The sequence below is a fragment of the Chitinophaga filiformis genome, from assembly GCF_021646545.1.
Taxonomy (GTDB): Bacteria; Bacteroidota; Bacteroidia; order Chitinophagales; family Chitinophagaceae; genus Chitinophaga; species Chitinophaga filiformis_A.
In genome coordinates this window covers 1,384,115-1,441,785 of the sequence record NZ_JAKIRP010000001.1, presented here as the reverse complement: position 1 = coordinate 1,441,785, position 57,671 = coordinate 1,384,115, and the positions used below count along the sequence as shown (strand labels likewise).

Here is a 57,671-nt window from a genome sequence, read left to right as displayed (position 1 = left end):
TGATGAGCTCATGGTGGAAGAGAAAGGGATCTATTCTATAGAAAAGTTCATAGTAGCGCGCCGCCTGATGTACTGGCAGGTTTACCTGCACAAAACGGTGCTGAGTGCAGAGAATATGCTGGTAAAAATACTTCGCAGGGCAAAGGAACTGGCGTTACAGGGTGTATCCCTCTATGCTTCACCTGCTTTGGAGTATTTTCTCTATCATACGATCACGGCGGCCAACTTTGAACAGGAGCCTGCCTGCCTGCAACAGTTCTGCCTGCTGGACGATTATGATATCATGGGAGCTATCAAGGTCTGGGCGAAACACCCTGACAAAATATTATCGCTGCTTTGTAATTGGCTCATCAACAGGAATCTGTTCAAATGCATCCTGAGCAATGAGGCCTTTGACGCGGAAAGTATTCATCTCATGAGGCAAAAAGTACAGCAACAGTACGGCATTAGCGGTAAAGATCTGGACTATTTCGTATTTACGGGCACAGCCTGTCTCAGTGCTTACAATGTGAATAATGAGAAGATCAATATTCTCTTTAAGGATGGAACTGTAAAAGACATTTCCTCCATCGACAATGCACTGGTTAGTCATACGCTGGCTATACCCGTAAAAAAATTCTACATTTGTCATCCAAAAATCTGATGAATGGCTAATTATCAATTACAAATTCCGGAAATACGAGTTGTGGAATAAGTACAAGTTGATAGCTGGTCAGATCGGGTAACATTATTAATTAATAACTATGCAGTTTAGCGCATTACAATTGGCTACCATGCTGGATGGTAAGCTGGAAGGCAACCCGGACGTAAAAGTGAGCAACATCGCCAAGATTGAAGAGGCCGGTGAAGGGATGCTCAGTTTCATTGCCAATCCTAAATACGAAGAATTCATTTATACTACCAATGCTTCGATACTGATAGTGAATGAGAGCCTTGTAACGGAAAAACCTGTTAAGTCAACTCTGATAAGGGTAAAAGATGCGTATAGCAGCTTTGCTCTTCTACTGGAAAAATATAAACAGATGGTAGGTAACAAGACCGGTATTCAGCAACCGTCTTATGTACCTGCCTCAGTAAAGACCGGCCAGAACGTCTTCATCGGCGCTTTTGCCTACCTGGGTGAAAATGTGGTGCTTGGAAACAATGTTAAAATATATCCCGGCGTATACCTTGGCGATAATGTTACTGTGAAAGATGATACTGTTATCTTCCCCGGTGTAAAGGTATATGACAACTGTATACTGGGCAGCAGGGTTATCCTGCATGCGGGTTGTGTGATCGGAGGTGATGGTTTTGGCTTTGCACCGCAGCCTGATGGAACCTATAAGAAAGTGCCGCAGATCGGTAACGTGATCATTCACGATGATGTGGAAATAGGGGCTAATACCACAATAGACCGTGCTACAATGGGTTCCACCGTTATCCGCCAGGGCGTAAAACTGGATAATCTGATCCAGATAGCGCACAATGTGGATGTGGATACCAACTCTGTAATAGCGGCACAAACCGGCATTTCCGGCAGTACAAAAATCGGTAAGAACTGTGTGATAGGTGGACAGGTAGGCCTGGTGGGACATATCCAGCTGGCAGACGGTACCAAGATCAATGCGCAGAGCGGTTTGTCTAAATCAATAGTGGAACCCAATACAGCACTGATGGGATCCCCTGCCTTTGATTACAAAAGTTCGCTGAAAAGTCAGGCAATTTTTAGAAATTTGCCCGACCTTGAAAAACGTGTGAAGGAATTGGAAGATATGGTAAAACAACTGCTTTCCGTGCGGGAAGGTGTTTGAAGAACAAAGTAGGATAAACAGTTATAATAAAATATGGATAGTCAACAGTCGTCTAACCAACACACGATAAAAGCCCCAGTTACAATATCGGGTGTTGGTTTACACACAGGAGCGCATGTAAACATGACCCTGAAGCCGGCCACTCCCGGTTACGGTATTAAATTTCAGCGTGTAGATCTGCCTGAACAACCTGTAGTTAAAGCCGATGTCGATTATGTCGTGGATACTGCACGCAGCACGACCCTCGAACACAACGGCGCCCGCGTAAGCACGATCGAGCATATTATGGCTGCCCTGGTGGGTACAGGGGTCGATAACGTACACATCGAGATCGATGGTCCTGAAATTCCGATTATGGATGGTAGCTCCTATCCTTTTATCCAGAAGATAGAGGAAGCGGGTATTACCGAGCAGGACGCTAAGAAGGTATGGTATTCTATTGACACCAACATCAATTACTACGATGATGCGAAGAACGTAGAAATGGTAGCCCTGCCTGCAGTGGATTACCGTGTTACCTGCCTGATCGATTTCAATTCTCCTGTTTTAGGAACACAGCATGCTAACCTGAACAGTCTGCAGGACTTCAAACAGGAAGTAGCACCCTGCCGTACTTTCGTGTTCCTGCATGAACTGGAATACCTGATCTCCAACAACCTGATCAAAGGCGGTGATATCAACAACGCTATCGTGATCGTTGATAAACCGGTAAGCGATGAGCAACTGGGCGGTCTTGCCAAAGTGTTCAAACGCGAGAATATCAGTGTGGCACAAAGAGAAGGTATCCTCAATAACATACAGCTTCACTTCCCGAATGAACCGGCACGTCACAAGCTGCTGGACATCATAGGCGACCTGGCGCTGGTAGGTGTTCCTATTAAGGCACATATCATCGCAAACCGTCCGGGTCATGCTTCCAACGTGGAGTTTGCCCGTAAGATCAAACAGTATATCAAGAAGAACAAGCACATCAAGGATGTGCCTGTGTACGATCCTAATAAACCAGCTATCTTTGATCTGCCACGTATTGAAAGAACGTTGCCGCATCGTTATCCGATGCTGCTGGTAGACAAAATCATCGATCTTACCGATTCACAGGTAGTAGGTATCAAAAACGTTACCTTCAACGAGCACTTCTTCCAGGGCCACTTCCCGAATAACCCGGTAATGCCGGGCGTATTGCAGGTGGAAGCGCTGGCACAGTGCGGAGGTATTCTTGCACTCAACACCGTTCCCGATCCTCAGAATTACGATACCTATTTTATTAAGATCGACAACTGTAAGTTCAAGCAGAAAGTATTTCCAGGAGACACCATGATCCTGAAGATGGAATTGCTGAGCCCCATCAGAAGAGGCATAGTAGAAATGAGAGGAACCGTATTTGTAGGTAACAAGGTAGTAACTGAAGGGGACCTGACCGCTCAAATCATTAAAACAAGAGAAAGCTAAACAATAGCAATGATCCATCCGCTAACTTACATTCACCCGGACGCCAAAGTTGCGCCAAACGTAAAGATCGATCCCTTCACTGTCATTCATAAGAATGTTGAAATCGGAGACGGCACCTGGATCGGCTCCAATGTCACTATTATGGAAGGCGCCAGGATCGGTAAGAACTGCCGTATCTTTCCCGGGGCTGTAATTTCCGCCATTCCGCAAGATCTCAAATTTGCAGGCGAAGAAACCACAACTGAAATAGGAGACAACACCACCATCAGAGAGTATGTAACCATAAACCGGGGAACCAAGGATAAATGGAAAACCGTTATCGGCAGAAACTGCCTGATCATGGCCTACAGTCATATTGCACACGATTGTGAAGTGGGCAATAACTGTGTATTTTCCAACAACACTACCCTCGCAGGTCATATCACCGTGGGCGACCACGTGGTGCTGGCGGGCATGGTAGCCGTTCAGCAGTTCTGTAAGATAGGCGCACATGCCTTTGTTACAGGCGGTTCCCTTGTAAGAAAGGATGTACCACCTTATGTAAAGGCAGCGCGTGAACCACTGTCATACGTAGGCGTGAATTCCATCGGTCTTAAGAGAAGAGGCTTCTCCCTCGAAAAGATCAATCATGTACTGGATATCTACCGTATCATATTCGTGAAAGGATACAAGCTGTCAAAAGCCATCAGTATCATTGAAGCGGAATATCCTGCCACTGATGAGAGAGATGAGATACTCTCCTTCATCCGTGAATCCGGCAGGGGCATCATGAAAGGTTATACGTCACTAGCCAGCGACGAATGAAAATAACGCTGCACCAGACAGGCAAACGATTTAACTACGACTGGATCTTCCGTCGTGTATCCGCTACTTTTGAAGCAGGCGGAAGGTATGCCATACTGGGTCCCAATGGCTCTGGGAAATCCACCCTTTTACAGGTTATCAGCGGACACCTGCATCACAATGAAGGTACCGTTACTTATAGCACACCGGAAGAACTGCTCAGTCCTGATCAGTTTTTCCGGCATTGTGCCATTGCTGCTCCTTATCTGGAACTGGTAGAGGAATTTACGCTGGCAGAAAGCCTGCAGTTCCATCTACAGTTCAAACAATTCATTCCTACTATCACTCCCGCAGATGCTGTTGCCCTGGTGGGCCTGGAGAAATCCATGCATAAACAGATCCGCTATTTTTCATCCGGTATGAAACAAAGACTGAAACTGGCATTGACCATTTTCTCTGATGTTCCCGTGCTGCTGCTGGATGAACCCTGTACCAACCTGGATGCCGCGGGCATCCAACTCTATCAGCAACTTATTACCGATTATAGTGGCGACCGGCTTATCATTGTCAGTTCCAATGATGAACAGGAATACTTCATGTGTCCGAACCACATCAGGATTCAGGATTATAAATAAGCATCCGCTTACCAAAGGCATTGATGCAACAAGCTCCATATACCTTATTTTTGATCACTAACTTACTTACGCCATATGCAAACTGCCAGTAAAAAAGTAATCAATGGCTGGGCTATGTATGACTGGGCCAACTCGGTATACAACCTGGTAATTACCACCACTTTTTTCCCTATCTATTTTACTACCATCACCCACTCAGAAGCAAACGGTGATAATGTAACCTTCTTCGGAAGGACATTTGTGAACTCTGCACTGTACGACTACTCTATGGCTGCGGCTTTTATGCTGGCTGCACTCTTGTCTCCAATCCTGTCATCCATAGCGGATACAAGAGGTAACAAGAAAAGATATCTCATGCTGTTCACCTGGCTGGGGGGATTAAGCTGTTGTGCTTTATTCAACTTCACAGGACCGGATCCCAGTGTTGAATATGGCGCCATCTTCTTCATACTGGCCACACTGGGATATTGTGGTGGGTTGGTATTCTACAATTCTTATCTGCCGGAAATAGCTGCGATAGAAGACCGTGACCGTATCAGTGCGAAAGGTTATGCAATGGGATATATAGGCAGCGTAGTGTTACAGCTGATCGGCTTTGCACTTGTGGTAGTAAAACCATTCGGCATTGATGGCGGAATGCCTGTACGTATCACCTTCCTGTTGACAGGTCTGTGGTGGATCGGCTTTGCACAGATCACCTTTTTACGTCTGCCAGCCTCCAAAGGTACTGTACAGCAACATAGCGCCAGTTCACTGACAGAAGGTTTCCACGAGCTCAAAAAAGTATTTGCACAGGTAAGCGTAATGCCCGTACTGAAAAGATTCCTGCGTGGATTCTTCTTTTACAGCATGGGTGTTCAGACCGTGATGATGGCTGCGACCATCTTTGGCAGCCAGGAATTGGGATTGCCAGCCGATAGACTGATAATGGCCGTAGTAGCCATTCAGATAGTAGCTGTACTGGGGGCCTGGGGCATCGCCAAGCTATCGGGCAAATTTGGGAACCTCCCTGTATTAATGGTGGTGGTGGTCCTGTGGGTCGGCATCTGCCTGGCCGGATACCGTATGCAGACAGCTACAGACTTCTATTTGCTGGCTGTAGCGGTAGGCCTGGTAATGGGAGGCGTACAATCCCTCAGCCGTTCTACCTACGCTAAACTGATGCCTGAAACAGAAGATACCGCCTCTTTCTTCAGTTATTATGATGTAGTAGAGAAATTATCTATCGCCATAGGGATGATCACTTTCGGTTATATCCATGAGCTGACGGGCAGCATGCGTAACTCAGTACTGGCACTGATCGCGTTCTTTGCAATAGGCCTGATCTGGCTATATTCAGCATTGCAAAAACAAAAAAGGATGGCTGCCGGAAACTGAAATTAACGAACTTCAGCACCCAAACTGATCCAATCATGAACTTATACAGTATAGATACAGGCTATTTTAAACTGGACGGAGGCGCCATGTTTGGCGTGGTGCCTAAAAGCATCTGGAACAAACTGAATCCGGCAGACGATAACAACATGTGCTCATGGGCCATGCGCAGCCTGCTGATAGAAGACGGCGACCGCCTCATACTGGTAGACACTGGCATTGGCAATAAGCAGGACGAAAAATTCTTCAGCCATTATTACCTGCATGGAGATGCCAGTATTGACAGCTCCCTGGCAAAACATGGCTTTCATCGTAATGACATTACCGACGTATTCCTGACACATCTGCACTTCGACCACTGTGGCGGTTGTATAGAAAGAAGGGAAGATAAACTCTTGCCTGCCTTTAAAAATGCCAGTTTCTGGAGCAACCAGGAACACTGGGAATGGGCTACAAAACCCAACGACCGGGAAAAGGCCTCTTTCCTGAAGGAAAATATCATGCCTATCCAGGAGAGCGGACAACTGAAATTTATTCCAAGGGAAGAAGGTATTCCATTCAGTAATGACTTCAATATCCGCTTTGTGTTCGGGCATACAGACTCGATGATGCTGCCACAGATCAGGTATAAAGATAAAACCATCGTATACATGGCCGACCTGCTGCCCAGCAAGGGACATATCCCCATTCCTTACGTAATGGCATACGATATGTTCCCACTGACAACCCTGCAGGAAAAAAAGAGCTTTTTACAGGAGGCTGTAGAGAATAACTACGTCCTCTTTTTTGAGCATGACCCTGTTACAGAATGCTGCACCCTGCAATCGACAGACAAGGGTATCAGGGTGGGCGATACTTTCCGGCTGGCAGATGTGTAAGTGTGCCATATTGGCACCAGATCTCCCTGCTGCACGCATTTTGCAATATCTTTGCCGGAGGTACATTACCATGGCGATACATTTGACTCAAGACAATAAATTGAAGAAGCTAATAGTTGTAGGAGACCGGGTGCTGATTAAACCAACCACCCCCAACGAGCGCACAGAAAGCGGCTTATATCTTCCTCCGGGCATGCAGGAAAAGGAGAAAGTGCAACAGGGTTATGTGATCAAAACCGGACCTGGCTATGCACTGCCCTTACCCAGCGAAGAAGATGAGGCGTGGAAACCGGAAGAAGAGAAAGTGAAATACATCCCCCTCCAGGCAAAAGAGGGTGATCTGGCCATCTTCCTGGTTAGCGGCTCTACAGAAGTGGTCTATCAGGGTGAGAAATATTTCATCGTTCCACAGGGTGCTATATTACTCCTCGAGAGAGAAGAAGAACTATAAGCCTGTTATAATACAGTAGAAGATACGCATTAGGGACTAAGCGTGAAGAACAAATGCATCGGCATTATTCTTCATACTTGGTCCCTGAATTTTTTATTACCCCTTTTGTCCAAAACCGCTTTTCCATATCTTCAACAAAAATTTTAATACATCATGGCAACGAAAGAAGCATTTCTGGAGTATATACAAAACGGTTATTCCTTTAAAGGTGAACATATAAAACTGGGATGTGCCATGCTGGATGGCGAAGTAATCACCGGCGCGGATGTATCCCTGCCACTGAAAACACTGAACAGGCATGGCCTGATAGCCGGCGCCACCGGAACCGGTAAAACCAAAACACTGCAGGTGATTGCAGAAGCATTGAGCGACGCCAGCGTACCTGTATTGCTGATGGACATAAAAGGAGACCTGAGCGGCATTGCTGCCGCAGGAACCGCCAGTCCGAAGATCGAAGAACGTTACCAGAAAATAGGTGGCAGCTGGTCGCCTGCCGCTTATCCAACGGAACTGCTTTCCCTGAGTAAGGAAAAAGGCGCCCGCCTCCGTGCGACCGTGAGTGAATTCGGACCAGTGCTGCTTTCCAAAATACTTGAGCTGAATGATACCCAGGAAGGCCTGGTATCGATGATATTCAAATACTGTGACGACAATAAACTGCCGCTGCTTGACCTGAAAGATTTCAAGAAAGTACTACAGTTCGTAAGTGATGAAGGCAAGGCAGAAATGGAAAAAGACTATGGTAAGATCTCTACCACATCAGCAGGTACCATTCTCCGCAAGGTGATCGGTCTGGAACAGCAGGGCGCAGATCTTTTCTTCGGAGAAGCCTCTTTTGAAGTAGATGATCTGATGCGTATCAGCGATGATGGCAGGGGTATTATCTCTATCGTAAGGGTAGCAGATATTCAGGATCGTCCGAAGTTATTCTCCACTTTCATGTTAAGCTTACTGGCAGAACTGTATGCTACCTTGCCGGAAGAAGGCGATCTTGAAAAACCAAAACTGGTGATGTTCATTGACGAGGCCCACCTCATCTTCCAGGAAGCCAGCACCGCACTACTGCAACAGATTGAGACGATCATCAAACTGATACGTTCCAAGGGCGTAGGTATATTCTTCTGCACGCAGAACCCTATGGACGTTCCGCCATCTGTGCTCGGGCAGCTGGGTATGAAAGTGCAGCATGCATTGCGTGCATTCACTGCCAATGACAGAAAAGCCATCAAAACAACAGCAGAGAACTATCCGCTGTCTGAGTACTATAAAACGGATGAACTGCTGACACAGATCGGTATCGGGGAAGCACTCATTACGTGTTTGAACGAAAAAGGACAACCTACACCGCTGGCAGCCACCATGCTGGTAGCACCACGCTCCCGTATGGACGTATTGTCGGATACAGAGGCAGATGCTATTGTCAATTCCTCTAAGCTGGTAAAGAAATATAACCGCGAAATAGATAACGATAGCGCTTATGAGATACTAACAGCCAAACTGGAAGAAGCTGCCGAAAAAACGGCCAAAGAAACCGAAGAAAAGGCATCTTCCAAAGGTGGTGGCAGACAAAAAGAAGAAAAGAGCATCCTGGAAACTGTACTGACCAGCTCTGCTGCACGTCAGGCCGGCCGTACTGCAGCAAATATCATTACCCGCAGCCTGCTGGGCGCGCTGGGGCTGGGCGGCAAAAGCAGTAAGAAGAGCAGTTGGTTCTAAGAAATACCGAATATTCACTATCTTATTGCCTTAACAGAACAAAACCAGGATTTCATGGAAAGAATTATCAAGACCGGTATATGTGCATATGGCATGTCAGGCCATATTTTTCACGCCCCTTTTATTCATGTACATCCCGGCTTTGCATTCACGGCCGTAGTGGAAAGAAGCAAACACATGGCGCAGGAAAGGTATCCGGAGGTGAAGGTGTACAAGAGTGTGGAAGAAATGCTCCAGGACGATTCCCTGGAACTGATCGTCGTTAACACGCCAAACTATACACATTACGAATATACCAAGGCGGCATTGAATGCCGGTAAACATGTAATTGTGGAAAAGCCATTCACTGTTACGTCTGTGGAAGGACAGGAACTGACAAAACTGGCCAAAAGCAAGGGACTGTTACTAAGCGTATACCATAACCGCCGTTTTGATAGTGATTTCAAGATCGTACGGCAGGTCATCGCCAGCGGCGACCTCGGAGACATTCTGGAGGCAGAGATCCACTATGACCGTTACCGTGAGGAACTAAGCTATAAGAAACACAAAGAAGCCGCTTTACCAGGCACCGGTGGTCTATATGACCTCGGTTCCCACCTGGTAGACCAGGCACTGCAACTATTCGGCTTGCCGGATTCTATCTGGGCGGATATCCGTATCATCCGTAAAGAGTCTATTGTGGATGATTATTTTGAGCTGGTATTCTTCTACGATAATTTGCGTGTGCGCCTGAAGTGTAGTTACATCACCCGCGAGCCTATCCCCTCTTACCAGTTTCATGGGCGTAAAGGCTCTTTCATCAAGACTAAAGCCGATACACAGGAAACCATGCTGCAACAGGGCCTGATGCCGGGCGCTCCCGGATGGGGCGTGGAAGGCATTCACGAATGGGGCCTGCTGCACACAGAAAAAGACGGTGAAGTGATCAGAAAATATCTGCCTTCTCCAAAAGGAGACTACCTGGAATATTTTGACGCTATGCACAAGGCGCTTACCCAGGGAGCTCCCGTACCAGTAGAACCAGCAGATGCCGTAAATGTGATCCGTGTGATTGAAACTGCGTTCCAGAGCAGTAAAGAAGGAAAGATCATCAAGCTGTAACCGCTATGGATATAAAAAGCAAGGGGCCGTATCATGTGTTGATACGGCCCCTTGCTTTTTATATATACTTACAATAAATGCACTCTGCCATGTTCATCCCTGCCTGCTCTTCCTTCTGCTATCAAATACTGCATCACGTCCAGCAATGCGTCTTCTTTTACTGATAATAACCTGTTGCGTACTTCTGTCCATTCCATTGGCTCCGCCTGTAATTGTGCCATCAGCTGTGCTGCTATTTCCTGCGCTTCCTTCCCTTCCAATGGCTTTTTCTTTTTCTCTACACATACATCACATACTCCGCAGGCAGTTGCATTCTTCTCTCCGAAATATTGAACCAACATCCGGGTACGGCACACATCCCTGTTGCGGATATAATCCAGCATAGCATCCAGCCGCTCTTTATAAACCTGCATCCGCTCCTTTATCCTGGCTGTATCGATACGCAGGTGCTGTGCAGAAACACGCTCCTGCGTAAAGCATAACTGAGGTTCTTCCTTGCGTTGATTATACTTCAGGATACGACGCTGATGTAACTGCTGCAACCATTCTATGACCTGTGATTCCGGTTTTCTCATCAGCCTGGCTACCTGCTTTTCATACACTGGTACCGGTGTATCAAAAATGCCTTCATAAGTGCGCAGCAAGGTTTGCAGCAAGGGATCATATACCGGCTGCATATCTGTAAAATCATACAGTGTTTGTTTGCTGATGACAAACTCAACACGGGAAGGCATAAACACACTTTCGCTCAGCTGCAGGATACCTTCCTGTTCGAGTATTCTCAATGCACTATATGCAATTGTAATATTCAGTTCAAACTTCCGGACAAAGTCGTTGATGTCAAAATCATAATACACCCCTTCCGCACTGCCCACTGCTACCTGCAGGTAGTTCACGAGGCACTGGTACACCTCGCGGATCTCCGACACTTCAGGGAACTGCAGCTCCATCATCCTGACCATCTCGGTCAGCTCCTGTTGCTGATACATTAATACGGCATATGCCTTCTTTTCATCCCTTCCGGCGCGGCCGGCTTCCTGGTAATAAGCTTCCAGCCCATCGGTAGCGTCGTAATGAATAACCACACGCACGTTGGGTTTATCTATCCCCATACCAAAGGCATTGGTACATGCCATGACCCTTATGCGGTTGTTCAGCCACAGCTCCTGGCGTACCGCACGTTCCTCGCCGGTCAATCCCGCATGATAATAGGTGGCAGCAATTCCACTTTTTTCCAGCATATCAGCCACTTCCCGCGTACGTTTACGGTTACGGCAATACACAATAGCACTGCCCTGCACACGCTGCAGGATATGCTTTAATTTCTCCGGTTTATTATCTTCTTCAATAACACTATAGGAAAGATTGTGACGGGCGAAACTTTTAGTGAATATAGCCGGCTGTTTCATCAGCAGCTTCCCGCAAATGTCCTGCTGTACTTTAGGGGTAGCCGATGCGGTCAGTGCCAGTAAGGGCACTCCGGGAAAATAGCTCCTGATAGCCGCAATTTCAAGATAGGCCGGTCTGAAGTCATACCCCCACTGGGAGATACAGTGCGCTTCATCAATGGCCAGCAGATTTACAGGCATACCGTCACAATATTCCAGGAAACGCTTGCTTTGCAGGCGTTCGGGAGAAACATAGAGGAACTTGTATTTTCCTCTGCGGGCCTCTTCCAGCAGTCTCTCCACATCCTGGTAGTACATGCCCGCATAGATGGCCACTGCAGGTATATTCCGTTTTTGCAGATTGGCTACCTGGTCTTTCATCAGGGCGATAAGTGGCGTGACCACGATACATACACCATTCCGGAGCATAGCCGGCACCTGGAAACAGATGGATTTTCCTCCGCCTGTTGGGAGCAACGCGAGTGTATCCGTTCCGCTGCTGACAGATTGGATGATCTCTTCCTGTAAAGGACGGAATTGTGTATATCCCCAGTATTTTTTGAGTATGTCGGATGGATTGGCCATATCAGTGCAGCTGTAAAAATAAAGAATTGCTCACATCTGCACATGCAGGGGCTCAGATCACTCTCTTATAACGCAGTCTCACAGAATTTACTGCCAGTACGATATCAGAAAGTGCCATGATGCCTGCGCCGGATATCGGGCTTAATACCCCAAAGGCTGCAAAAGGAATGGCAATGATGTTATAAATGAAGGCCCAGAAAAGATTCTGTTTAATGGTGAGATAAGTATGACGTCCCAGCCCCAGTGCCAGTGGCAGGGAAGAAAGTCGGTTGTTGAGCAGTATTACATTGGCGCTCTGCATCGCTACATGAGTAGCATCACTCAGAGAGATACCAATGCTGGCTCTGGCCAGTGCCGGTGCATCATTGATACCGTCTCCCACCATGGCTACGGCAGCCCCCTTCATGAGAGCGTCTATTTTCTGCAGTTTCTGTTCAGGTGTTTGTCCCGCAAACACTTCTGTAATACCTGTCTGAGCGGCCAGCTCCCGGCATTTACGTGCAGTGTCTCCACTCAGTAAGACCGGTTTAATACCCCGCTGTTGCAGCTGTTTAACCATCGACGCGGCGTCCGGCCTGATCTCATCTGTAAAATCGATCCAGCCTGCCAGTTGCCCGTTCTTCAACAGATAGATGTTATGACTGTCATCTGAGGTGACTTTTTCTGCCATTGCAAAGGAGCCGAGTTGCCACTCATTGTCTGCCGCATCTTTAGCCTGCATTCCCCGGCCTTTTATCTCCCTTACCTGCTGTAAGGGCGTTTCTCCCTCCCCTTTCCATAATCCGGAAAGAGAGCGGGCTATAGGGTGAGAAGAGTATTTTTCAAGGCTATAAACTATCTTTTTGAACTCCTGTTCTGTCATTCCCTCAAAATGATACTTCCCCACCTGTAACTTACCGGTGGTAAGTGTACCGGTTTTATCCAGCACTACATATTTAATATCCTTGAATGCTTCCAGCGTATTGGCGCCTTTGATAAGTATCCCGTTGTGAGCAGCGCGTCCCAGTCCAACCATTACGGCAGCCGGTGTGGCTAGTCCCATGGCACATGGGCAGGCAATAACCAGCACTGCGATGCTTTTCATGATGGCTTCACCTGCAGTGACATTACCCCAAATGAGCCAGCCCAGAAAAGTAGCAATGGCAATACCCAATACCAGCGGTACAAAAACACCACTGATCCTGTCGGCCAGCTTTTGCATATTGGGCTTGGCGCTTTGTGCCTGTTTAACCAATTCTATGATATAGGACAAGACTGTATCCTTACCGGTGGCGGTAATGAACATTTTAATACTGCCTTCTTCCAGTATAGTACCACCAATCACCTTGTGCTTTTCACTTTTGGCTACAGGTGAACTTTCACCGGTTATCATTGACTCATTGATATGGCCGCTACCCCAGTAGATGGTACCATCCATCGGGATCTTGTCGCCGGTATTTACCAGTACTTTATCTCCTGGTTTGAGGGTCTGGTTATCGACAATCTGGATATGCTCATGATTGCCATGTTCCTGGATCAGTCTTGCGGTGGTCACCTGCATTCTTGCCAGATCAGCAATGGCAGTAGTAGTTTGTTTTACGGAGCGCTCTTCCAGCAGGTTGCCAAGGAACACCAGCGTAATGATCGCGGCAGCTGTTTCATAGAACATATAATCGCTGCCCAACTGCAGCAGGGTGCCTGTAAGGCTATATCCGTAAGCAGCCGTGGCGCCCAGTGTAATCAATACATCCATATTGGCCAGCCTGTTCACCAGCGATCTCCAGGCACTGCGACCGAAGTGCCACATGCCCATCAGGTATACGGGGGTAGATAAGGCCAACTGTACGTACGTATTGTGCAGCCAGGCCCAGTTCACCCACATATGCAGTAATAAGGGAGCTGTAAAAACGGCGCAGAAAAAGAATTTAAAGGTCAGGGTATTCAGGAACGAATGTCTGGGCTGAGGCTGGTCGGGCAATATAATCTGGTATCCCATCTGGTTAATGCCATTCAGCACATCGCTTGCAGAGGTGATACCCTCTGGTAAGGTAAAACTCAACTCTTCTGTGGCAAAGCTCACGTTCACGTCCTGCATCCCTTTATTTTCCAGGTATCTTGACACCGATTGCGCGCAATTGGTGCAGTGCATACCTCTTACTTTACAACTGATCGTTTCCATGATTCAGCGAATAATATTAATATCAAAATACCTAAACAAAGGTACCAAGCACTGTTTTACGTGAATAAAATATTAATGCAACGGGGTATCGGCACCCCTGCTTATCGTACAGATAATCAATTCATTCCGGCAGGTTCTACTTTTAATGCAACTCAGTAGCAACCAATGATATAGTAATTAGCTAAATTTACTGCATGGAATGGACATTTTCTCAGGAAGAGCTGCCGGCAACCGCAGAGAGCTTCTGGCAACATTACAAGGGGCAACATATATTTACCCTGGAAGGGCCGATGGGAGCAGGTAAGACCACTTTCATAAAAGCGCTTTGCACTGCCAGGGGCGTGGAAGATGCTACTGCGAGTCCTACTTTTTCAATCATAAACGAATATGCATTCCGGGAAAACGGTCAGGAATATACCATATATCACCTGGACCTTTACCGGTTAAAGGACGAAGAAGAAGCCATAGCAGCGGGCGTTGAAGACACATTATATCACGATCATGCAATAAGTTTCGTAGAATGGCCTGACATCATCAATGACTTACTACCACCGGATACTGTCCGGCTGCAACTATCGGTATTACCCGACAAAAAAAGGCTGTTACGCGCCGGATAATGCTTTGAACAAATGACGTATCTTTGAATACGCGGAAAAAATCACCCGGACCAATCTTGATAATCATATGGAGCAAAGGCAAAAACCTGTTGTGAGTGCTGGTTTTACGTATTCACCACTGGAAGAAACGTTAGATATTCCACAAAAAAACTCCCGTTTATTTATTGGTATACCTAAAGAGACTTCCTTCCAGGAAAACCGCATAGCATTAACACCGGATGCAGTCAGTATATTAGCCAGCAATGGTCATCATATCGTAGTGGAACATAAAGCTGGCGACGGCTCACATTTCTACGATACCGATTTTTCGGAGGCCGGCGCTGAGATTCTGTATGACAAGAAGGAAGTATTCAAAGCAGAGATCATCGTAAAGTCTGCTCCGCTGAATGACGAAGAAATAGAACTGCTGCATCCTCATCAGATCGTTATTTCCCCCATCCACCTGGCTGCCCTGAAGATAGAGCAGGTACAGAAAATGATGGAAAAAAGGATCACGCTTCTTTCTTTTGAGAACCTGAAAGATGATGCAGGCACTTACCCGATCGTAAGGGCTATGAGCGAAATAGCAGGTGGCGCTGTGATGCTGCTCGCAGGGCAGTACCTCAGTAATGGGAATAAGGGAAAGGGAATCCTGCTGGGCGGGGTGACCGGCATCCCTCCTACCAAGGTAGTGATCATAGGAGCTGGTATTGTAGGTGAATTCGCCGCCAGGACCGCTATGGCCTTAGGCGCTTCTGTGAAAGTATTTGACAACAATATCTACAAGCTGAAACGTCTTCAGAACAATATCGGGGTACGTATATTCACCTCTGTTATGCAGCCCAAGGTGCTGGCGGAACAGCTCCGTAATGCAGATGTAGCGGTGGGTGCATTATCATCTCAAAGCGGCCGTACTCCTATCGTTGTGACAGAGGCGATGGTCAGCAATATGAAAGCAGGATCAGTGATCGTGGATGTCAGCATTGATCGTGGTGGCTGTTTCGAAACCTCTGAGATCACCAGTCATGAAAACCCCGTCTTCAAAAAATATGATGTCGTGCATTATTGCGTGCCCAATATCCCATCAGGGTTTGCCCGCACCGCATCAGAAGCGATCAGTAATGTACTGATGCCTCTGTTGCTGGAAGCGGCCGATGATGGTGGTTTTGAAAATCTTGTATGGATCAAGCGCGGCGTACGTAATGGTATCTATCTCTACAAAGGTGCACTGACCAATTATCATCTCAGTGAAAAGTTCAAACTGAAATATACCGACCTGGAATTGCTACTGGCGGTAAAAGGTTAGAAACCGTAGGCGGCCAGAATCTGGAAGCTGTGAATAGCAGTTCTTCCTCCTGGAAAAGGCGAGAAGCCATTGCCTGTTGTATATCTTACTTCAGCGTTCACCTTGTAGATTTTCACGCCTAATCCGCCTATCAGTGTCTGCTCATATTTACGGGGCCCGTTAATTGCTACCTCCCATTCCCTGTCGGCACTTCTCAATAGTCCGTTCTCATTTACTTTGACCACGAACCCATTGCCTATTCCGGCATTGATATAAGGTCTTATGGCAGTCTTAGTCGGATAGGTATACCTGAACAGTGTATTCACCTGCAGATAGCTGAACGCGAACTTCACGATTGCACCGCTATAAGTGCCATGCAAAACCCCGTTTGTCTCCAGTTTTTTATATAACAGCTCCGGTACAAATGAAATATTACGTCCGTTACGGCCCAGGGGAATATCGGCCCAGATGCCGCCTATAGGGCCCTTGGAGTTTTCATATTCACCTAATCCTATAAAAGCGGAACCTTTAAAGGGATAGCTGTTAAAAGCCATTCCAGCCATAATGCCATAGGTTACCGGCAGACGCTTTTTCTTCTGCATAGTTACCGGCTGTGGTGTTCCGGATGCAGGTGCTTTACCGTTATTGTAAGCCAGGAACAGTTTTTTCAGATTAGCCTCCCGGTAAGATATCTTCCTCGCTTTTTCCGCCAGTGCTGCATTATCTGCAAATAAAGCCGCTAACTGATCTTTATATCTTTCTTCAGTAAAGATGCCACTACCGGAAGAACGCTCTACATACTGCTGTACATACTCCAGTTCAGTGGCCGGCACACCGGATGCATCATAAACGTAGTGGGCCCTGGAAAACATATCTATATATTCATACAGGTTGTATGGTCCTGTCACTATTCTCATCAGGAACACAGGGGTATCCTGTACGATACGTTCCCGCTTTTCATTCAGGCTATTGATGTCCTGCCGGGTAATGTCAATATGCAGTTTCCGGCTTACATATTCCACTTCCGGTTCAGCTACCTTAAACCCGTTGATATCTGCGGGTTTAAAACGTTGCTCTTCTGCGTTCGACAGGCTCTCTTTAAAGACTATTTCATTGGGAGACTGATACCAGTTGCGGAAATCTATAAAACCTTTCAGTGAATCGTTCTGCCGGGTGATGATCACACCGGGAACATAATTACGTTGCGCCACGACAACACAGGCCATTAGCATGCAGCACAGGCAGAGGGAAATAACTCTCATATAGGTACAGGTGATTAATAATAAGGTCCCGGACAATGCGAGCCGGGACCAGTCTTTTATTTTAAGATGTAATTATACAGATAATTTATAACCCAGTCCGATCGCCACCAGGATAGCAATACCCACCACTATGCGATAGTATCCCCATACCCTGAAACCATATTTCTTCAATGTATTGATGAAGAACTTTATGGCGATCATTGCAACGATGAAGGCTACGACGTTTCCTACCAGCAGGAGCTTCAGGTTATCGGTATTTGCCATCAGCAGTTCACGGCTTTTCAGCAGCTTGTAACCAGTAGCTGCCGCCATGGTAGGTACTGCCAGGAAGAAGGAAAATTCTGCAGCTACATTGCGGGTCAGCTTTTGCTGCATACCACCGATGATGGTAGCGGCACTACGGCTTACCCCCGGGATCATGGCTACACATTGCCAGAAACCGATGCGCAGGGCTCTGAAGAGGTTCATCTCTTCGTCTTTTTCTATGGTTGGTTGGGTAAACCAATTGTCTACAAACAGCAGCACGATACCACCCAACAGTAAGGTGATGCCCACTACCAGCGGACTTTCCAGCAGCGCATCAATGCTATCTGCGAATAAAGCTCCGACAATCAGCGCCGGTAATACGGCCACTACCAGTTTTATATAGAAACTGATCCTGTTCTTATCGAATACCAGGAACTTTCTCCAGTATAAAACCACCACAGCCAGGATAGCTCCCAGCTGGATACAAACTTCAAACAGCTTGGTGAATTCGTCCTTATTGAGCTTTAACAATGCACTGGTGATCACCATATGACCTGTTGATGATACAGGTAAGAATTCGGTTAATCCTTCTACAATCGCAATAATAATCGCCTGCCAGATATCCATGACAATTAAAAGAATTTAGTCTGTGTACTATTATCAAAAAAAAGGCGATGAGCATTTCATCGCCGTGAACATTCAATATTTTTGTATCCGCACTTATTTAGGTCTACGCATGATAGCGTAGATCTCAACGATCAGTCCCAGCACAATAACGATCGGCGCCAGGGTAATACGGCGGAAGCTGTATACTTCTTCAGGTTTGAATGAATTGGGATCATCACTGTTGCCACCCATCATTAACAGGAAGCCTACAACAACGATAGCCAGTCCGGCAATCATGAACTTGTAATTTTCTTTTGCAAAAACAGGGCGTTCGTCTACGCCTGCTTTTTCAACGGTGATATGCTTGGATGCTTTACTCATAGTATCGTATGGTGAAATTATCAGATTAATATAGATCGTCCAGTTTTAGACGCAGGTACTTCATTACTGAACGGTGGGTACTTACCAGTGAAATACAGATCCCGATGATGATCATGCCGATGAACAGCAGCGCCATCATGAAATAATCCCTCATACCAGCCAGTTCCGGCAGCAGCTGGTCTGCCCCATAGACAATGCCTATTACGCCGGCAATAGCGAGGAATGCGCTCAGGGCCCCATTAATGATGCTGCGCAGGTCAAATGGTTTGGCAATGAACCAGCGGGTAGCGCCCACCATCTGCATCGTCTTTATCAGGAAGCGGTTGCTGAACATTGCCAGGCGGATGGTATTGTCGATCAGGACAATCACTACCAGGGAAAGTAATATACAGATACCCAGTATTACCAGGCCAATCTTGCGTACGTTCTCGTTCAGCTTGCTTACCAGCCCTCTCTGATAGGAGATCTCCCTGACAATGTTCTGCTGGGTGAGGTTAGCCTCGATCACCTTCAGACTGTCAGGATTCACATAAGGGGCATTTCCCTTGATGTTGATGCTGGCATACAGTGGGTTGTATTGCAGCAGCGTGATAAAATCCTCTCCAAATTCCTTTTTAAAGCGCTCGGCAGCCATATCCTTAGAGACGTATTCAACAGACTTCACATAAGGACGGGAAGCGATGGAATCCCGCAGGGCAATTGCCTGCTCTTCTTTCACATTATCCCTGAGAATCACCTGGATCTCAATACTTTCCTTGAAAAATTCGCTCAGTTTATTGGCATGTATAACGATCAGGCCGAGCGTTCCCAGTAGAAAGAGAACTAAGGCCACCCCAATAATAGAGTAGAGATAGGAAGGTTTGGATTTTTTTGATGATGATTTGCCGGGTTGCTGCGCCATTAATCTACCGTTTAATGGCGAAAATAATAAAAATTAGCAGTTATGTTTACTTTTGTCATCCTTTAACGTTATTTTAAGCTCAGCACATAGGCGCTAAACAAAAGCCTGTGTTCAGATAAGACAGATTATTTAATTATTATATGGAATACAATTTCAGGGCGATTGAGAAAAAGTGGCAGGCACACTGGGTAAACACAAAGGCTTACCAGGTTAGCAACAACAGCCCCAAACCCAAATGTTATGTACTTGATATGTTTCCCTACCCATCAGGGGCAGGGCTCCATGTGGGACACCCACTGGGGTATATTTCATCCGACATCTATGCCCGTTACAAAAGACTGAAAGGCTTTAACGTGCTTCACCCGATGGGCTGGGACGCTTTTGGCCTGCCGGCAGAACAGTATGCGCTGGAAACCGGTCAGCACCCCACCGTTACTACAGCTAATAACCTCGCTGCCTTCCGCAGGCAGCTGGACAATATAGGATTCAGTTTTGACTGGGAACGCGAAATAAATACCAGCGATCCCGGCTATTACAAATGGACACAGTGGATCTTCCTGCAGCTGTTCAACAGCTGGTTCAACCGTTCCCTGCAAAAGGCAGAACGCATTGAAACGCTGATCGCTGCTTTTGAAAAGGCAGGTAATAAGGACCATGAATGTCCCGGCGACCGTAATATCAGCTTCACTGCAGAAGAGTGGAAACAATTCAGCGAGACACGTCAGCGTGAAATACTCATGCACTATCGCCTTGCCTACCTGGCCTTTGCGGAAGTGAACTGGTGCGCTGCCCTGGGCACGGTACTGGCCAATGATGAGGTAGTGAATGGTGTGAGCGAGCGTGGTGGTTACCCTGTTATCAAAAAGAAAATGAGACAGTGGTTCCTCCGCATTACAGAATACGCTAACCGCCTGCTGGAAGGTCTGGAAACGGTCGATTACAGCGACGCTATGAAAGAAATGCAGCGCAACTGGATCGGTAAGAGCCAGGGAGCTGAGATCACTTTTGCGTTTGATGGTATTGCCGATAGTAGCGTAACAGTATATACTACCCGTCCTGATACCATCTTCGGTGTCGATTTTATGGTGCTCGCACCTGAACACGACCTGGTAAGCCGCATCACTACTGCAGATCAGAAAGCAGAAATTGAAAAATATCTGGACTATGTGCAGAGCCGTTCCGAACGTGAGCGCCTGGCGGAAGTGAAACAGATCACCGGTTGCTTTACCGGCGCATATGTACTCAACCCGTTCAACGGACGCCGTATTCCGGTATGGATCTCTGAATACGTACTGGCCGGATATGGTACCGGCGCTATCATGGCGGTGCCTTGCGGCGACCAGCGCGACTACTCTTTTGCAAAACATTTCAACATCCCGATCACCAACATTATCGGAGATGCCTTCAACGGTGAAGAGGCCAACGCTACCAAAGATGCTATTCTGCAGCACAGTGACTTCCTGGACGGTATGACCATGCGCGCCGCTATGGATGTTGTAGCTGACAAAATAGAAACGATGGGCATCGGCAAGCGCCAGATCAATTATAAGATGAGGGACTCCGGTTTCAGCCGCCAGCGCTACTGGGGCGAGCCATTCCCGATCGTATATAAGAACGGTGTTCCTTACGCACAGGAAGAGAAAGATCTCCCGGTTACCTTACCGCATGTGGAGAACTATAAACCCGGGGAAGAAGGAGAAGGACCATTGGCCAACATTACCGACTGGGTAAATATAGATGCTGATACCAGACGCGAAACCAATACTATGCCTGGTTATGCCGGCAGCAGCTGGTACTTCCTGCGTTATGCGGATCCTAAAAACACAGCTGCATTTGCAGACCGCTTAGCAACAGATTACTGGAACCAGGTGGATGTTTATGTAGGAGGTACAGAACATGCCGTAGGTCACCTGCTGTACTCCCGTATGTGGACGAAAGCTCTGTTTGATCTGGGGTATATCGGCTTCCAGGAGCCATATAAAAAACTGATCAACCAGGGTATGATCGGTGGAAGTTCCCGCATGGTTTATCGTGTCAGGGGTACTAACACTTATGTTTCCCATGGATTAAAAGACAAGTACGAGACAGACGAATTACATACCGACGTAAACATTGTAGATGGTCTGGAACTGGACATAGAGGCCTTCAAAAATTGGAGACCTGCAAATAAAGATGCAGAATTCATCCTGGAAGACGGGAAATATATCTGCGGTGTGCTGCTCGAAAAAATGAGTAAAGGAAAATACAATACCGTCAACCCTGACGATGTCGTAGAAAAGTTCGGTGCTGATACTTTCCGCATGTATGAAATGTTCCTCGGCCCAGTAGAGCAGTCCAAACCGTGGGATACCAAAGGCATTGAAGGGGTACACCGCTTCCTGAAAAAGCTGTGGCGCCTGTTTGCCGACGAACAAAAGGGTATCATTGTGAAAGATGCTGCAGCCACACCTGAAGAACTGAAAGTACTGCACAAGACCATTCAGAAGATAGATGCAGACACAGAAAACTTCTCTTACAATACAGCAGTCAGCCAGTTCATGATCTGTGTGAACGAACTGAGTAGCCTGAAGTGTAATAAACGCAGTGTACTGGAACCGGTATTGATATTACTGGCGCCATATGCACCGCATATTGCCGAGGAACTGTGGCACCAGCTGGGCAACACTACCAGCATTCTGGATGCTCCTTATCCGGTATTTGAAGAAAAATACACGAAGGAAAGTGCCTTCAACTACCCGATAGCTGTCAATGGTAAAACACGGACTGAATTGAGCTTCCCGCTTGATGCCGACAATGAGACCATTGAAAAAGAGGTACTGGTGAACGAGGCAGTTCAGAAATGGATCGACGGAAAACCAGTGAAGAAGGTCGTGATCGTTAAAGGCAGGATGATCAACATTGTGGTATGATCATGAATACACTATAAAAGGAGAAGAGGCCGTGGTAGTACTGCGGCCTCTTCTCCTTTTATATATGTTTAGCTTTACCAGCTATTGTTCGCGCTACTGATTATAACATAAAGCGCACTTTTTGTATTTTGCCGCTCTCAACCCATCAGCATGTTAGAAAAGATCCTGGAACGCCATCAGCCATTTCAGCCTGTAGTTTTATTTGATCCGGAAAATGACAGCCTGCTGGCGATGGACTTCACTGAAAGGAACACAACCCTCACTGCAGCAATACTGGACGATACACAAAAGTTCACGGATTACGTAAACCAGCTGCTGACTGACTATCAATGCCGGTTCGGCATAGGAGGCTACGCAGAACACCGGACCATTTACGCACGCAGTGAGCACTTTTCTACAGCCGATGAACCCCGCCGTCTGCACCTGGGCATCGACATATGGGGCGCCCCCGGCACACCGGTATTTGCCCCATTGGACGGCACTGTCCACAGTTTCCGGTTCAATGATATACATGGCGACTATGGCGCTACTATCATTCTTCGTCACCAGCTGGAGGGACATGTTTTCCACACGCTGTATGGCCATCTTTCGCTGCGCGACCTCGAAGGGCTGCATGAGAATATGCGGATCGTAGCTGGTCAGCAGATAGCCCACTTCGGCGATATTGCGGAAAATGGCCACTGGCCCCCTCACCTGCATTTCCAGATCATCACTGACATGGAAGGTAACAAAGGAGATTATCCGGGCGTATGCCGTTACAGTGAAAGGGAAAAATACCTGGCCAACTGCCCCGACCCAAACATCATCCTACAGATGATCCCTTAAAGCTATCTGCGGCTGCTGACAGCAGCTTTGTCAATGCGGGTAGGTGTATCCTTACCATCTACAATAGAGGTGGCGCTGGTTGCTATAGCCTCTATAATGCTGGTGATATTGTCAAAGTCCATGCTTTCTATCTCATCGTCCACACTGTGGTACAGGGTATCCTTATCGATCTGTGTTGTGGAGATCGTATGCGCCGGTACGCCCAGTCTTGCCAGGGTAGCATTGTCAGAACGATAAAAAAGCTGCTGCTCCGGATAAGGATCAGGGTGGAAACGGAACACGGAAGATTCCAGATTGCGGCTCAGTATCTGGCCAAAGTCAGAACGTTCAAAACCGGTGATAAAGGCACTGTTCTTACCGAATTTCGACTCCTTGCCGATCATTTCTATGTTGAACATCGCCACGATCTTTTCAGGGTCCAGCTGGCGGGAAAAATACCGGGAGCCATAACCACCGATCTCTTCTCCCGTAAATGCCACGAACAGAATACTGCGTACCGGTGGATGTTTCTTGAAATATTTCGCCAGCATCAATACTGCGGTTACCCCGCTCGCATCGTCGTCAGCCCCATTGGCAATACTATCCCCCTTTACGGGCGCCAGGATCCCGATATGATCATAATGGCCGGAGAAGATCACATATTCATCCGGTTTACCACTCCCGGTGATCATGCCAGCTACATTACAAAGCGGCAGGCGGGCAACTTCCTGTTCGACATGCACTGACCATTTACCCGCATCATCAGATGCCTGTTGCTTTAACACAAATACAACGGTGACGGTGCTATCCTGTTTGCTGGCGCCATGTTGCTGTAGCCCATTGGCGTACTGCTTAAACTTTTCTGCATGTGCGCTATCCACCCATACAAGGGTCTGCTGTGGCGCGCGTTTCAGATCCCGTACCTTATTCTCGAAATTATCGCCCGCCGTGATATGGGCTATTTCCACCTTCGTGTCCTGTGTCCAGCTGATGTTACTTTCAACACCAGTTACAAAGACTCTTCCTCCCTGGGCGGGCTGACCGTTCAGTACGAGTTCCTGTCGTACCGGTTTAGTGTCGTACTGAAAGAACGATTGTCTGAAGTCGTTGTCTCCAGCCAGCGGCTGCAGGCCTGCAGCTGCGAATTCCTTTTCCAGGAATGCAGCGGCCTTTTCCGCTCCCGGTTTGAAGGTTTCACGCCCCTGCATATCATCGGCAGCGAGTGTGGATAATATACGTTTGACTTCTGACTTTTTGATCTGCTGCCCCTGGGTCATAAGGGTGATGAGGCATAGGGCAGGTAGTAGTGTATAATACTTTCTCATATTGCTATCCGGGTTAAATTTTGCGGCGCTGTATAAATATACCACACAATGTAATACCGGCGTCTTGCAACAGCTATATTTTTGGTAACTTTCGCCCCGATATGTCTAATCCGCTAAGACCAGAAGAAAACCGCCAGAGCGCGGCAGAAAAGGAGTTTGAGAATAGCATCCGGCCCCGGGAGATCATGGATTTCTCCGGGCAGGACCAGATCATTGAGAACCTGAAAATATTTATCAAGGCAGCCAAATTGAGAGGGGAAGCGTTGGATCATATTCTGTTCCATGGTCCTCCCGGGTTAGGGAAAACAACCCTTTCCCGCATTGTGGCCAATGAAATGGGGGTGAACATCAAGGAGACTTCCGGACCGGTAATAGAAAAACCCGGCGACCTGGCAGGCCTGCTCACCAACCTGGAAGATAAGGACGTGCTGTTCATCGATGAGATCCACCGACTTAGTACGGTGGTTGAAGAGTACCTGTACTCAGCCATGGAAGATTACCGTATCGACATTATGATCGATACCGGTCCCAGTGCGCGCTCCATACAGATCACACTGCATCCTTTTACGCTGATAGGCGCCACCACCCGCTCCGGATTACTGACTGCGCCCTTGCTCTCCCGTTTCGGTATCAAGTCGAGGCTGGAATATTATAGTGCCGCTACCCTGCAAAAGATCATCTGGCGGGCGGCGGGATTATTACAGACGAAGATCACCTCAGAAGCGGCAATGGAAATAGCGCGGCGCTCCAGGGGGACCCCGCGTATTGCCAATGGCTTGCTCAGGCGTGTACGCGATTTTGCACAGGTGATAGGCAATGGCACTATCGATCTCGAAATAGCACAATTCAGTCTGAAAGCACTGAACGTGGATGAATATGGACTGGATGAAATGGACAACCGTATTCTCCAGGTGATCATTGAGAATTTCAAAGGCGGCCCTGTAGGTATCACTACCATTGCCACCGCTGTAGGGGAAGAAGCCGGCACACTGGAAGAGGTGTATGAGCCGTTCCTGATACAGGAAGGCTTTATCAAACGAACGCCCCGTGGCAGGGAGGTTACTGAAAAAGCCTATGTACATCTGGGTAAAGCACCCAGGGGCGGCAGCAGCAGCGGCATGTTATTCTGATCGTACTATATTAAAAAAATAAAAGGGAGCGAAAGCTCCCTTACTTGTTTCCTCCATATAACACTCTATATCCATGTTGGAATGACGTCCGGCACTGTAGTAATCCTTCCGTAATCCTTGATTGTGCTTTTGTTCGTATGCACCGGAACGTTATCCCTCCTCCAACAGAGTAAATTAAGTGTAGGCTTTAAACAGTTATTACATCACATAGAATTTATGTTCTGCGTTGACAGTTTCCGGCAAATGATGATCGTTCAGCATCTGTTTCAGATCGCGCTCAATATTCCTTGATATGGCCGTCATCGGTGTATCAGTAGGCTTATTATCGAATGGATCCTGCAGGTGGATCGCCATTTTCTCTATCAACAGGAAAGAAGCGGCTATCGCTACTACCATAGGCACTTCCACCAATCCGAAATACTCTATCAGGGCAAACGGCAACAGCAGAATGAAAAAGTTCAGGGCGAAATGGATGTAAAGGCTGTAAGTGGCCGGGAAGACCGTATTCTTGATACGCTCACACTTACCCATTCCATCACACAAGCGGCTCAGGGTCTGGTCCAGCTGTATTTGCTGGTATTCATTGATCCATCCCTGTTTCAAAGCATAGTTCAGGTCACGCGCATGCAATTCCAGCAATGCCATGGGAATATTAGTATACCTGCATACATGCGAAATCTCCCTCTTAGGGATATGCCTGTCAAGCCCTTCGCGTCCGTCCAGCCCACGCAGGGACTGACTGAGGGCATAACACCAGGCTATCTGTCTGCGTACCATACGTTCCCTGAAATGCCCTATTTCTTCTCCGTCGTAAGAACTATCTATGAATGAAAGCACTTGCCTGGAAAACGTACGCGAATCATTTACAATGGCCCCCCATACTGTTCTTGCCTCCCACCAGCGGTCATATGCCTGATTGGAACGGAAAGCAAGTAACAGGGAAATAACCGTCCCCATAATCATTGGCACAGACAGCGGAATGGCCATGTGCTTCAGATTGAATTTGTCGTGCAGTAATACTATCACCAAAGTATATACCGCTACGAGCAGAATCTCATACTTTATTTTCCCGAAAACATATTTAAACGGGATATTCTTCTTCAGTAACATCTTGTAACGGTTTTACGGTTTTTATACTTCAAACAACTCTGACATGGCAGACACCAGGTATTTCTCTTTCCTTGGCGTCAGCTGTATATGATGTACAGGATATTTGCTTTTTCTGATCAATTCAGCAGGGTTATAGCTGTTGGCGCCTGCTTTACGGAATTCATCTTTGGCAGCACATGCTATCACATCTATGTTATGATACAACAGGAAGTTCCTGAACAGCCCCTTACCATTACCAACCAGGAATTCGGTTTTCAGTGAGTGAATAACAGAGGCGTACTTATTTTTGATTATCTCGCAGGCATCTTTATAATCGGCAGTAATGAGATCGTAATGAGATGACCTTCTGGATAACATCATCAGGTCCATGATCGAGCCTGGCATTTCTACTGCGTGCATCAGGACAATGTTAAGTGGTTCACCACCAAAGCGCTCAACCACACCGTGCACTACGCGAAGAGACCGGATAGAAAAATCTGTAGGAATCAATACATGCTTCATGGGTAATTCTTTTAACACAAAACTACCTGCACGGGGTTAGTAACAGGTAAGTTCCGGATAAAAGGGACTTAAAAAAGAGGTAAAAATGTCGTAAGAAAACACTATTAGTGTAAGAATGAGGTCAAAAACGGGTAAGAAACCGGTAAGAAACAAATATTATCACGAACGCATATATGTTGGTAATACAATCCTGATCTCTGTTCCCTGGTTCTCTTTACTATTAACAATGATATTGCCACCATGCAGACGGATAATATTACGCGCCAGCGGCAGACCGATACCATACCCCTTATATCCACCGGTATTGGAAGCACGGTAAAACGGATCGTAAATAAAAGGCATATCCTGAGCCGGAATACCTATACCGTTGTCTTTGATAATAATGATATTGTTCTTGTCGGTAGCTGCCAATGCTACAGACGCAGGGCGGTTGTCGGAGTATTTACAGGCATTCTGTACGATATTGCTCAATGCCAGTTGCAGCAATTGTGCATTGCCTAATATGATAAGTTTATCTTCTTCTTCCGGCAGCATAGTATAGTCGATCGCTACCTTGTTTTCAGGGTTGATACGGTCTATTGTTTCTTTTACCGTAAAGATCAGTTCATCTGTACGTATTTTTTCCAGCTGCTGTTTCTTCCCATCAAATCCTGTCTGGGCAAGACTTAATAAACTTTTGGTAATGTGTTCCAGCCTTTCCGCTTCTTTCAGTATTACGGATAGTGATTGCCGGTACTGTTCGTCATTACGTTGCTTATTGAGGGCAAGTTCGGCCTCGCCGATAATAGCTGTCAGCGGCGTGCCCAGCTCATGAGAGGCATTACTCACGAAGTTATTCTGTGTTTCGAAAGCCGTCTCCAGGCGGTCCAGCATATTATTGAAGGTCTGGGCCAGTTCTGTCATTTCATCTTTACTGTTAGGTGTATCCAGCCGCAGGTGCAGGTTGTGGGCCCTGATGTCTTTTACGCGGGAAGTGATCCGACGGACAGGCTGCAGGATATAACGGGAGAAGAAAAGCCCTGCGGTTACTACCACTACGGCGGCAATGGCCATGCAGATGATGAGTGTCCTTCTTAATTCGGTCATAAACTGCTGACCAAATACATTGCTGGCTGAAACGATCACGATATATTTACCGGCTTCGTTTTCGAACAGCACCCCCTGGTAAAAGGAATCCCTGTAGCGGTAAGTGGCCTTCCCTTCTGCCTTTACTCTATCATAAAAAGCCTGGCGCAGCGGCTTCAGCCCTGGTTCCGGAGCAGGACTGCCGGTGGTATCTATTCTTATGAAAAATTCCTTTTCGTGGGGCAGACGTTCCAGGTGCTCGTTTCTGATCTCCGCATAAGCAGCACTGTTGTCTTTATCCTGTGTCAGCCTGGCCCTGGCCGCAATGTATGCCCGGATCTCCAGCCGCTTATAGAAGTCGTCGAAAGACTGACGGCTGACGAGAAAGTAAGCGAAAGCCGCCATCATCAATATAATAGAGACGGTGAGAGCTGTGAATAAACCTAATATTTTATTACGTATAGTCATTCTTCTTCCTTCAGCATATATCCCATTCCCACAACAGTCTGGATCAGGGCGGGTTGCTCTTTACGGTTTACTTTCTTTCGCAGATAATTCACATAAACGTCCACCACTTTGGTATTCATATTAAAATCAACACCCCATACATTCTCCAGTATTTCCATCCTGGAAAGCACACGGCGGGGGTTTCTCATCATATATTCCAGTAGTCTGTATTCAGTAGCGGTAAGCACAATATTTTCGCCATACCGGCTGGCGCTTTTGGTATTCAGATCCAGTTCAAGATCGGCTACTTTCAGCACATTATTATTATGATTGTTGTTAGTTGTAGTACTGGTGGCATTGTCAGGATTGCGACGCAACAGGGAGCGTATGCGCGCCAATAACTCAGCCTGTTTGAAAGGCTTAACAAGATAATCGTCCGCACCGCTGTCCAGGCCAGCCACCACATTTTCAGTAGAGCCCAGGGCAGTAAGCATCAGGATGGGTGTGGCGTCGTGCTGTTTACGCAGGGCCTTACAAACGGCTATTCCGTTCATACCAGGCAGCATTACATCCAGGATGATGAGCTGGAAGCTGTTTTCAGTGGCCATCTGCAGACCAGACTGGCCATCCAGCGCCACACTTACGTCGTACCCCGCTTCTGTAAGATAACGGCGTATGAACGATACTACTGACGGTTCATCTTCAATAAGTAAAAGTTTCATACATCTCTGATATAATTTCCCACAAACAGAAAGCTCCAGGCGGAGGCTGAAACGGTCAGGTCTCTTCGCCGGGAGCTCTCCCCAATAACTAACTTTAATATGATCAGTCCTTTACTACCAGGCGGAAGCCGTTTCCATGGATATTGACAATCTCGATGTCAGGATCTTCCTTCAGGTATTTACGGAGTTTGGCGATGTAAACGTCCATACTGCGTCCATTGAAATAAGTGTCACTACCCCAGATCTTCTTCAGGGCCAGTTCTCTCGGTAGCAGGTCATTCTTATGCTCGCACAGCATACGCAGCAATTCGTTCTCTTTAGGAGACAGCGTATGGGAATCTCCATCTCTCGTCAGGGTACGCAGACGGGCATTGAATGCATAGCGCCCGATCCTGAATTCATGCTGTTCTTCTTCTTTACTGTTGAGCTCCTGGTTTCGCTTGAGGATCGCCTTTATTTTCAGCAGCAACAGCTCACTGTCAAAGGGTTTGGCAATGTAATCGTCCGCTCCCAGCTTATAGCCATGGATCACATCTTCCTTCATTGTTTTAGCTGAGAGAAAGAACAGCGGGATGTCCGGATCCACGTCACGGATTTCCTCTGCCAGCTTAAAACCATCCATATTGGGCATCATGATGTCCAGCAGGCAGATGTCAAATTTCTCGCGCCTGAAGGCCGCCAATGCAAGGATACCGTCACGGCACAGCTCTACATCGTAGTCATTCAGTTCAAGATAATTCTTCAATACCATTCCCAGGTTGGTATCGTCTTCCGCCAGCAATATTTTTGGTTTACGTTCTTCCATATTCAACAAAGTATTAATGTGCAAACAAATATAGGTATTATTACAGTGTGCCAATGCCAGGCCCTTGCATACAGAAAGTTAAAATTAGGTAAAAAGGGGGTTGAAGGTATTTGTTCCGGGGCTATTTACTGATCAGGGAAGTAAAGTTGTAACGCAGGTTCTTATAAGCCACCATATCGACCTTGATACTACCAACAGAAATAGGACTGTCCACTCGCAGGGGCACTTTATTAGCGTCATCACTTACCCACACAGTCATTTTTTCGCCACCTTCGAACATGGTACCCTGGATGAGCAAAGGTGCGAACTTTATAGCACGGAACTTGCCAAACTTGGTTTCTACCGTCTCTTTACCTATATAACGGATATAGATATTGTAGATCTTATCATCCAGATACATGTCAAAGGGGATCTTGTCTCCGGGCTTGTATTTATCGAAATTGATATTCCTTGCATAATAGATAGCACTGATCACGTCCTGTATACAGGCGGGAGTTTTAATAGTAGCTTTGTCACTGATAGCCGTATTATGAATATGATCGAAGGTAACGTTGGCGTATATCTTATAGCCGCCTTCATCTACGTTCCTGATGAAGCGTTGGGGTAACAGCGTAGCAGTATCAATATAACTTTCGTACTTGTCCCTTACTTTGAAGAACCAGTCATAGGTACGGAATGTTTTACCATCACCCGTTACATGGTAGACGTCTTTTCCGTTTAGCTTTTCCAGCTGGCAGGTAAACACCGCTTCGCCGGCGCCGATGAAGAGCTTACCGAGGTTATAATAAACTTTGAACGTGATACTTTCTCCGGCTTTGAAGCTGGTATTGGTAATTCCGCAGAATTCGTTCTGTGCAATTGCGGGGCGGATAGCGGCCAGACTAATGATAATCAGTAGAAGACACCTCATTGATGAAAGCTATTTTTCCTTAAAAATCTTTATTCCCAGCAACAACACACTTCCCAGGATGGCTGGCAAAACCAGGTTGATAAACCAGATGCATACAGTGGCTGCGATAATTCCGGGACCATTGGTACTCAGTAATCCCATAAAGTACAGGCTGACCTTTCCTCTGAGTCCAAGTTCCGCAATAGCGATAGTAGGTACCAGGGCCATTACAAGATAAACAACAGCATTCATCAAAAAACCTTGCCACCAAATCATCTCCACGCCCAATGTGTCAAGCAAAATCAAATACTGTGCCGAGAAGACAATGTATCTGATGGCGGAAAGCAGTAGTAGATGTTCCAGGTCGCCGGCTGAGTAACGAACAATGATCTGGACAAATATCCGGGCTTTTCTCAACAATGGGATCTTTTCAAATATCGCCAGGATGATTTGTAACCGAAAATATAACAATATGACCAAGGCGCAAATAACTATTAACAATCCTAACAGGATTTTCTCCCAGAAATGGGGGGCAAAATAGCCGTTCCCCTTTACCAGTGGGAATTTATTGATGTAGTAGCACAGGCCAGTTAACCCAAAGATAATAGTGACGATAAGCTGGCTAAAGCTGCCTACCATGGTAGCGGCGATGGCTTTCAGTTTACTTCTGTTATTCCTGAGGTATAACACTCTCCCCCCATACTCACCAATACGGTTAGGGGTATTAATGGAAAAAGACACCCCTGAAAGCACGGCACTGAATGCCCGCGGAAAAGATATATGTTGTAACGGCTTGACCAGCAATTGCCATTTGCGGGCTTCCAGTCCCCAGTTCAGGAACATACCTGCCACTACCAGCAGCAGGCCCATAGCCCCTCTGGTCTCCAGGGTGTTCAGCATTTGCCACAAAGATGCCTTTAGATTGGGGCGATGCAGCAATTGTGTATAGATAGAATAGGCTAACCAGGTAAAAAGCACTGCTCCCAGCAGGTAATTGAGAATTATTTTGGTATTTTTGTTCAGACATCAAGATTTTGGCAAAAATAAACTGTGGTTGGCAAACAAGTCAAAAATAATTCTGGGCATTGACCCCGGTACACTTGTGATGGGTTACGGACTGATACTCGTGGAAGGATCTAAAGCCAGTCTGCTGGAAATGGATGTGCTGAAGCTGTCCCGTCATAAAGACCACTACGAAAGGCTACAACTGATACACGCCCGTGTAAATGAACTGATACGTGTGCACAAACCGGTTTCCTGCGCAATTGAGGCTCCCTTCTTTGGTAAGAATGTGCAAAGTATGTTAAAGCTGGGCCGTGCTCAAGGCGTCGCTATTGCCACTGCAATGCAGGCAGGAGTGCCCGTTACTGAGTACTCCCCCAAAAAAGTTAAGCAGTCTATTACCGGTAATGGTAATGCGGATAAAGAGCAGATTTGGCAGATGTTACAAAGAATACTACATTTCAAAGAGCGACCTGAATTTCTGGATGCTTCCGATGCTCTCGCCGTTGCGGTGTGTCATTTCTTCCAGGAGTCCAGTGTTTTACCGGATACACGCAAAGCCAAAGGCTGGGAACAGTTCCTGCAACAGAACCCCGAAAGAATAGCACAATAATCATTGATATGACAGATAATTCCAGGTTTAAGGCTGACGTTCTTCCAGAAGTTGCTAAATTGTATTTACTTTGAATTAAAATCTTCATAAACGCTCCCAGACGGTAATTGGGGCTTTACACCATGAATTATGGTATTTATAATCAGCATCACAAGCTATGAAAGCAAGAATCCTATTGGTGGAAGATGATCAAAATGTTGGTGCGGTAACAAAGAAACGATTAGAAGAAGCGGGCTACGATGTGGTACATAGCACAGACGGACAAATGGCCTGGGAACAGTTCCAGTCGCGGACCTTTGACATATGTTTACTGGATGTTGTTATGCCAAAAAAAGATGGTTTTACACTGGCAGAGCAGATCCGTAGAAAAAATGACTTCATCCCCATACTCTTTCTAACCTCGAAAGCGCTGGATGAGGATAAGATCAAAGGTTTCAAAACCGGCGCTGACGACTATATTACCAAGCCTTTTAGTATGCAGGAACTCCTGCTGCGCATTGAAGTATTCCTGAAAAGGAGTAAAACTGCCAACAGCGCAGCGGAAAAGCGTACTCAGTACAGTATAGGCAAATTAACCTTTGACTATAATGACCTCATACTCCGTGAAAAGAACGGAGAAGTTTCCAGCACTCTTACCCAAAAAGAAGCAGACCTTCTGAAATATCTCTGCGATAATGCAAATAAGACACTGAAAAGGGAGGAAATATTATTTCACGTGTGGGGCAAAGATGACTACTTCCTCGGCCGCAGTATGGACGTATTCATTACTAAGCTCAGAAAACATTTCCGGTCAGACCCCTCTATAAAACTGGAAACCCTCCATGGAGTAGGGTTCCGCTTCAACGTCCCAGGTCAGCTGTAATCTGCTGCTGTATTGCCTTGAATTCCTCTTCCGACAACTTTAGCTTTGGACGTGAAAAGTTCATGTCGTCAGCCGTATTGATAGGTATCAGATGCATATGTGCATGTGGTACCTCTAAGCCGACAACGCTTACACCTACACGATTGCAGGGGAAATGACGCTCTAAGGACTCTGCAATAGGCTTTGCAAACAATAACCACTCTCCCAGCAGATCATCCGTCACATCAAAAAACTTATCTATCTCTACTTTGGGGACGATAAGGGTATGGCCTTTTACCAGCGGGAAAATATCCAGGAAGGCGTAAAAACTCTCGTTCTCTGCTATTTTATAACTGGGGATCTCACCTTTGATGATCTTTGTAAAAACAGTCATGGTCCTTATTTTTAATGGACATAAAGGTATAAAAAAAAGCCCGCCCCTGTTGAACAAAGGCGGGCTTTTCATTACGATGATCTGTTCTTTTATACTGTAATATTCTCAATCTTAAACTTCAAACTACCATTCGGGGCCTGCACATCTGCAATCTCGCCCACAGTCTTGCCCAGCAAGCCTTTCCCAATGGGAGAGGTTACAGAGATCTTGTTCTGTTTCAGATCAGCTTCCTTTTCGGAAACAAGCTGATAAGTAAATGTTTTCTTATTAGCCATATTTGTAATAGTTACCTTACATAATATGGATACTTTAGAGGTATCAATGGAATCAGCTTCCACTACTCTTGCGGTCGCAATCGCACTTTCCAGCGAGGCAAGTCTTGCTTCGTGCATTCCCTGCGCCTCCTTGGCTGCATCATACTCAGCATTTTCTTTGAGGTCACCTTTTTCCCGCGCTTCTGCAATAGCTCTGGCAATCTCCGCCCGACCTTTGGTCTTGAGGTAGTTGAGCTCTTCCCGCATCTGGTCCAGGGTCTCTTTGGTAACGTAGTTTATACCAGACATAACGTTATGTTTTAGAATAAAGAAAAAAAATCAACGCCCCCGTTTGCACAGAAGCGTTGTAAAATTGGTATACCGCAAATATAATATTTTTTAGATCACCTTGTTTAAATACCCGCAACAAATATTGTCATATTTACGGTATTTATAATAGAAGAGGCTGAAATCTAAAACGTTCCTTAAATCACATGTAATTTCTCCAGTACAATTCTCGCCATCTTTACACTGGCTTCATGGGAATAACCTGCAATATGCGGGGTAATGATCACATTAGGCATATGTAACAGCTTTTCGAACCGTTCTCTTTCCACCGGGCTGTAAGTAGATAATTTTTCGTTCTCAAGCACATCCAGACAAGCTCCTCTAATTGTTCCTGCTTCAAGTGCGCTGACAATATCATCTGTGTTCACAATCTTTCCCCTGGCGGCGTTAATGAACCATACCGGTTTCTTAAAAGACTGAAGGAAAGCCGTATTCACCAGGTGATGCGTTTCTGCAGTGAGCGGTAGATGTACGCTTACCACATCCGCTTTTTCAAACAGCTGATCCATCGTTGCTTCCTGCACATAATTATCACTGAAACCTGTCCTGTATTTATCATATGCCAGGATATCCACGTCAAAGCCCCTTAATTTGCGCGCAAAAGCGCCACCGGTATTACCATACCCGATGATACCTACCGTCCTTCCATTCAGCTCAAAACCACGGTTACCGTCCCGTTCCCATACGCCCTGCCTGAGTTCCAGATTACTTTTCTGGATATTATTCATCAGGCTCAGTAACATTCCCAATGCCTGCTCTCCTACTGCATCACAATTTCCCTCCGGGCTGCTGGCGCAATGAATGCCTTTGCTCTCTGCATAAGGCACATCAATAAGCTCCATACCACTGCCCAATCTGCCGATCCACTGCAGCTGACCGGCGCGGTCTATCAGCCCTTTATCTACCTTTATCCTGGTGGTTACGATCATTCCCATAAATTCAGGGATCGCCGCCACTACCTCATCGTAGGTAACCGAAGGCCGGTAGCTTACTTCATATCCTTTTTCTTCCAGTTTGCTGATTAAATAGTCGTGCACCTTTGCGGTGATCAATACTTTCCTGCTCATATCATCTTGTGGGATAATGCTGCAAAATCTGCTATGCTCAGCTCTTCTGCCCTTTTATTAAAAATACTGTCCTGAAGAAATTCCTTATCAAATAAAGGCTTTAACGGATTGCGCAGCTGCTTGCGACGCTGACCGAAAGCTGTTTTCACCAGTACAAAGAACTTACGGTCACTGGCAATATCATACGGCTGCTCCAGTCTGTGCAGCCTGATCACCGCCGACTTTACCTTAGGAGGTGGATTGAAACAGTTTTCATGCACCTCAAACAGGTATTCCACCTTATAGTATGCCTGGATCAATACACTCAATATCCCATACTCCTTTCCCTTCGTAGCCGCAATACGCTGCGCTACTTCTTTCTGGAACATGCCCACCACCACAGGCACCTGCTGCTTCCATTCAAGGATGCGGAACATGATCTGGGAGGAAATATTGTAAGGGAAATTACCGATTACTGTAAACTGGCCTTCATAAGGTACCGGTGTATCCAGGATGCTTTCATGTATGATCTTTCCCTGTATGGCAGGATATGTCTTTTCCAGGTACTGCACCTTTTCGGCATCCAGCTCTACTGCCTTAAAGTGCACATCAGGTATTTCCAGCAGATATTTAGTAATGGCGCCCGCTCCGGGGCCTACTTCCACGATCTGCTGACCAGGCATTACAGGTAAGGAGTCCACAATTTTCCTGCAGATGTTTTCATCTTTCAGGAAATGCTGCCCCAGCGATTTTTTGAGTGTATACATGATTAGCCCGCAAAATTAAGGAAAACTTAGCGCAATGCTGCAAGATACCGGGGGGCTGCCTGTACAGCTTCCCGGCTATTATTCTTATATTTGCCCATTATTCTCAAATACACATGAGTAGCAACACCCACACAAATAAACCGGTAATCGGCATTACTGTCGGCGATATCAACAGCATCGGCGCAGAGATCATCATCAAAACCTTTGCAGACAACAGAATGCTGGAGTTTTGCACCCCGGTGATATTTGCTTCCAATAAAACCATCAACTTCTACAGAAAGCTGATGAATGAAAACAACTTCAATTACCAGAGCCTCAAAGACTTCACCCGTCTGAACCACAAACAGGTGAACGTCTTCAACTGCTGGGAGGAAGAAGTACAGATCACCCCTGGCATTCTCAATGAAGTAGGCGGAAAATATGCAGCCCGCTCACTGGCAGCTGCTATTGAGTGCCTGAAAGAAGGCAACATCCAGGGCCTGATCACCGCTCCTATCCATAAAAAGAACATCCAGAGCGAACAATTTAATTACACCGGCCATACCCCTTACCTGCGCGACGCCTTTGAAGCAAAAGATGTGCTCATGTTCATGACCGCTGAAAACATGCGGGTAGGTCTGCTCACTGAACACGTGCCGGTGGCAGAGATCTCCAGATACGTAACAAAGGAAAATATACTGGCTAAACTGCAGATGATGAAGGAAAGCCTGATCAGGGATTTCGGGATTGACAAACCCCGTATCGCCGTGCTGGGCCTGAACCCGCACGCCGGAGATGACGGCCTGATAGGACAGGAAGAGATCAAAGAGATCATTCCTGCTATCCAGCAGGCGAAAAACACAGGTATTCTCGCCTTCGGCCCTTATAGCGCCGACGCCTTTTTTGCACGTGACATGCACAGCCAGTTCGACGGCGTACTGGCAATGTACCACGATCAGGGACTGATCCCGTTCAAATCACTGGCTACCGGCAGCGGTATCAATTATACAGCCGGCCTGCCTATCGTACGTACATCCCCCGACCACGGTACTGCGTTTGACATCGCCGGTAAAAACCTGGCAGATGCCAACTCTTTCCGCCAGGCTATCTTTACCTGTCTGGACATCCTGGAAAAAAGAGAAACATATGCTGAAAATACCCGCAATCCACTGAAGAAAATAGAGCTGGCCTCTGAATAGTCAGTTAAAATCATATGATAAAGAAAAGGGAGCGCCGGTATGAAACAGCGCTCCCTTTTTCTTTACAATCAGATTTAGATATGAAAGGAGATAATCTCCAGTAAGCCCTTCCTTTCCCCGCGATAGATCTTATTCTGTCCGTTAAGCACATATTCTGCAGCCTGCATGTCATATATATCCAGCTGGTCAGCCTCCAGTAACGTTAACAGGTTCTGTATCTTTTTGCGGCTGAATTGCTGTAAACGACTGCCTATATAACTCTCCATGGTATCCAGCATTTCTTCCGCCTTTGAGGTCGAATTCACCGGCAGTCCTTCCGCATGCACCATATAATCCATGACCACAGCATTCGCTTTCGTTCTTGAACAGAAATTTCGCATGATGCTCAGGAACTGTTCCTCAGAAATATAATGTATGATGCCCTCAAATATAATGAGCGCAGGCTGTTGCGGATCATACCCGGCGTCGATCAATGTACTCATCAGCTGATGAGTATTGTTAATGTCAGCCTGCAACGTGTGCAATCTTTCATCATGGAAAGAAATAGCAGCATATATTTCCTGCTTCTCCCGCATATTAGCGCTATCCACTTCATAAATACTGGCAAGCTGCTGTTCAGGAAAATATTCTGTCAGCTGCAAGGCAAGCGGGTCCAGCCCGGCCGCCAGAATACACACCTGCTGACGGGGATGTTGGATCATCAGTTGTTTGATCAGATACCTGATCATTCTTTTTCTTAGTAATAATGCTTCGCGGAATAAGGGAGTAATACGGCTTAATTCATCGGCCAGATTTTTTACCTGACTAAAATCAATATGGGCAAGATAATCTCTTCCCAGTCCTTCTTCATACAAACTTTTGACATAGGTCAGTACCAGTGCAGAAGTGGACGCGACGCTCAGCTTGTTCACACCACCAGTTTTCATGGAATTTACTTTTCAAGGTTAACAGATGACGGGGTTAATTTGTTAACACGTCTGATTAAAGGTAATCCGAATAACTGATATCGTATTGCAGGGTGGACTGAACTAAAAGAGAAAGCCAGGAATTAACGGGAAGATAATCCACGTCAATCCCTGGCTCATGATGCCTGATTTCCGGTCTGTTATTTTATCTGCGCTAATAATCCTTTGGTATACGCTTCTCCCCAATGAGGAGCAATGCTGCTGGCTGGCTTGAACGTGCTGAACTTCTGCAGCGCAATCTCAAATTTCTTCTTTGCTTCAGTCTTGCTGCCTCCGAACTGTTCCGGTGTATAGAACAGCGCTTGTCCCTGCAGCATGTACACTCTCGGATTTTCCTGGTTGAGCTGATTGGCCTGCGCTAATAATTCGGCTGATTCCATGCCATACTTCATACCTCTGCCAGGTGGATCTACGCGGATACGTGCACTGGCAATGAGTGATTTGATACAATTGATCTCATCATTTTTCGGACTAACGGCTTCCGCCTGCTCAATATTTACCGCTGCCTTATCTGCCAGGTCGTCTACTTTATCATTATCCCTTTGCATGAATGCACTCATCACATAACAATAACTGGCATAATAAAAAGGCAGCCACTGTGTTTTTTCTGCTGCACCGATACGTTCAAAGGTGTTGCCAATCTCGAGTAGTCTGTCGGGGTTAAAGTTCGTGGAGTCATCCAGCGCAGTAACATTCTTAGTCATAACGCTCTCATATTGAGCACTCTGGGCCATAGACGCCGATGCAAGGCCTACGAACAGACAAATGGAAAACAAAATACGCTTCATTGTAAAAGTGTTTAAGTGTTAATTGTGGTTTTATAATAACGGTTCTAGAATGGGCTATAAATTATTGATGACATCCTGCCTTCTGTCGATTCCGAAGTTCATGAACATCCCGAGGTAAATGAACCGCGGAATATTGGGCACGATCTCCTGTCTGCGCAATTTATCTGATGAATAACGGTAGCCATATACCTGCCTGAAATTCGGCGCATTGGATACTGATAATACAAATATGGTAAATGCCTTACGGATGGAAGTCAGGTAGCTGGCGCTTAATCCGATAGAATTATAGGTCATCGTTTTCTCAGACATGAACTTACTTTCCGGCAGATTTGGATTATAATACGGCCTTCCTGATGAGAAGGTGTATGTGATACCTAAGTTGGTGGAGATAGCAGGAATATTATACTTATACACCACGCTGAAGGTATGCTTTGCAGCGAAATCAGGTTGCACTTCGGAAGGATAGTTCAGGTAATTACGCTTTGTGTCCAGATAGGAATAAGATATCCAGTAATCTGCGTTTCTGATCGTTTTACGATCGCGCCAGAACAACTCAATACCCTTTGCGTAGCCTGTTCCGGTTGTGGTAGTATCAGGGCTGGTTTTAACCAGGTCATGATATTTCTTGTAGAAGGCTTCTACTCGTAATGTATAGTTTTTGGCTACCCATTGGTAAGTAGCAATGTAATGTGTGGCCTTCATATATCCCAGATCCGGTTTAAAACGGAGGTATTGCTGTTCCGGTTTCTGATAAAAATCGCCGTAAGCAAAAGACACCTGGCTCAGGCCAGTTAGCTTATATGCCAGTGACACGCGCGGTGCTACATTGGCCTTATCTATTCTGGAAGAGTATTCCACGCGGCTTCCAAAACGGCCTACCAGCCTCGGAGTAACATAAATATCACCTTCCACAAACCCTGCTGCATAGTTATCTACATAGTTTGCCGGCCAGCTGTTAAAGGCAGATTTTTCCACGCCATACTGGTACTCGCCACCAAAACGCAGCAGGGAGTACTGTCCAAGTCCTTTGGTCAGCATCGCTTTCACCTGCGCCAGTTCTGACTGATTCTTTATTTTGGCCGGCTCACTCTTATTCAGCGTGTCCAGATCTATCTTATCAACATTCACGCTGTAAGACAGGCCGGCGTTAAATTTCCAGTCATTACCCAGACTTTCCTTATATGTCAGGTTGGTGTAAATATTATGGTTCTTCAGTTCAAACTGCTCTTCATAACCAGGCAGCTCCAGACTTGGACGGATAGTTCCCATATGCGTCTTATTCGCATATCCATAGAATTTCAGCATACCGGTTTTTGAAGTCTTCCTCCGGAAATTGGCAGAAGCACCCATTATCACAGGTTTGGCGCTGAACCTGAATTTGGGTTTCAGCACGTCCAGGTAAGGCCCCAGGTTAGTATAGTCGGCTTCAATGCCGTACGAGCCCTTTTTATCTTTGGATAATTCTTCCAGTCCACCGCTTACTCCAATCACAGAGGCGCCCAGTGAATAAGAAGAACGTTGGGGCAGATCGGTCGATTCGAGGATCAGCGCAGAAGACAGTCCTTGTCCATATTGGGCAGAATAACCACCGCTGCTGAAGGTAGTACCCTTAAACAGGAAGGGGGAGAAACGGCCACGGCCGGGTTGATCGGGAAGACCGGAATAAAAAGGATTCCGCACCATCATGCCATCTATGTAGGTCTGCGTTTCGTAACCGGTTCCCCCACGTACGAACAGCCCTTCCCTGTCATTGGTTTGCTGCGTTCCCGGTAAGGTTTTCAGCGCGTTGACAATATCTGCGCCCGCACCTGCCGTGGTTACAATATCCAGTGGCTTCAGTACGGTGGTCTTTCCCTCGTCACTGGCTTCGAAACTGCCAGCGGTGATAGTTACCACTTTCAGATCATTGATATTATTACGCATGATCACATTCACCTCTAAGGCTCCGCTTATGAACACCTTTTGTTCCTGGGTGGAATACCCCAGCAGGGTAGCAGTAATATACTGAACGCCTTTCGCATCAGTGGTAAAGGAGAAGCTGCCATCGGCGGCAGTGGTAGCACCATCGTAGCTGTCTTTTATAGCAACGTTTACCCCTTGTAAAGGGCGCTTTTTGCTATCAGTAACTTTACCGGTAATGCGCTGCTGTGCCATCATGCACACCGGTAAGAATAATGTAACCAGAATCAGGTTAAGTTGTTTCATGGGGGATTTGATATTTAACAAAACAAAACTACTCGTACCCTCGTCCCTTTTCAATCCATAAAAGGTAAAGACAGGGAAGATTGTCGGTAAAAACAGGGGATTTGTCGGCAGGAATTGACGTAAAGATAAGGAATAAAAAAAGCTCACCGGCGAAACCGGTGAGCTAGATAAAAAGATGTATGCTGATTAAGCGAATCTTGGTTTCAGTTCGTTTACCAGTGTTACCATACGTTTCAGGCCGTCTTCAGGCAGGTTACCCTTCTTGAATTCGCCCAGTACTTCTGGCAGGCGCACTTCCATTTCATGCAGGAAAGCCTCTTCGAATGCTTTTACATTCTTTACAGGCACTTCACGGAGCAAACCGTTGGTACCCAGGTAGATCATTGCGACCTGTTTTTCCACAGAGTATGGAGCAAACTGGGCCTGTTTCAGGATTTCCACGTTACGGGCACCTTTATCCAGTACCACTTTGGTAGCAGCATCCAGGTCACCACCGAATTTGGAGAACGCTTCCATCTCACGGTATTGTGCCTGGTCCAGTTTCAGCGTACCCGCTACTTTCTTCATGGATTTGATCTGAGCGTTACCACCTACGCGGCTTACAGAGATACCCACGTTGATAGCAGGACGGATACCAGCGTTAAACAGGTTGGATTCCAGGAAGATCTGACCATCGGTAATGGAGATCACGTTGGTTGGGATGTACGCAGATACGTCACCGGCCTGTGTTTCGATGATAGGCAATGCTGTCAGGGAACCACCACCTTTTACCAGGTGTCTGATAGACTCAGGCAGGTCGTTCATCTGTTTAGCAATTTCATCCTTGCTGATCACTTTCGCAGCACGTTCCAGTAAGCGGGAGTGCAGGTAGAATACGTCACCAGGATAAGCCTCACGGCCAGGAGGACGACGCAGCAGCAGGGATACTTCACGGTAAGCAACGGCCTGTTTGGACAGATCATCATAAATGATCAGGGCAGGACGACCGGTGTCGCGGAAGAATTCACCGATAGCAGCACCAGCGAATGGAGCGTAGAACTGCAGCGGAGCAGGATCAGAAGCAGAAGCCGCAACGATGGTAGTATAAGCCATAGCGCCAGCTTCCTGCAGGGTTTTCATTACACCTGCAATAGTAGATGCTTTCTGGCCTACTGCTACGTAGATACAATAAACTGGTTTACCAGCGTCGAAGAATTCTTTCTGGTTGATAATGGTGTCGATACAGATAGCGGTCTTACCGGTCTGACGGTCACCGATCACCAGCTCACGCTGACCACGGCCGATAGGGATCATGGCATCGATAGCCTTGATACCGGTCTGCAGTGGTTCTTTTACTGGTTCACGGAACAGAACACCCGGAGCTTTACGTTCCAGTGGCATTTCATACAGTTCGCCAGTGATAGGGCCTTTACCGTCGATGGCAGCTCCCAAAGTATTTACAACACGGCCAACCATGCCTTCACCAACTTTGATGGAAGCGATCTGGCCGGTACGGCGTACTTTAAAACCTTCTTTGATCTCTCCTGATTCACCCATCAATACCACACCCACGTTATCTTCTTCCAGGTTCAGTGCGATGGCCTTAACACCATTTTCAAACTCTACCAGTTCTCCATAACCAACGTTGTTCAATCCATATATACGAGCGATACCGTCTCCCACCTGCAATACAGTACCTACCTCTTCCAGGTCGGCAGCAGCATTGAAGTTGCTTAGTTGCTGGCGTAATATCGCCGAAATTTCATCAGGTTTTATCTCCACCATAATGTATGCTTTTTATAAAAGGTCGTTAAAATGATTAAATATAACGACAACAGCTTTGCGTGTACGCAGCGGCTGCTGTGAATTGTCTTATTTGAGTGCAGGTACGTAGATGTTCTCTGCAAACTGTTTTCTGATATCATTCAGATCGCGCAGTACGGAAGCATCAAACAGCTTGTTATCAGTTTCCAGTACAAAACCACCGATCAGGTCAGCATTTACAGCTGCTTCCAGCTTAACCTGCTTATCTGTGCCGGCCTGTACTTTGTTCTTGATCAGATCCAGTACTGCTGCATCCAGTGGAACAGCGGTCGTGATCTTCACTTTGCTGATGTTCTTCAATACATCATACTGCCTACTGAATTCCTGTGCAATTTCCGGCAGGTTGCCTTCCCTTCCCTTTGCTACCAGCAGCTTCACGAAAGCAGCGGTGATAGCGTTTGTACGGCCTTCAAAGATGGCAGCGAGGATCTGCTGTTTCTTGTCAGGCTTAACAATTGGGCTTCTCAGCAGCGCAACAACGTCTGGATTGGTTTTAGACAGTTGCTGCATGAACAGCATGTCGGCATTTACCGCTTCCAGCTGCCCTTTTTCAGAGGACAGATCTACCAGAGATTTTGCATACCGGGATGCTAAACGGGGATTCTGCATATTTATATATCTTTTGGCTTTTCAAGGGGAAAGCTACAGAGGAAAGACAATCCTGTCATCTATCTCCTGTAGCTTCCGGCTTGCCAGCCTATCTCTTTAGTTTAATTTGATTTCTCCAGCCAGTTCTTTGATGTAACCTTCCTGAGCTGTCTTGTCAGACAGTTCTTTACGTAACACCTTTTCTGCCACCTCTATCACCAGTTTACCCACCTGGTTCTTAACATCTGTCAGAGCAGCCATTTTCTGGTTGTCTATAGCAGTATAAGCTTCGCTGATGATCTTTTTAGCTTCCAGCTGCGCCTGTGCTTTCGCTTCACTGAGGATCTGATCTTTAGCATCTTTTGCTTCCTTCAGAATCTTGCTTCTCTCAGCTTTTGCTTCTGCCAGTACGTGCTCATGTTCAGCTTTCATCTGCGCCATTTCTTCCTTCACCCTTTCTGCAGATGCAATGGCATCAGCAATAGAGGTTTCCCTTTCTTTCAACGTGGACAGAATTGGTTTCCACGCAAATTTCTTCAGGATGAGGAATACAATAATGAATATGAGTAATGAAATGAAAAACAAGCCTAACGCGGGCTGCAACAGATCCATGATTATGAAAATTTATTTGGTTCGCAAGTTGTTTGATAAGCAATCCGGATACACATCCTTTGTAAAACATTACTGCATCCTTTGCCCTGTGCGCCGGATGCAGTAAAAAGTTTAGCCTTACAGCACTACTGCCAACAGACCAGCGATAACGCCGAACAGGGCAACACCCTCTACCAGCGCCGCAGCCAGGATCATGTTTGCACGGATGTCGTTTGCAGCTTCTGGCTGACGAGCGATGGATTCCAGCGCGCTTTTACCGATGTTACCTACACCGATACCAGCTGCGATAGCAGCGATACCAGCACCAATAGCACCACCAGCCTTAGCCAGACCTGCTGAAGCAGCAGCAGCTGCAGCAGCTTCAGGAGCAGCCTGCAATAAAACAGTTAAAATTGCCATAATGAATGTGTATTTATATTTGATTACTAATTTGTCCTATACTAATTAATGGTGCCCGTGACCAGCATCATGATGATCATGATGTGGCTGTTCCATACCCTGTCCGATGAACACAGCAGTCAGATTGGCAAAGATGAACGCCTGGATAAATGCTACCAGCAGTTCCAGCATCATCATCACGATGTTGAACAGCACAGTGATCGGTAAGAAACCATATCCCGCCGCTTTGTTCAGAGAACCGAAGATAAACACCAGGGAAATAATACTCAGGATAATGATGTGACCAGCCAGGATATTGGCGAAAAGTCGTATCATCAGGGAAACAGGCTTGGTGAAGATACCAATGATCTCAACAGGGACCAGGATTGGTTTCACCCATCCCGGAACTGGTGGGTTCAGGATATGTCCCCAGAAATGTTTGTTTGCACTGACCATCGTAGCTATAAAGCTGATCAGGGCCAGGGCGAAAGTCACCGCAATGTTACCGGTAACGTTAGCTGAACCTGGCAACAGTCCTAACAGGTTATTGATCAATATAAAGAAGAAAATAGTCAGAATGAATGGCGTATAACGCTCAGCGCTCAAACCAGGGATGTTTGGTTTTACCACCTCGTCACGGATGAAGATGATCACCGGCTCCAGGAGGCTCTGCATACCTTTCGGCGCTTTCTTGGCACCTCTGGTAGTATAGGCTTTTGCTACGCTGATCATCAGCCAGATCAGCAGAATAGCCGCCAGGATCATAGAAGTGATGTTCTTGGTGATGGACAGATCGTAGATCTCTGCACCGGTAGGATTATCATTCGCGTCTACCGCAATGATCCGCTCGTCAGGATATTTAGCCTCTTCCAGGCCTTTTTCCTCACGATAATGCTTGTTTACCAGGCGATAACCTTCATGAGGCTCATGACCATGATGAAAAGCGGAAGACGAAAAGGCGGAAATTCCTTTATCCTGGCTGTAAATGATAACAGGCAGAGGAAGAGTAACATGCGTTTCTCCCAGGCTGAACAGATGCCAGTCATGGGCGTCCTTTACGTGACCAAGAAGCACTTCCTTGGCGTCAAAACCCTTCTTCTCCTCTTCATGAGATTCCGAAGTATTCGCAAACGTACTAAAACCGCTTATGCTAAGTGCAACAATAAGGGCTACCAGTCTATATTTGGACAGATTGTAGGAAATCACCGCTTTCTGAAATTTTGCGCAAAGATAGCAGTTTTATTATCAAAAAGGTAAGCGACTACAAAAAATATGTACAACTAAAGAGGGACCGTAAAATACGGCCCCTCCCCTTCATAACATATTGAATTATTTACTTAAATGAAACATATTTCTGCTCAACGGCTACAATCAGATTGAAGAAATCCTTCATATTGGGGAAGGCGTCCGGTTGTAAGTTGTCACGGATATCTGCATGGAATATACACCTGATTAACAGCTTGTTAGCTGCGCCCTCTTTACATCAGGAAGCTCACCAGCTCACATAACCCCCGTTGGCTTAAATTGCATGCTATGTAACTTCTGGTAAAATCCGCCCAGTTTCAGCAATTCTTCGTGTGTTCCCATCTCCCTGATCTCTCCCTTATCCAGTACGATGATCTTATCGGCCTTGCTGATGGTAGATAGCCTGTGTGCGATAATAATAGAGGTACGATCGGAGATCAGCTTGTCTATGGCATGCTGGATCAGTATTTCAGACTCTGTATCCACAGAAGAAGTAGCCTCATCCAGGATCAGAATAGAAGGATTATACAGCAGGGCGCGGACAAAAGAGATGAGCTGCCGCTGTCCCAAAGACAACGTGCTCCCCCGTTCCATCACCTGGTAATCATAACCTCCCGGCAATTGCATGATGAATTCATGCATTCCTATCAACCGGGAAGCCTGTTCTACCTGTTCTTTTGTAATAGCGGGATTACGAAGCGTTATATTTTCATATACAGAGCCGGCAAACAGGAATACGTCCTGCAGCACCACTCCAATCTTGCTACGGAGGGCGGACAATGAATAATCCTTAATATCAGTACCGTCTATCAGGATCCGGCCTTTCTGTATTTCATACAGACGGTTCAGGATACTGATAATGGTCGTTTTCCCCGACCCGGTATGCCCTACAATAGCGATGGTTTCACCCGGACGGGCAGCGAAGTCAATGTCCTTTAACACATACTCCGCATCCTTATATGCGAAGTAAACATGATCAAATGTAATAGCGCCTTTCATGTCCGCAGCATCCTTAGTGCCTGTATCAGCAATATGATCATCACTGTCCATGATCCGGAACACACGCTCACTTGCTACCATCCCCATCTGCAATGTATTGAACTTATCTGCCAGCATACGCAGCGGACGGAATAACATGTTCAGGTACATAATAAAAGCGATCATCACTCCCTGGGTCACCTCATAATTCAGCACCTTATTGGCGCCCCACCACACCATCAGACCAAGAGAAATAGCCAGGATAATTTCTACAACCGGGAAGAATACGGAGTAAGCAAAAATAGCGTCTATGTTAGCAGTGCGATGCTCTTTGTTGATCTGACGGAAACGGGCGTATTCCCTTTTTTCTCCGGTAAACGCCTGTACGATCACTACGCCGGTCAGGTGCTCCTGTACAAACGCATTCAGTGCCGATACTGCATTCCTTACACGATAAAAAGACTTATTTACGCTTTCCTTGAAAATATAGGTCGCAATGATCAGTACGGGGAAAGGAGAAAGGCTGATCAGTGTTAGCCGCCAGTCTTCCACAAACATTACCACGAGAATGGCGATGATCATCAGCATGTCAGCTATGATGGAAATCAATCCCTCAGAGAAAACGTCGTTAATAGCCTCAATATCATTGATAGTACGGGTAGTAAGGGTACCGATCGCTGTTTTGTCGAAGAAGCCCAGGTTAAGATGTACGATCTTTTTATAAACAGTGACCCGGAGATCTTTTATCACCGACTGTCCGAGCCAGTTGGTGAGATAGGAGAAGTAAAAACGCATCACTGTTTCCAGCAGCAGCAACAGCACCTGGATACCAGTAACAATGATCAGCATCTGTATCAGCTGACCTGCAATATATTTGTCTACTGTTAGCTGTATCAGGTATGGCCTCATAGGCGATATAACAGCAAGTAACACCGTCAGGAACATCGACATGTAGAACGAGCGCCTGTATGGAACTGCAAAAGTGAATATCCTCCTTAATAAGCTAATATCAAAAACCTTCTTGACCGCTGTATTTTCCACCTTACAAAAGTATAAAGAAAAAGCCCTCCGGCAATGTTGCCGGAGGGCTTTTTCTTTATTTCATAATTCGTTTACTTATCCTCTTTCATGATCTGTTTGTAGGCCTTGATAAAGATAGCTCCCAGGTTCTTATGTGGTGGCACGTAGTCGCTGAACAGCTCCTTATTACGCGCATCTCCCGCAAAGCGTTTACCCAGAGCTGCCCACATCTGTACCCAGTCGACATTTTTACCGCTGCGGATGGTTTCATCGAGCGTGCGGATGATAGGTTCATTGACGAAACGGGTTCCTACCTGTTTGGAAGAAATGATATGTGCCTCCGGCGATTTCTGCAGTACAATAGCCAGGTTATGATAGCCACCGCAAGACCCCAGTACCACTATCTTAGCTGAACTCTGCAGGTTGTCGAGGGTTGTATTCACATGATAGCTATGACCACGGTGAATGAATACAGTCGGATGAATATCATTCTCATCCAGGTATTCACTCAGTTTCTGAATAGCCTCTTTATCAGCCGGCTCTTCCAGCGGCAGGTTAGCATAAATGGTCACCGGTTTGCCTTTGGTAGACTGGATCGTAGTCCAATATTTATTCTTACTGATCTTCCATTCACCAGCAGGGAAGTTGCTCATGAAACTTACATAAGAGTCATGACCGTCCTTGTCACCATAGAAGAATACCTGCTGATATACCATGCCGCTATCGCTTAGCAATGCGTTATAAGTCACGAAGTTAATAGGAGGAAGCTGCAGCTTCGCGGCCATCTGGCTGGCTTTTGAAGAATCGCTGCTTTTTTCCGTTTCCGTATCAAACAGGCTTCCGAGCAGTTCATAGATCACCGTACCTCTTCGTTCTTTCTTACGGGATACGAAGATGTAGTTCTTCTGTACCTCTTCACGCAGGAAAGCCAGCAGTTTTGGATCACGGATACTACCGAAAGAGTTGGCTACGTCTACTGCATCCTCCAGATCTTCCGTTTTTTCCAGGCTGCTCACATATTTCTTCATGAGATAGTTCGCATTCTCCGGAGCCATGGACTTCAGGAAATTGTCCAGCGTATTGAAGCCTGCCGCCATCGCAATGAACTTCTTGAACCTGTCAAATTCCACCAGCATAAGCAAACTGTCTCCGCGCGGCGGTTTCATTCGCGCCATCATCTGATCATAAATACCTGCATTACTGTGGTTGGTATAACTGGAAGTATATAGTTCTTCCTGACCATTTATGATGAGGTAATAAAGCTCTTCAGGTGTAAAGTCTTTTACGATGCGGAAACGTACATTTGCCGGCTCTTCGTGCAGGTCATTTATTTCGCGGATGTAATGAAGGGAACGCGCCTGCAGGTTCTCCATCATGGCTTTCAGACCAATGATGTTTTCCCCGTTATTCTTACGGCTCTGTAACCTGATTGCACTTTTCACCAGTTGTTTGAAGTACATGTCTTCATTATCGACAATGGTAGACAGCTTTTCCACCGTTGTAGTGCCGGCCATGAGTTCATCAATGAATGGCAGTATCAGCGTAGATTGTCCTGAATTACCTATCTGAACGATCAGCTGTACGATCGGGTCCTGGTTCTTTTTGATAGCGGTAGCTACCGGCGTATAGGAAGTGGCATAAGTCAGTACCTGGTTGGGATATTTCCTGGCAACCGCTGCTATTACTGAATCGGTAGCCGGATACTCCAGGTAATTGCCTATCTGCGTCATCACAGTACCCAGGTTATTGAACGCATATTTTGCAAATAACACCCCACGGGCATCCTTATAGCCGGGATTGTCGCGGAAAGGTTCTATCATCCGCTCGCCTGCATCAAACGACAAATTCTGTACATAAGGCAGGATGCTGCCCCCTTTGATATCGGCCTTCATCATATCGCGATAAGCCTGTACCATGGATGGCGCTTCTTCCGGCGCAATCCTCCGGTAGCTACGCTTGATATTATAGTCATGGATCATGACATACAGGCCTGAAAGATATTTGATCTTCAAACGATGGTCCAAAGCAGAATCCAGCTCGATCTGGGTCTGCATATCGTCGATCTGTTTGATCAGCGCATTGGTCACCTGCAGGTTGATGGTCTGGTCGTCTGACACACGTACCAGGTCGTCCGCCTTGCCATCAAATTTCAGGGCTGCCGCCTGTTCTTTGTCAATGTTATCATGGAAACCAATTCTTCCAATAGGTATTTCAACTTTTTGCGTTTGTGCATAGAGCAGGTCCTGTAGGGAGACCAGTAATAAGATAATAGTTATAATTCTTTTCATTAATATAAATATGCTTTACTCTTACATACTAAAGCCAGTATAGCAAATTTACTACCAAATTACCACAGCGCCGCATTTCCGGTCTATTAAGCGTACTTTTAAGCCTCCAAAACAGTGAGTTTCATATGCAAACGTTTATTAGTGATATGTCAGGAAAACCCTTCCCAACTTCAGAGAAAGTACATTGCCGAAGCGTCAGCAAAAACATCCTGGAACTGGTCCGGAAAGATCATCCGCATATCACGCCCAAATCACATCTGGCCGTTTCAGAACTGAACGAATACCGGCAAAAATACCTGGAACACCTGTTTGCCAGGGAAATAGGAGAACTGACCGAAATGGAGAAGATGGTCCTGCAAAAGCTGAAAGAGCATGAAACACTGACGGATAAACTGGAAGCAGGTGAGAATCCAGCCAGTTTCACCTTCGGACAGCGCCTGGCAGACAAAATAGCTTCCTTCGGTGGTAGCTGGACCTTTATTATCCTGTTTCTCCTGTTCATTCTGACCTGGATGGCCATTAACGTATACTGGCTGGTCAATAAAGGCTTTGACCCCTACCCTTTCATTCTCCTGAACCTCATTCTGTCCTGCCTGGCAGCGCTGCAGGCTCCTGTCATTATGATGAGCCAGAACAGACAGGAAGAAAAGGACAGACAGAGGGCCAAAAATGACTATATGATCAACCTGAAATCTGAATTGGAGGTGAGGATCCTTCACGAGAAAATAGACCATCTCATTCTCCATCAGCAACAGGATATGATGGAAATACAGCAAACCCAGCTGGAAATGCTCAACGAAGTAAATCAAGCCCTGAAAAAAATCGCGGGAAGTACTAATAATCACAAACATACGAATGGCGACCACGCATAATAATACTATTCTGACATCCGTACCCTCAGCAAAAAAAAGCGTAATTTTGTATAGCCCGTATTCCTTTGCGGTTGTGCATTATGACCGAATTAACAATTAGATAATGTTAACTTTTCATTAATAGCGGAGACGGCGTTATAATTTTGTGCCGTCTTTAAAAGTCAATTTATATGATAGACCAAGCGGTTGCAGGTAAAATCTTGGTGGTGGATGACGAGATCGATATTCTGGAAATCATCAGCTATAATCTTAAATCAGCCGGATACGATACTATCACGGCAAAAGATGGCAGCGAAGCCGTTCAGAAAGCGAAAGTATTCCGCCCCGACCTTATCATGCTGGATATCATGATGCCGAATAAAAACGGTATTGATACCTGTCGCGAGATCCGGAAGATCCCTGAATTTAAAGATACCATGGTGTTGTTCCTCACTGCACTGAACGATGAAAAATCAGAAATAGACGGTTTGAACATGGGAGCTGATGACTATATCGCAAAACCCATCAAGCCAAAATTACTGGTAAGCCGTATTAACGCGCTTTTCCGCCGTCTGCACAAACCTGAAGATATGCAGGTGCAACTGGGCGATCTGATCATCGACCGCGAAAAATTCACAGTAACATACAAAGGTCAGGAGATCATCCTGGCAAAAAAAGAGTTTGAACTGCTGCAGTTGCTGGCATCAAAACCCGGCCGTGTATTTCTCCGCAACGAGATACTGAACCAGGTGTGGGGCACAGAAGTAATTGTCGGCGACCGTACTATCGATGTACACATCCGTAAAATACGCCAGAAAATAGGTATTGACCTCATTACTACAGTGAAGGGCGTAGGCTATAAGTTCGAGATGTAAACTTCACCTGCTCGCATACTTACCATTTAACCACTATTTCTTCTACTCAAAGATGCGCAAACGGGCATTGCGTATCCAGCTTTGTGTGTTATGTCAAGTGAAAAAATTGGTTTAATTTCCCGCTATTATAACGATTACTCATTATGGAGTATGTTTAAAGCCAAGAATCTTTCTCCACAGAAACTGGCAGGATTTACTGCCCTCATACTTTCGGTTATTATTACCCTGGGCACCCTCCTGATAAATGCTCACTGGAAAATAGTGCTGATTGCGTTTGTACTCACCTTCCTGGTGTCGTATTACCTGTATCTGTATACCTTGCAGAACTTCATTTACAGGAAAATAAAACTCATTTACAAATTCATTTACCAGACCAAGGCCTCCAAAAGGGAAGAGTTCTTCAACAAGAACATCCTGCCGCTGAAGACCATCGAAGAGGTAAGTGAAGATGTGGAAAAATGGGCCAGCCAGAAAAAGGAAGAGCTGGACATGCTGCGCCGTAATGAAGAATTCCGTAAAGAGTTCCTCCTGAATCTCAGCCATGAACTGAAAACGCCCATCTTCGCTGTACAGGGATATATTCATACCCTGCTCGACGGTGCGTTGGAAGACCCGAACGTTAACAAGATCTTCCTGAAAAATGCCACCAAGAACATTGACAGGCTTTGCCGGCTAATCGATGACCTGGATGAAATATCCAAACTGGAAAGCGGTGAAATGACTATTAACGGTGAGAACTTTGTTATCCAGGACCTTATCAGGGATGTCTTTGATACCTTGTCCCTTAAAGCCAATACCAAAGGGATCAAGTTTAACGTGAAGAAAGGCTGTGAAGCCCCCATCCATGTGCTGGCCGATAAGGAAAAGGTAAGACAGGTACTGATCAATCTCGTAGACAACTCCATCAAATATGGCCGTCCTGACGGACATACGGTGGCCAGTGTGTATATAATGGACGATAAACGTGTACTGATCGAAATATCAGACGATGGCATCGGTATTGCAGAAGAACACCTGCCCCGCGTATTTGAACGCTTCTATCGTACTGACAGAGCCCGTAGCCGGGATATTGGCGGTACCGGTCTGGGACTGGCAATCGTAAAACACATCGTGGAAGCTCATGGTCAAACCATCAACATCCGCAGTAAGCCAGAGATAGGTTCCACTTTCGGTTTTACGCTGGAATCGGGCGAATAAGTCTTAAAAACGGTATTGAAGCCTGCAGGTGAATACGTTGTCCGGCCGATCCTCCGTATACCCATCCAGGGAAGTAGATTCATTTTTAACGTAGTCGTAGTACAACATTACCTTCATATTCGCATTGAAATAATGCACAAAACCGACGCCGAGGGTATTATAGCGGATGTCTGCTGCAGTCATTCCTCCATTCGCAGTGCCGATTTCTTTTCCCTTCACTTTCTTGTTGGGATCATACCAGTCATATTTCACTACGATCAGGTCCCTCGGGTTACCCAGGTTTTGTAACAGGTACAGATAGGCACCGTCAAAATTCCTGATGTATAACGGGGCATTCACACCTCCGCTGACAGGAATTGCGCCCGGTGTTTCACTAGTGGAGGCCGTTGCTGTCTGCGTACCACGCAGATATTCCAGCCTGATCTCTGTAGCTCCCTTATTTTTCCCGTTAGGCACCCTGAACTGCATATCTGCTCCATAATAGTGGCGGGGAGCAATTTTACCCGGATTAGTGAGCGAAGAATCAACGTAATATGCCGGTTTGCCTGCCGTCTGGCCCATTTTGTAAATGTAGCGGGTGAACTGCTCCATCCCACCGTACAGCATAGACACAGCTCCGGACAACCGCCAGTTCCTGCTGTTCAGTTTAACTGGTTTTACTGCAACACGGGTAATAAAATCTTTATGACTGTCAAAATCGCTGGTAGCCGTCAATCCCTGTCCATTGAACAGACCGGCGTCAATCTTCAGGTACCTCAAAGGGTGGTTAGGACGACGGGGCTCAAAAGTAACCATGGCGCCTATGTCACGCTCCGTCCTCATCAGGATCTGCGACATACGTCCACGTTCGGGCGTTTCACGATCGCCGGAAGAAAGATTCACCTCATAACTGATAGGACGGGCAAACATACCTGCTGTAAGTGAAAAAACGTCCCATTTGTTCTCGAAAATGCGACCAAAGAAATCACGGATGAATACCCCCCTTTCCGTACCATCAAACTGAAAGGCGAATTGTACCACCGGCATACGCGCTTCATCGTACCGGGCGTAATCAAGACGGAAACGGCCACGTCGCAGCGTAAACCTGTTGTCTACCTCATTGGGGAAGTTTCCGCCGGCATAGCTGTTTATTCCTTTTGAGCTGGCATACTGGAACTGTGGTTGAATATATCCGCTGAAGCGCACAGCGTCGTACTTCTGATATAATGAGAACATACCTTTCCCTACACTCGTAGTGGTATCAATCATGTCCATCAGAAACTGTGCTTTGGCAATACCGGAAAATAACAAAGGCAAGCAGATGATTGCCATATGTTTAAGTCGCATTCAGGAAAATTTGCGCAAAACAACGGAAAAAGAATGATAACAAAAAGATAACTCCAAAAGATAACTCCCTAAAACTGCAGATAAATTGGCATCATTGGCTGGGATGACTTCACCTGTACCAATAGCCAGATGAATACCACCATGATCACGACGCTACCGACTACAGGAACGCGGGACAATGCCTGCTCAGTGAACTGTTCCGTCCGTTTAGGCAGGAAATGCAGCACAAAACCCAGGAGCATCACCCAGAACACCGCCGTATAACCATTATACAGTTCCAGCCATACTCCGGGCTGAAAATCGTACACTACCTGGTGCAACAATGCCCAGGAATCCTGGAAAGTTGCTGCCTTAAAGAATATCCAGCAGAAGCACACGAAGTGGAAAGTGAGCAGTATGCCGCCTATTTTAAGCAATGTACCTACCCAGCCGGTCGCCACGCTCCCACGTTTCTTCAACCAGTCAATTCTTACTTTATCTACCGCCAGCGCACTGCCATGCATCGCTCCCCAGAAGATAAAATTCCAGCTGGCGCCATGCCAGAAGCCACCTATCAGCATGGTCAGTCCCAGATTGATGTACTGGCGTACCTTGCCTTTACGGTTTCCTCCTAATGGAATGTACAGGTAATCCCTTAACCAGGATGAGAGAGAAATATGCCAGCGGCGCCAGAATTCCGTAATGCTGGAGCTTTGGTAAGGAGAGTCAAAGTTCGGGGGAATTTTAAAACCGGTCCATCGGGCTATACCCAGTGCCATATCAGAATAACCGGAGAAGTCACAATAGATGATCATGGCATAGCCATACACGCCCAACAAGCATTCCAGCCCCGTGTGTTTGGAAGGATCATCAAAGATATACTGAACGAAATTCTGGTTAATAAAGTCCGAGATCACTACTTTTTTGAACAATCCACCTATGATCAGGTACATGCCTTTACCAATATCCTCTGTATCAAGCACATAAGGCTGGGAGATCTGCGGAATGAAATCAGCCGCCCTCACAATCGGTCCCATCATCAACTTGGGAAAGAAAGACAGGAAGAACAGGTAGTCCATAAAATTGTCTACCGGCTTTATCTCCCGCCTGTACACATCAATAGTGTAACTGAGGTTCTCGAACGTATAAAACGAAATACCGATAGGCAGGAGCAGCTTTAGCGGCTCTACCTTACCCAGGTGCAGATCATTGGCGATTCCAATGAAAAAGTCGGTGTATTTGAAGAAGAACAGTAGTCCCAGGTTGAGAATAATACTGATGATCAGTAATGCCTTCTGTTCCCGCTTGCTCTCCGAATCATATATATACCTGGACAGGTTGAAATCGACGATGGCCGAAAGGATCACCAGCCCAACATACATGCCGCAGGCTTTATAGAAAAAGTAAAGTGAAAAGATAGTAAATACCCATACCCTGCCCGCTTTACTCCGGCCTACCGCCAGGTAGCATAACAGGAAGAAGGCAAAGAAATAAAAGAAAAAAGCGCTGTTGAACAGTATGGGATCGTCTTTCTGGTATAGGAAGATCTCCAGCAGCTTGTTGGCATCAATCATTCAGCTAGAATTTTATGGGTCTTTTCTACTTTTTAAAAATTTATCATAACTATTACGCAGCGCCTCATATAACAGTTTCCCCTGCAACTGGTAGCCCCTTGCATTAAAATGAATATGATCTCCGGACCATCCGCCGGCAAAGCTTTTTACCATCGCTTTGTTCACTCCATTAAAATTCCAGCAGGCCAGCCCGTTCTCCCGGCAGTAACTCATAATCTGCTGGGTCACAACAGCTATATAAGGATTAGGATAATATGCTACGCGGTAATACGTTTTGTATTTCTTCCCCACTTTTCTCCTGTATGGTCTTTTGCTTACGCGCTTACACTCCGGCGGCGTTGTCAGCACAATAGATGCCTTCGGCTGATACTTTCTGACCGTTCTCACTGCCTCATCGATCTGTTCACGGAATGCGGCCGCATTCAGGCTGCCATAGGCTTCATTCGTACCAAGGGAAATGATCACCAGCTGCGGTTGCATCACTTCCATTTCTGCTATCAGTGTACCATTATTCTCATTGTAGTGCTGATACATCGCCCCATTGATACCTACAGCGCTGTACAGCACTCCGTTTTGCCCGTTCTGCAGCAGCGCGCCATAAAACCGGAAAGGTTGTGCATTCCGCCGGTCCCATCGTACCTGGAAGGCCTGAACAGGCGCCGCAAATGTCAGCGATGCCTTCCTTAAGGTAGGCGTACCACCTTCGAAAGGAGCAGAAGAAATATCTACACCGGCTCCCGGTACACTGATCGAAGAATCGTCAGTACCCGGATCAAAGAACAATTCCGCCTGGCGGATATTGTTGTCCATTCGCTCATCATCCTGCCGGCCATTGAACGCCAATGTAGGCGCATCATTTCTGGAAGTAAGCACTATAGCGCCCGGTCCCAGTATATCGGTAGATTTACTCCTGTCTATGATCTTATCCACTTCCCATCTGCCGGTACTGTTCCAGCGATAGTCTGCAGGGCCATTCGTGTTAGCGAGATTATACGGGAATACCCATCCCCTGCCAGCGCTTCCAAAATCCTGTTGCAGGAAGAAGGCTGTAGTGAATGGAAAGAAGCCCGCCTGTACATGAGAATCTCCCAGATGCAAAACGGATATAACGTTACTATCAGACTTATTCAGGGCTGCAAAGAAACGGTACAAAGCTGTATCCTGTGCTATACTGTTGTTTTGCCCCACAGCAATGCTACTGATGGTGGTCAATACTCCCGTAAATAAACTGATAATTCCTTTCTTACTCGTGTGCCAACTG

53 protein-coding genes (3 of these 53 only partly in view) are annotated in these 57,671 nt (G+C 46.4%); 21 read left to right on the top strand and 32 right to left on the bottom strand.

Translation table 11 applies throughout. The annotated features are described in order from the left end of the window. The 10 genes from L3C95_RS06005 to L3C95_RS05960 form a co-directional block, all read left to right on the top strand. On the top strand, nt 1–643 hold the 3' portion of the coding sequence (locus L3C95_RS06005) for an HD domain-containing protein (RefSeq protein WP_236385881.1). Its footprint begins 584 nt before the window's first position; the window shows 643 of its 1,227 coding nt (coding positions 585–1,227); its start codon lies off the left edge, out of view; its stop codon occupies nt 641–643. A gap of 100 nt (nt 644–743) precedes the next feature. Further along, nucleotides 744–1,793 (top strand): UDP-3-O-(3-hydroxymyristoyl)glucosamine N-acyltransferase, encoded by a 1,050-nt coding sequence (gene lpxD / locus L3C95_RS06000; RefSeq protein ID WP_236385880.1) that lies wholly within the window; start codon nt 744–746, stop codon nt 1,791–1,793. A 33-nt stretch (nt 1,794–1,826) separates the two neighbouring features. Continuing rightward, a complete protein-coding gene (locus L3C95_RS05995) occupies nt 1,827–3,242 on the top strand; it encodes a bifunctional UDP-3-O-[3-hydroxymyristoyl] N-acetylglucosamine deacetylase/3-hydroxyacyl-ACP dehydratase (RefSeq protein WP_236385879.1) in 1,416 nt (471 codons plus the stop codon). Nucleotides 3,243–3,251: 9 nt separating this feature from the next. Further along, nucleotides 3,252–4,046, top strand: a complete 795-nt coding sequence (gene lpxA, locus L3C95_RS05990) for an acyl-ACP--UDP-N-acetylglucosamine O-acyltransferase (protein ID WP_199654876.1) — start codon at nt 3,252–3,254, stop codon at nt 4,044–4,046. Then, nucleotides 4,043–4,660, top strand: coding sequence for an ATP-binding cassette domain-containing protein (locus L3C95_RS05985; protein WP_236385878.1), 618 nt, complete (start codon nt 4,043–4,045; stop codon nt 4,658–4,660). Before lpxA ends, L3C95_RS05985 begins: the two co-directional genes overlap by 4 nt. 75 nt (nt 4,661–4,735) lie before the next feature. Further along, nucleotides 4,736–6,037 (top strand): MFS transporter, encoded by a 1,302-nt coding sequence (locus tag L3C95_RS05980; protein ID WP_236385877.1) that lies wholly within the window; start codon nt 4,736–4,738, stop codon nt 6,035–6,037. A 35-nt stretch (nt 6,038–6,072) separates the two neighbouring features. Continuing rightward, on the top strand, nt 6,073–6,912 hold the full coding sequence (locus L3C95_RS05975; protein ID WP_236385876.1) for an MBL fold metallo-hydrolase: 840 nt from the start codon (nt 6,073–6,075) through the stop codon (nt 6,910–6,912). A 100-nt stretch (nt 6,913–7,012) separates the two neighbouring features. Next, on the top strand, nt 7,013–7,363 hold the full coding sequence (locus L3C95_RS05970; protein WP_236385875.1) for a co-chaperone GroES family protein: 351 nt from the start codon (nt 7,013–7,015) through the stop codon (nt 7,361–7,363). Nucleotides 7,364–7,516: 153 nt separating this feature from the next. Continuing rightward, nucleotides 7,517–9,079: a helicase HerA-like domain-containing protein gene (locus tag L3C95_RS05965; RefSeq protein WP_236385874.1), complete on the top strand. Its 1,563-nt coding sequence runs from the start codon at nt 7,517–7,519 to the stop codon at nt 9,077–9,079. 54 nt (nt 9,080–9,133) lie between these two features. Beyond that, entirely contained in the window at nt 9,134–10,180 is a 1,047-nt protein-coding gene (locus L3C95_RS05960; protein ID WP_236385873.1) for a Gfo/Idh/MocA family oxidoreductase, read from the top strand. 68 nt (nt 10,181–10,248) lie between these two features. On the opposite strand, the gene L3C95_RS05955 is transcribed toward L3C95_RS05960, so the two are convergent. Beyond that, entirely contained in the window at nt 10,249–12,153 is a 1,905-nt protein-coding gene (locus L3C95_RS05955) for an ATP-dependent DNA helicase RecQ (RefSeq protein WP_236385872.1), read from the bottom strand. 52 nt (nt 12,154–12,205) lie between these two features. Then, complete coding sequence (locus tag L3C95_RS05950; RefSeq protein WP_236385871.1) at nt 12,206–14,311, bottom strand: heavy metal translocating P-type ATPase; 2,106 nt, start codon at nt 14,309–14,311, stop codon at nt 12,206–12,208. A gap of 194 nt (nt 14,312–14,505) precedes the next feature. Here L3C95_RS05950 and tsaE point away from each other — a divergent pair, with 194 nt between their 5' ends. Continuing rightward, a complete protein-coding gene (gene tsaE / locus L3C95_RS05945; protein WP_236385870.1) occupies nt 14,506–14,928 on the top strand; it encodes a tRNA (adenosine(37)-N6)-threonylcarbamoyltransferase complex ATPase subunit type 1 TsaE in 423 nt (140 codons plus the stop codon). 67 nt (nt 14,929–14,995) lie between these two features. After that, entirely contained in the window at nt 14,996–16,213 is a 1,218-nt protein-coding gene (locus tag L3C95_RS05940) for an alanine dehydrogenase (RefSeq protein WP_149698424.1), read from the top strand. On the opposite strand, the gene L3C95_RS05935 is transcribed toward L3C95_RS05940, so the two are convergent. The 4 genes from L3C95_RS05935 to L3C95_RS05920 form a co-directional block, all read right to left on the bottom strand. Continuing rightward, nucleotides 16,210–17,454: a PorT family protein gene (locus L3C95_RS05935; RefSeq protein ID WP_236385869.1), complete on the bottom strand. Its 1,245-nt coding sequence runs from the start codon at nt 17,452–17,454 to the stop codon at nt 16,210–16,212. The two genes, L3C95_RS05940 and L3C95_RS05935, sit on opposite strands and share 4 nt — an antisense overlap. A gap of 72 nt (nt 17,455–17,526) precedes the next feature. Then, on the bottom strand, nt 17,527–18,327 hold the full coding sequence (locus L3C95_RS05930; RefSeq protein WP_236385867.1) for an undecaprenyl-diphosphate phosphatase: 801 nt from the start codon (nt 18,325–18,327) through the stop codon (nt 17,527–17,529). Between the two features lie 93 nt (nt 18,328–18,420). Next, complete coding sequence (locus L3C95_RS05925; protein WP_236385866.1) at nt 18,421–18,687, bottom strand: DUF3098 domain-containing protein; 267 nt, start codon at nt 18,685–18,687, stop codon at nt 18,421–18,423. Nucleotides 18,688–18,712: 25 nt separating this feature from the next. Then, a complete protein-coding gene (locus tag L3C95_RS05920; protein ID WP_236385865.1) occupies nt 18,713–19,588 on the bottom strand; it encodes a cell division protein FtsX in 876 nt (291 codons plus the stop codon). Between the two features lie 140 nt (nt 19,589–19,728). Between L3C95_RS05920 and leuS the strand changes: the two genes are divergently transcribed. Beyond that, the gene (gene leuS, locus L3C95_RS05915) at nt 19,729–22,497 is read left to right on the top strand and encodes a leucine--tRNA ligase (RefSeq protein ID WP_236385864.1); all 2,769 of its coding nucleotides are present in this window, start codon (nt 19,729–19,731) and stop codon (nt 22,495–22,497) included. A 150-nt stretch (nt 22,498–22,647) separates the two neighbouring features. Continuing rightward, a complete protein-coding gene (locus tag L3C95_RS05910; RefSeq protein ID WP_236385863.1) occupies nt 22,648–23,322 on the top strand; it encodes a peptidoglycan DD-metalloendopeptidase family protein in 675 nt (224 codons plus the stop codon). A gap of 2 nt (nt 23,323–23,324) precedes the next feature. Here L3C95_RS05910 and L3C95_RS05905 read toward each other — a convergent pair whose 3' ends face one another. Continuing rightward, nucleotides 23,325–24,626, bottom strand: coding sequence for a M20/M25/M40 family metallo-hydrolase (locus L3C95_RS05905; protein ID WP_236385862.1), 1,302 nt, complete (start codon nt 24,624–24,626; stop codon nt 23,325–23,327). A 101-nt stretch (nt 24,627–24,727) separates the two neighbouring features. Between L3C95_RS05905 and ruvB the strand changes: the two genes are divergently transcribed. Continuing rightward, nucleotides 24,728–25,756, top strand: a complete 1,029-nt coding sequence (ruvB, locus tag L3C95_RS05900) for a Holliday junction branch migration DNA helicase RuvB (RefSeq protein ID WP_236385861.1) — start codon at nt 24,728–24,730, stop codon at nt 25,754–25,756. A 198-nt stretch (nt 25,757–25,954) separates the two neighbouring features. On the opposite strand, the gene L3C95_RS05895 is transcribed toward ruvB, so the two are convergent. The 7 genes from L3C95_RS05895 to L3C95_RS05865 form a co-directional block, all read right to left on the bottom strand. Further along, on the bottom strand, nt 25,955–26,866 hold the full coding sequence (locus tag L3C95_RS05895) for a bestrophin family protein (protein WP_236385860.1): 912 nt from the start codon (nt 26,864–26,866) through the stop codon (nt 25,955–25,957). Nucleotides 26,867–26,887: 21 nt separating this feature from the next. Further along, nucleotides 26,888–27,367, bottom strand: coding sequence for a hypothetical protein (locus tag L3C95_RS05890; RefSeq protein WP_236385859.1), 480 nt, complete (start codon nt 27,365–27,367; stop codon nt 26,888–26,890). A 159-nt stretch (nt 27,368–27,526) separates the two neighbouring features. Then, nucleotides 27,527–28,900, bottom strand: coding sequence for a sensor histidine kinase (locus L3C95_RS05885; protein WP_236385857.1), 1,374 nt, complete (start codon nt 28,898–28,900; stop codon nt 27,527–27,529). Then, nucleotides 28,897–29,601, bottom strand: a complete 705-nt coding sequence (locus L3C95_RS05880) for a response regulator transcription factor (RefSeq protein ID WP_236385855.1) — start codon at nt 29,599–29,601, stop codon at nt 28,897–28,899. The genes L3C95_RS05885 and L3C95_RS05880 overlap by 4 nt, the downstream gene beginning before the upstream one ends. Nucleotides 29,602–29,704: 103 nt before the next feature. After that, nucleotides 29,705–30,406 carry a response regulator transcription factor gene (locus L3C95_RS05875; RefSeq protein ID WP_199654853.1) on the bottom strand — a complete coding sequence of 234 codons (702 nt, stop codon included), beginning with the start codon at nt 30,404–30,406 and terminating at the stop codon, nt 29,705–29,707. A 121-nt stretch (nt 30,407–30,527) separates the two neighbouring features. Continuing rightward, nucleotides 30,528–31,316 carry a DUF3108 domain-containing protein gene (locus tag L3C95_RS05870; protein ID WP_236385854.1) on the bottom strand — a complete coding sequence of 263 codons (789 nt, stop codon included), beginning with the start codon at nt 31,314–31,316 and terminating at the stop codon, nt 30,528–30,530. 9 nt (nt 31,317–31,325) lie between these two features. Next, nucleotides 31,326–32,273: a lysylphosphatidylglycerol synthase domain-containing protein gene (locus tag L3C95_RS05865; protein ID WP_236385853.1), complete on the bottom strand. Its 948-nt coding sequence runs from the start codon at nt 32,271–32,273 to the stop codon at nt 31,326–31,328. Nucleotides 32,274–32,349: 76 nt separating this feature from the next. Here L3C95_RS05865 and ruvC point away from each other — a divergent pair, with 76 nt between their 5' ends. Together ruvC and L3C95_RS05855 are read left to right on the top strand one after the other, a co-directional pair. Next, the gene (gene ruvC / locus L3C95_RS05860) at nt 32,350–32,910 is read left to right on the top strand and encodes a crossover junction endodeoxyribonuclease RuvC (RefSeq protein ID WP_236385852.1); all 561 of its coding nucleotides are present in this window, start codon (nt 32,350–32,352) and stop codon (nt 32,908–32,910) included. 157 nt (nt 32,911–33,067) lie between these two features. Continuing rightward, entirely contained in the window at nt 33,068–33,772 is a 705-nt protein-coding gene (locus tag L3C95_RS05855; RefSeq protein WP_236385851.1) for a response regulator transcription factor, read from the top strand. Here L3C95_RS05855 and L3C95_RS05850 read toward each other — a convergent pair. The 4 genes from L3C95_RS05850 to rsmA all read right to left on the bottom strand — a co-directional run bounded on the left by L3C95_RS05850 (nt 33,750) and on the right by rsmA (nt 36,560). Then, nucleotides 33,750–34,145 (bottom strand): HIT family protein, encoded by a 396-nt coding sequence (locus tag L3C95_RS05850; RefSeq protein ID WP_149698406.1) that lies wholly within the window; start codon nt 34,143–34,145, stop codon nt 33,750–33,752. The genes L3C95_RS05855 and L3C95_RS05850 overlap by 23 nt on opposite strands. A gap of 89 nt (nt 34,146–34,234) precedes the next feature. Further along, complete coding sequence (gene greA / locus L3C95_RS05845) at nt 34,235–34,708, bottom strand: transcription elongation factor GreA (RefSeq protein ID WP_236385850.1); 474 nt, start codon at nt 34,706–34,708, stop codon at nt 34,235–34,237. 176 nt (nt 34,709–34,884) lie between these two features. Then, entirely contained in the window at nt 34,885–35,814 is a 930-nt protein-coding gene (locus tag L3C95_RS05840) for an NAD(P)-dependent oxidoreductase (protein ID WP_236385849.1), read from the bottom strand. After that, on the bottom strand, nt 35,811–36,560 hold the full coding sequence (gene rsmA / locus L3C95_RS05835) for a 16S rRNA (adenine(1518)-N(6)/adenine(1519)-N(6))-dimethyltransferase RsmA (protein WP_236385848.1): 750 nt from the start codon (nt 36,558–36,560) through the stop codon (nt 35,811–35,813). The genes L3C95_RS05840 and rsmA overlap by 4 nt, the downstream gene beginning before the upstream one ends. 113 nt (nt 36,561–36,673) lie before the next feature. Between rsmA and pdxA the strand changes: the two genes are divergently transcribed. Further along, nucleotides 36,674–37,738, top strand: coding sequence for a 4-hydroxythreonine-4-phosphate dehydrogenase PdxA (gene pdxA, locus L3C95_RS05830; RefSeq protein ID WP_236385847.1), 1,065 nt, complete (start codon nt 36,674–36,676; stop codon nt 37,736–37,738). Between the two features lie 74 nt (nt 37,739–37,812). Here the strand turns inward: pdxA and L3C95_RS05825 are convergent, their stop codons facing one another. The 10 genes from L3C95_RS05825 to L3C95_RS05780 form a co-directional block, all read right to left on the bottom strand. Beyond that, on the bottom strand, nt 37,813–38,664 hold the full coding sequence (locus L3C95_RS05825) for a class I SAM-dependent methyltransferase (RefSeq protein WP_236385846.1): 852 nt from the start codon (nt 38,662–38,664) through the stop codon (nt 37,813–37,815). A gap of 179 nt (nt 38,665–38,843) precedes the next feature. Then, a complete protein-coding gene (locus L3C95_RS05820; RefSeq protein WP_236385845.1) occupies nt 38,844–39,491 on the bottom strand; it encodes a hypothetical protein in 648 nt (215 codons plus the stop codon). Between the two features lie 54 nt (nt 39,492–39,545). Next, entirely contained in the window at nt 39,546–41,696 is a 2,151-nt protein-coding gene (locus L3C95_RS05815; protein ID WP_236385844.1) for a carboxypeptidase-like regulatory domain-containing protein, read from the bottom strand. Between the two features lie 186 nt (nt 41,697–41,882). Next, the gene (gene atpA / locus L3C95_RS05810) at nt 41,883–43,460 is read right to left on the bottom strand and encodes a F0F1 ATP synthase subunit alpha (protein WP_247813050.1); all 1,578 of its coding nucleotides are present in this window, start codon (nt 43,458–43,460) and stop codon (nt 41,883–41,885) included. Between the two features lie 87 nt (nt 43,461–43,547). Next, on the bottom strand, nt 43,548–44,108 hold the full coding sequence (gene atpH, locus L3C95_RS05805) for an ATP synthase F1 subunit delta (RefSeq protein ID WP_236385843.1): 561 nt from the start codon (nt 44,106–44,108) through the stop codon (nt 43,548–43,550). A gap of 96 nt (nt 44,109–44,204) precedes the next feature. Further along, nucleotides 44,205–44,699 carry a F0F1 ATP synthase subunit B gene (gene atpF, locus L3C95_RS05800; protein ID WP_236385842.1) on the bottom strand — a complete coding sequence of 165 codons (495 nt, stop codon included), beginning with the start codon at nt 44,697–44,699 and terminating at the stop codon, nt 44,205–44,207. Between the two features lie 117 nt (nt 44,700–44,816). Then, nucleotides 44,817–45,098 (bottom strand): ATP synthase F0 subunit C, encoded by a 282-nt coding sequence (gene atpE / locus L3C95_RS05795; RefSeq protein ID WP_012788904.1) that lies wholly within the window; start codon nt 45,096–45,098, stop codon nt 44,817–44,819. Nucleotides 45,099–45,143: 45 nt separating this feature from the next. After that, the gene (atpB, locus tag L3C95_RS05790; protein WP_236385841.1) at nt 45,144–46,283 is read right to left on the bottom strand and encodes a F0F1 ATP synthase subunit A; all 1,140 of its coding nucleotides are present in this window, start codon (nt 46,281–46,283) and stop codon (nt 45,144–45,146) included. 294 nt (nt 46,284–46,577) lie between these two features. Continuing rightward, nucleotides 46,578–48,251: an ABC transporter ATP-binding protein gene (locus L3C95_RS05785; protein ID WP_236385840.1), complete on the bottom strand. Its 1,674-nt coding sequence runs from the start codon at nt 48,249–48,251 to the stop codon at nt 46,578–46,580. Nucleotides 48,252–48,412: 161 nt separating this feature from the next. Then, nucleotides 48,413–50,608 (bottom strand): hypothetical protein, encoded by a 2,196-nt coding sequence (locus tag L3C95_RS05780; RefSeq protein WP_236385838.1) that lies wholly within the window; start codon nt 50,606–50,608, stop codon nt 48,413–48,415. A gap of 125 nt (nt 50,609–50,733) precedes the next feature. Here L3C95_RS05780 and L3C95_RS05775 point away from each other — a divergent pair, with 125 nt between their 5' ends. The 3 genes from L3C95_RS05775 (at nt 50,734) to L3C95_RS05765 (ending at nt 53,531) form a co-directional block, all read left to right on the top strand. After that, nucleotides 50,734–51,480, top strand: a complete 747-nt coding sequence (locus L3C95_RS05775; RefSeq protein WP_236385837.1) for a DUF1003 domain-containing protein — start codon at nt 50,734–50,736, stop codon at nt 51,478–51,480. A gap of 170 nt (nt 51,481–51,650) precedes the next feature. Continuing rightward, nucleotides 51,651–52,334 (top strand): response regulator transcription factor, encoded by a 684-nt coding sequence (locus L3C95_RS05770; protein ID WP_106600547.1) that lies wholly within the window; start codon nt 51,651–51,653, stop codon nt 52,332–52,334. Between the two features lie 150 nt (nt 52,335–52,484). Next, complete coding sequence (locus tag L3C95_RS05765) at nt 52,485–53,531, top strand: sensor histidine kinase (RefSeq protein WP_236385836.1); 1,047 nt, start codon at nt 52,485–52,487, stop codon at nt 53,529–53,531. A 3-nt stretch (nt 53,532–53,534) separates the two neighbouring features. On the opposite strand, the gene L3C95_RS05760 is transcribed toward L3C95_RS05765, so the two are convergent. Next, nucleotides 53,535–54,857, bottom strand: a complete 1,323-nt coding sequence (locus L3C95_RS05760; RefSeq protein ID WP_236385835.1) for a porin — start codon at nt 54,855–54,857, stop codon at nt 53,535–53,537. A gap of 68 nt (nt 54,858–54,925) precedes the next feature. Further along, nucleotides 54,926–56,410 (bottom strand): MBOAT family O-acyltransferase, encoded by a 1,485-nt coding sequence (locus tag L3C95_RS05755; protein ID WP_236385834.1) that lies wholly within the window; start codon nt 56,408–56,410, stop codon nt 54,926–54,928. Between the two features lie 12 nt (nt 56,411–56,422). Further along, a protein-coding gene (locus L3C95_RS05750; protein WP_236385833.1) for a GDSL-type esterase/lipase family protein crosses the window boundary here: on the bottom strand, nt 56,423–57,671 show its 3' portion. Its footprint extends 11 nt past the window's final position; the window shows 1,249 of its 1,260 coding nt (coding positions 12–1,260); its start codon lies beyond the right edge, outside the window — the gene reads right to left on this strand; it ends in the stop codon at nt 56,423–56,425. Next, nucleotides 57,654–57,671: the 3' end of a hypothetical protein gene (locus tag L3C95_RS05745; protein WP_236385832.1), read on the bottom strand. Its footprint extends 1,347 nt past the window's final position; 18 of the gene's 1,365 nt are visible here — the last part of the coding sequence; its start codon lies off the right edge, out of view; the stop codon is at nt 57,654–57,656. The genes L3C95_RS05750 and L3C95_RS05745 overlap by 29 nt, the downstream gene beginning before the upstream one ends.

Bases quoted from the DNA above. Each gene is read 5' to 3' on its own strand.
- lpxD (WP_236385880.1), top strand. From the start codon at position 744: ATGCAGTTTAGCGCATTACAATTGGCTACCATGCTGGATGGTAAGCTG.
- L3C95_RS05995 (WP_236385879.1), top strand. From the start codon at position 1,827: ATGGATAGTCAACAGTCGTCTAACCAACACACGATAAAAGCCCCAGTT.
- lpxA (WP_199654876.1), top strand. From the start codon at position 3,252: ATGATCCATCCGCTAACTTACATTCACCCGGACGCCAAAGTTGCGCCA.
- L3C95_RS05985 (WP_236385878.1), top strand. From the start codon at position 4,043: ATGAAAATAACGCTGCACCAGACAGGCAAACGATTTAACTACGACTGG.
- L3C95_RS05980 (WP_236385877.1), top strand. From the start codon at position 4,736: ATGCAAACTGCCAGTAAAAAAGTAATCAATGGCTGGGCTATGTATGAC.
- L3C95_RS05975 (WP_236385876.1), top strand. From the start codon at position 6,073: ATGAACTTATACAGTATAGATACAGGCTATTTTAAACTGGACGGAGGC.
- L3C95_RS05965 (WP_236385874.1), top strand. From the start codon at position 7,517: ATGGCAACGAAAGAAGCATTTCTGGAGTATATACAAAACGGTTATTCC.
- L3C95_RS05960 (WP_236385873.1), top strand. From the start codon at position 9,134: ATGGAAAGAATTATCAAGACCGGTATATGTGCATATGGCATGTCAGGC.
- L3C95_RS05955 (WP_236385872.1), bottom strand. From the start codon at position 12,153: ATGGCCAATCCATCCGACATACTCAAAAAATACTGGGGATATACACAA.
- L3C95_RS05950 (WP_236385871.1), bottom strand. From the start codon at position 14,311: ATGGAAACGATCAGTTGTAAAGTAAGAGGTATGCACTGCACCAATTGC.
- tsaE (WP_236385870.1), top strand. From the start codon at position 14,506: ATGGAATGGACATTTTCTCAGGAAGAGCTGCCGGCAACCGCAGAGAGC.
- L3C95_RS05940 (WP_149698424.1), top strand. From the start codon at position 14,996: ATGGAGCAAAGGCAAAAACCTGTTGTGAGTGCTGGTTTTACGTATTCA.
- L3C95_RS05935 (WP_236385869.1), bottom strand. From the start codon at position 17,454: ATGAGAGTTATTTCCCTCTGCCTGTGCTGCATGCTAATGGCCTGTGTT.
- L3C95_RS05930 (WP_236385867.1), bottom strand. From the start codon at position 18,327: ATGGATATCTGGCAGGCGATTATTATTGCGATTGTAGAAGGATTAACC.
- L3C95_RS05925 (WP_236385866.1), bottom strand. From the start codon at position 18,687: ATGAGTAAAGCATCCAAGCATATCACCGTTGAAAAAGCAGGCGTAGAC.
- L3C95_RS05920 (WP_236385865.1), bottom strand. From the start codon at position 19,588: ATGGCGCAGCAACCCGGCAAATCATCATCAAAAAAATCCAAACCTTCC.
- leuS (WP_236385864.1), top strand. From the start codon at position 19,729: ATGGAATACAATTTCAGGGCGATTGAGAAAAAGTGGCAGGCACACTGG.
- L3C95_RS05910 (WP_236385863.1), top strand. From the start codon at position 22,648: ATGTTAGAAAAGATCCTGGAACGCCATCAGCCATTTCAGCCTGTAGTT.
- L3C95_RS05905 (WP_236385862.1), bottom strand. From the start codon at position 24,626: ATGAGAAAGTATTATACACTACTACCTGCCCTATGCCTCATCACCCTT.
- ruvB (WP_236385861.1), top strand. From the start codon at position 24,728: ATGTCTAATCCGCTAAGACCAGAAGAAAACCGCCAGAGCGCGGCAGAA.
- L3C95_RS05895 (WP_236385860.1), bottom strand. From the start codon at position 26,866: ATGTTACTGAAGAAGAATATCCCGTTTAAATATGTTTTCGGGAAAATA.
- L3C95_RS05890 (WP_236385859.1), bottom strand. From the start codon at position 27,367: ATGAAGCATGTATTGATTCCTACAGATTTTTCTATCCGGTCTCTTCGC.
- L3C95_RS05885 (WP_236385857.1), bottom strand. From the start codon at position 28,900: ATGACTATACGTAATAAAATATTAGGTTTATTCACAGCTCTCACCGTC.
- L3C95_RS05880 (WP_236385855.1), bottom strand. From the start codon at position 29,601: ATGAAACTTTTACTTATTGAAGATGAACCGTCAGTAGTATCGTTCATA.
- L3C95_RS05875 (WP_199654853.1), bottom strand. From the start codon at position 30,406: ATGGAAGAACGTAAACCAAAAATATTGCTGGCGGAAGACGATACCAAC.
- L3C95_RS05870 (WP_236385854.1), bottom strand. From the start codon at position 31,316: ATGAGGTGTCTTCTACTGATTATCATTAGTCTGGCCGCTATCCGCCCC.
- L3C95_RS05855 (WP_236385851.1), top strand. From the start codon at position 33,068: ATGAAAGCAAGAATCCTATTGGTGGAAGATGATCAAAATGTTGGTGCG.
- L3C95_RS05850 (WP_149698406.1), bottom strand. From the start codon at position 34,145: ATGACTGTTTTTACAAAGATCATCAAAGGTGAGATCCCCAGTTATAAA.
- greA (WP_236385850.1), bottom strand. From the start codon at position 34,708: ATGTCTGGTATAAACTACGTTACCAAAGAGACCCTGGACCAGATGCGG.
- L3C95_RS05840 (WP_236385849.1), bottom strand. From the start codon at position 35,814: ATGAGCAGGAAAGTATTGATCACCGCAAAGGTGCACGACTATTTAATC.
- rsmA (WP_236385848.1), bottom strand. From the start codon at position 36,560: ATGTATACACTCAAAAAATCGCTGGGGCAGCATTTCCTGAAAGATGAA.
- pdxA (WP_236385847.1), top strand. From the start codon at position 36,674: ATGAGTAGCAACACCCACACAAATAAACCGGTAATCGGCATTACTGTC.
- L3C95_RS05825 (WP_236385846.1), bottom strand. From the start codon at position 38,664: ATGAAAACTGGTGGTGTGAACAAGCTGAGCGTCGCGTCCACTTCTGCA.
- L3C95_RS05820 (WP_236385845.1), bottom strand. From the start codon at position 39,491: ATGAAGCGTATTTTGTTTTCCATTTGTCTGTTCGTAGGCCTTGCATCG.
- L3C95_RS05815 (WP_236385844.1), bottom strand. From the start codon at position 41,696: ATGAAACAACTTAACCTGATTCTGGTTACATTATTCTTACCGGTGTGC.
- atpA (WP_247813050.1), bottom strand. From the start codon at position 43,460: ATGGTGGAGATAAAACCTGATGAAATTTCGGCGATATTACGCCAGCAA.
- atpH (WP_236385843.1), bottom strand. From the start codon at position 44,108: ATGCAGAATCCCCGTTTAGCATCCCGGTATGCAAAATCTCTGGTAGAT.
- atpF (WP_236385842.1), bottom strand. From the start codon at position 44,699: ATGGATCTGTTGCAGCCCGCGTTAGGCTTGTTTTTCATTTCATTACTC.
- atpE (WP_012788904.1), bottom strand. From the start codon at position 45,098: ATGGCAATTTTAACTGTTTTATTGCAGGCTGCTCCTGAAGCTGCTGCA.
- L3C95_RS05785 (WP_236385840.1), bottom strand. From the start codon at position 48,251: ATGTCGATGTTCCTGACGGTGTTACTTGCTGTTATATCGCCTATGAGG.
- L3C95_RS05780 (WP_236385838.1), bottom strand. From the start codon at position 50,608: ATGAAAAGAATTATAACTATTATCTTATTACTGGTCTCCCTACAGGAC.
- L3C95_RS05775 (WP_236385837.1), top strand. From the start codon at position 50,734: ATGCAAACGTTTATTAGTGATATGTCAGGAAAACCCTTCCCAACTTCA.
- L3C95_RS05770 (WP_106600547.1), top strand. From the start codon at position 51,651: ATGATAGACCAAGCGGTTGCAGGTAAAATCTTGGTGGTGGATGACGAG.
- L3C95_RS05765 (WP_236385836.1), top strand. From the start codon at position 52,485: ATGTTTAAAGCCAAGAATCTTTCTCCACAGAAACTGGCAGGATTTACT.
- L3C95_RS05760 (WP_236385835.1), bottom strand. From the start codon at position 54,857: ATGCGACTTAAACATATGGCAATCATCTGCTTGCCTTTGTTATTTTCC.
- L3C95_RS05755 (WP_236385834.1), bottom strand. From the start codon at position 56,410: ATGATTGATGCCAACAAGCTGCTGGAGATCTTCCTATACCAGAAAGAC.